The following is a 55,288-nucleotide window of genomic DNA, read 5'->3' as shown; positions in this document are numbered from 1 at the left end:
AAGGGGGGAAGGGGGTGCGCGATCAGGGCCGGGTGCGACCGGCCCGCGGCTGGTCGCGCAGGTCCCCGCGCCCCTCAACTCCGCTGCAGTTCATGGCGTAGAGCGTCCAGGTCGGAGCCGCCGGCCATCTGCCGGGTCAATTCGTCCAGGGTTATTTCGTCTCGTGTGTAATTGCCCACCATTGTGCCGCGCCTCAACAAGACGAACCTGTCCCCCACCAGGTACGCGTGGTGCGGATTGTGGGTGATCAAGACAACGCCCAGGCCCTCGTCGCGTGCCGCGGCCACATATTTCAGGACCACACCGGACTGCTTCACCCCCAGTGCCGCCGTCGGCTCGTCCAGGACCAGGACCTTCGCGCCGAAGTGCACGGCGCGGGCGATCGCCACGCACTGGCGTTCGCCGCCGGAGAGGGTGCCGATGGGCTGGTCGACGTCGCGGAGGTCGATGCCCATGCGGAGCAGTGCCTCGCGGGTGGTGCGGCGCATGAGGTCGGTGTCGAGGCGCTTGAAGGGGCCCTTGCCCTTGCGGGGCTCGGAGCCGAGGAAGAAATTGCGCCAGACCGGCATGAGAGGGACCACCGCCAGGTCCTGGTAGACCGTGGCGATGCCCCGGTCCAGGGCCTCCCGCGGGGAGGAGAGGGTCGTCTCCTCACCCTCGATGCGCAGGGTGCCGCCGTCGTGCCGGTGCAGACCCGCGACGATCTTGATCAGGGTGGACTTGCCGGCCCCGTTGTCGCCGAGGACGCAGGTGATCTCCCCGGGGTGGACCTCCAGCGAGACGCCTTCGAGGGCGCGGACGGTGCCGTAGTGCTTGCTGACCTCGGCCAGCTCGACCAGAGTCACTTGCTGACCTCCGCACGCTTCTTGACCCAGGCGTTGAGCAGGGTCGCGAGGAGCAGCATCGCTCCGAGGAAGAACTTGAACCAGTCGGGGTTCCACTCAGCGAAGACGATGCCCTTGCTGGTCATGCCGAAGAGGAGGGCGCCCACGGCGGAGCCGATCGCGCTGCCGTAACCGCCGGTGATCAGGCAGCCGCCGATGACGGCCGCGATGATGTAGATCAGCTCGTTGCCGACGCCCTCGCCGGACTGGACGGCGTCGAAGGAGAAGAGCAGGTGCTGGCCGGAGACCCAGGCGCCGAACGCCACGCCCATGTAGAGGCCGATCTTGGTGCTGGCGACCGGGACGCCGACGGCGCGGGCCGCGTCCTGGTTGCCGCCGACGGCGAAGATCCAGTTGCCGGCGCGGGTGCGCAGCAGGATCCAGGAGGCGAGGGCGACCAGGCCGAGCCACCACAGGATGGTGACCTTGAAGTCGACGCCGCCGACGGTGAGGGTCGAGGCGAAGACCGTGTGGGCGGAGGGAAAGCCCTCCATGTCCCCGATGGTCTTGGTCGACACGGTGCCGTCGATCAGCTTGGTGAAGCCCAGGTTCAGGCCGGTCAGCATCAGGAAGGTGCCCAGCGTGATGATGAAGCTGGGCAGCTTGGTGCGGGTGAGCATGAAGCCGTTGAAGGCGCCGATGGCGAGGGTGACCAGGAGCGAGACACCCACGCCGACCCATGTGTTCGCCGTCATCTGGTAGCTGAACATCGAGGAGACCAGCGCGGAGGAGGTCACGAGGACACCCGCCGACAGGTCGAACTCGCCGCCGATCATCAGCAGCGCCACCGGTACGGCCATGATGCCGATGGTCGAGGAGGCGTAGAGGACCGTGCTGAGGCTGGAGGCGTTGAGGAAGCCGTCGGCGGCGAAGGCGAAGAAGAGGAAGACGGCAAGGGCGCCGACCACCGAGCCCAGTTCCGGCCGGGAGAGCAGCTTCTTCAGCGGCGAGCCCTGCAGAATCCTTTCATCGGTGGCCGCGCTCATCGGGTGCCCCGCTCGGTGTACGCGGCCAGCGCGGAGGCCTGGTCCTTGGTGATGATCTGCGGGCCGGTCAGGACCGGCTTGCCGCCGCCGAGGATGTCGCCGTTGTACTTGTAGGCCCACAGCAGGTCGACCGCCTCGTAGCCCTGGAGGTACGGCTGCTGGTCCACGGCGAAGCCGAGGGTGCCGTTCTTCAGCTCGGCGGCGACCTGGGCGTTGAGGTCGAAGGTGTCGATCTCGGCCCTGCTGCCCGCGTCGCTCTTCGCCTTCACCGCGGTGTCGGCGTACGGGGCGCCGAGGGTGACGACGGAGTCGATGGAGCCGTCGGCCTGGAGCTTGGCCTCGATCGCGGACTGGACGTCGGGCATGTTCGTGCCGTTGACGTACAGCTTCTGCAGGGTGCCGTGGAAGGTCTTGGCGACGCCGTCGCAGCGCTGCTCGTGGCCGACGTTGCCCTGCTCGTGCAGCACGCACAGGGCCTTCTTCTTCCCGCGCCTGTTCAGCTCGTCGCCGACTGCCTCGCCGGCGATGGTCTCGTCCTGGCCGATGTGGGTGAGGGCGCCGAAGGCCTTGGACTCCTCGGAGCCCGAGTTCACCGTGATCACCGGGATGCCGGCCTTCTCGGCGCGGGCCACCGCCGCCTTCATGGCGTCCGGCTTGGCCAGGGTGACGATGATGCCGTCCACCTTCTTGTCGACCGCCGCGTCCACCAGCTGCGCCTGCTGCTGGGCCTGGTCGTCGTGCGAGTACAGGAAGTTGATGTTGTCCTTGACGGCGGCCTGCTTGGCGCCGCTCTGCACGATGTCCCAGAAGGTGTCGCCGTCTCCCGAGTGCGTGATCATCGCGAAGGTCCAGCGCGGCGTGTTCACCGCCGCTCTCCCCTGGGCCGCGGCGGCCTTGCGGGCATCCTCGGCCCGCTTGCCGCCGGTGCTGCTGCACGCCCCCAGGGACAGCGAGAGTGCCCCCGCGAGCGCGATGCCAACCCAGGTCCGAAACCGTGCCACGAGGCGGTGCCCTTCTTGCCGTGTTCCTGCGTACCGAAGGGGCCGGTGATCAGCTCAGCGGCCCCAAACGCTCCAGTATCGAACACGGTGAACACTCATGACATGACCGGGGGGTCCCTGTGGGTCCTATTGTCCGGACATTGCGACGAATCCGGAGGCCTGCCTCACGGCCGCACGAGCAGCTGGAACTCGAAGGAGTAGCGCGTCGGACGGTAGGTGTGGTCGCCGAACTCGACCGCGCGGCCGGTGTCGTCGAACGTGATGCGCTGCATGGTGAGCAGCGGGGCGCCCTCGGCCTCGGCGAGCCGCTCGGCCTCGGCCGCCGTGGCACCGCGGGCGCCGATGGACTGGCGGGCGCTGTGCAGGGTGATCCCGGCGGAGCGCATCAGCCGGTACAGGCCGGTGGCCTCCAGCTGGTCGGTGTCCAGGTCGAGCAGGCCGGGCGGGAGGTGGTTGGTCAGGTAGGCCATCGGCTCACCGTGCGCGAGGCGCAGCCGTTCGATGCGGTGCACGTCGCCGCCCTCGGGCACGCCGAGCGCGGCGGCGACCTCGGCGGAGGCAGGAACGACGGTGTTGACCAGCACCTTGGTCGCGGGGCGCTGGCCGGCCGCCTCCAGGTCGTCGTACAGGCTGCTCAGCTCCAGCGGGCGCTTGACCTGGCTGTGCACCACCTGCGTGCCGACGCCGCGGCGGCGTACGAGCAGCCCCTTGTCGACGAGGGACTGGATGGCCTGACGGACGGTCGGCCGGGACAGGCCGAGCCGCGCGGCCAGCTCGATCTCGTTGCCCAGCAGGCTGCCCGGGGTGAGGCTGCCGTGCTCGATGGCGGCCTCCAGCTGCTGGGAGAGCTGGAAGTACAGCGGCACCGGGGAGCTACGGTCCACATGCAGGTCGAGCGACACGGTGGGGTCCACATCTGGTTTCGGCACGGGCCCGAGCGTAGCCCCGTGGCCGGTTGACGGGAAGTTGTGTAGTCCGGTTGTCCGGACATACGCATTGACAGCGTACGGGCTCCGCCCTCACTTTGTTTCCATGCGCATCGGGGTCATCGGTACGGGCCGCATCGGCACCCTCCACGCGAGAACGCTCAGCCGCAACCGCGAGGTCGGATCGCTGATCCTGACGGACGCGGATCCGGCGCGGGCGCAGGGACTGGCGCACCGGCTGGGTGAGACGGCGGCGCCGGGTGTGGACGAGATCTTCAGGTGGGGCGTCGACGCGGTGGTGATCACCACGGCGACGTCGGCCCACGCCGAGCTGATCGGCCGGGCGGCACGCTCGGGCCTGCCGGTCTTCTGCGAGAAGCCGATCGCACTCGATCTGCCGGGCACGCTGCAGGCACTCGCCGAGGTGGAGTCGGCGGGCACGGTCCTGCAGATGGGCTTCCAGCGGCGCTTCGACGCGGGATACGCGGGCGCCCGCGAGGCCGTGCGCTCGGGACGCCTCGGCAGGTTGCACACCGTGCGCGCGATGACCTGCGACCAGTCCCCTCCCGCGGCCGACTGGCTGCCGCTGTCCGGCGGGCTGTTCCGGGACACGCTGATCCATGACTTCGACGTGCTGCGGTGGGTGACGGGCCGTGAGGTGGCCGGTGTCTACGCCACCGGGTCCGACGCCGGGCCCCCGATGTTCCGCGAGGCGGGCGACATCGACACCGGCGCGGCGCTCCTCACGCTGGACGACGGCACGCTCGCCACGGCCACGGCGACCCGGCTGAACGGCGCCGGGTACGACGTGCGCATGGAACTGGCCGGGGAGGCGGACACGGTCGTGGTCGGCCTGGACGACCGTACGCCGCTCGCGTCCACCGAGCCGACCGGGCCGCCGCCCGCGGACAAGCCGTGGCCGGGCTTCCTGGAGCGGTTCGGCCCCGCGTACGAAGCCGAGCTGAACGCCTTCGTGGAGGTGGTGCAGGGCGAGCGCCCCAATCCCTGCGACGGCCATGAGGCGCTGCAGGCCCTGCGGGTGGCCGAGGCCTGCGAGGTCTCGCGACGGGAGCGGCGCCCGGTACTCCTGGCGGAGATCCCGGACCGGGCACGGGCGTTGTAGCGCGGGGCCCGGCACCGGTGCCGTACGGCGGGCAGCAGGCTGCCGGGCACGACTGCGGAACGGCGGACCGTCGGCGACGTCGGCCCCGTCGGCCGGGGTCGGGTCGCCGGGAGCTACCAGCGCACCGGCAGGCTGCGTACGCCTCTCATCAGCAGGCCGGGGAGCCATGCGCCGGGTGGGCCGTCGAGGGCCAGGGCGGGGGCGCGGCGCAGGAGGGTGCCGATGGCCGTGCGGCCCTCCAGGCGGGCCAGGGGGGCGCCGAGGCAGTAGTGGACGCCGTGGCCGAAGGCGAGGTGGCCGCGGGGGTCGCGACGGATGTCGAAACGGTCCGGGTCGGCGTAGCGGGCGGCGTCGCGCTGGGCGGCGGTGAGGCCGATCATCACGTGCTCGCCCTGCCCGATCCGGGTGCCGCCGATCTCCAGGGGCTCGGCGGCGTAACGGAAGGTGGCGGTCTCCACCGGGCCCTCGTAGCGCAGCATCTCCTCGATCGCGCCGTCCAGCAGGCCCATGTCGGCGCGGAGGGCGGCGAGTTGGCCGGGGTGGGTGAGCAGCGCCAGGACGCCGTTGCCGATGAGGTTGACCGTGGTCTCATGGCCGGCGATCAGCAGCAGGTAGGCCATGCCGCGCAGCTCCTCCGCCGAGAGCCGGTCGCCGTCCTCGGCGGTGGTGCGGATCAGGTCGCTCAGCAGGTCGTCGGCCGGACCGGCGCACCGTTTGTCCTCGATCAGCTCCGTCAGGTACTCGGCCAGGCGGACCACCGCGTCGTACTCGCTCTGCGCGCTGGTCGGTGCGACCACCTCCGTGGACAGTTTCCGGAACTCGTCGCGGTCCAGCTCCGGGACCCCGAGCAGTTCGCAGATGACGGTGATGGGCAGCGGGTAGGCGAGCGAGCCGATGAGGTCGGCGCGGCCGGCCGGGAGCATCGCGTCCAGCAGGTCGTCGGTGATCTGCTGGACACGCGGACGCAGTCGCTCGACCCGGCGCGTCGTGAAGGCCCGGGCGACGAGGCCGCGCAGGCGGGTGTGCTGCGGCCGGTCGGTGGCCAGCAGGTGCCGGCCGATCAGGTCCTCGTCGAGGAAGGTCACGCCGATCCTGCTGCCGTCCTTGGCCAGGCGCGGGTCGGCGAGCGCCGCGCGGGCCTCCTCGTACCCCACGACGAGCCAGCTCTCGTGACCCTCGCCGGCGTCCGGCTGCCGGACGCGGTGGACCGGGCCCCGCTCGCGCAGGCGGGCGTACACCGCGTGCGGGTTCCGGCGCAGCTCGTCGCCGTACTCCCCCAGGTCGATCAGCTCCATGCCCTTACCGTCCTCCCCTTGCGGCCCCCGAGGCCAGGACAGCAGCACCCCGTACCACGACAACGTCCCGGGCACCCGATCAGTGCCCGTCGTCCTCCAGGAGTCCGGCGTCGTACGCCAGCAGCGCGATCTGGACGCGGTTGTCGAGGCCGAGTTTGGCGAGGATGCGGGAGACGTGGGTCTTGACGGTGGCCACGCTCATGAACAGCTCGGCGGCGATCGCGGCGTTGGCGAGACCGCGGCCGACGGCGACGGCCACCTCGCGTTCGCGGTCGTTGAGGACGGCGAGCCGTTCACGCGCGCGTGCCTGGCGCGCGTCGGCGGCGCCGCCGGCCGCGTGCCGCATCAACTGCCGGGTGACGGCGGGCGACAGCACGGGGTCGCCGGCCGCGACCCGGCGCACGGCGTCGACGATCTCGGCGGGCGGGGTGTCCTTCAGCACGAATCCGGCGGCGCCCGCGCGCAGGGCGTGCAGCACCTGTTCGTCGGCGTGGAAGGTGGTGAGCACCACGACCTGCGGGGCGTCGGCCCGCGCGCGCAGCCGCTCGGTCGCGGTGAGACCGTCCACCGACGGCATCCGGATGTCCATGAGGACGACGTCCGGCCGGGTCCGCGCGGCGAGCTCCTCGGCCTGGGCGCCGTCCGCGGCCTCCCCGACGATCTCGATGTCCTCGGCCCCGCCGATCATCAGGGCCAGTCCGGCCCGTACGAGCGGGTCGTCGTCGACGAGGAGCAGTCTGATCGGCGTCATGCGCCCTACGTAATCACGGTCGCGCGGGCCATGGCGCCCGGCCTGCGCGCCCGGGGGCGGTCCGCGTGACCTGATGCCGCGTCGGCCGCGCGGGACCACGCCGTCGGCGCCGCCGTGCGCCGCAGCAGGGGTCGAGAGCGCGGATCCCGATCAAGGCGTCCGGCCGGACGCACCTCGCCTCCTGGGGAACGGAAGTTGCATCGAGCCGATCGGCGTCAGGCGACATGTGCCGGTGTTCGGTCGACCCGTCGCATCGGGCGCATGTGCCGCCTGGCCAGGGCGGGTTGACCGGAGCGGCCGTGGAATCACCGCTGGTGCGCAGGCCGGTCGTCACCCGGTCGAGGGTGCGTCGTGGTGCCGGTGGCGCCCCGGGCTCCATCGGTCGCGGGCCGCTCGCCCGGCCGGAACCGGCTTCGGCGGACCGGCGTGCGAGGGGCACCCTCAGGACGTCGGTCCCGGCCGTTCCCAGGGCAGCCGGGCCCGTACCTCGAAGCCGCCGTCGGCCGTGCTGCCGTGCTCCAGTCGGCCGCCGGTCAGGGTCGCACGTTCGGTGAGGCCGATCAGACCCTGCCCGGAGCCGGGGACGGGCGTGGGCTCGGTGGTGGGCGGCGGGTTGGTGACCGTGACGGTGAGGCCCTCGCCGGGGGCGCCGATGAGGCTCAGGGCGACCTCGGCGCCGGGCGCGTGTTTACGGGCGTTGGTCAGGGCCTCCTGGGCGATGCGGTAGGCGGTACGGCCGACGGAGGCGGGCACGGCGGCCGGGTCCGCGACACGGTGGTCCAGGGTGACCTTCATGCCCGCCTCGCGGCACTCGGCGACCAGGGCGTCCAACCCTGCCAGCGTCGGCCGGCGCCGCTCGCCGGCGGCGTCCTCGGCCTCGCCGGCCCGCAGCACACCGATGATCTCCCGCAGATCCTGGAGCGCCTCGTGCGCACTCTCCCGGATCACACCCGCGGCCCGGGCGATCTCCTCGCGCGGCGCGTCCGGCCGGAACTCCAGCGCGCCCGCATGCACGCTGAGCAGGGTGAGCCGGTGGGCGAGGACGTCGTGCATCTCGCGGGCGATGGCCTCGCGGGCGAGCCGCTGCGCCTGCTCGGCGCGCAGCCGCGCCTCGGTCTCCGCCCGGCGGGCCCGCTCCCGCAGGCTGAGCATCAGCAGCCGCTTGGAGCGCACGAACATGCCCCAGCCGATGACGGAGACCGCGAGCAGCACGGCGAACACCACGGAACCCGCGTAGGGCAGGTCCTGGTCCGGGCGCAGCCAGTAATAGAGGGGTACGAGGGCGAGGTCGGCCCCGCCGATCCAGGCGACGTAGCGGAAGGGCCGGTGCACGGCGAGGGTGAACAGCGCGACCATGGCGGCGCCGCCCGCGGTGGAGGACACGAAGCCGACGACGACCACCGCGGCGGCGAGGCCGACCGGCAGGCGTCGGCGCAGCCAGACGGCGGCGCAGGACAGCACGCCGAGCAGCACGTCGGCGACGGCGAGGCCCCGGGGCGTGTGCTGTTGCCGGAGCAGAACGGTGGCGGTCGCCAGGAACAGGAGGACAGCCAGGAGGAAGCAGCAGGTGTCGACGACCCAGTCCCGTGCGGTGCGCCGGGGCCGCCGGCCGGCCGGGCCGGAGTCCGAGTCGAGCCCGTGCAGCAGGGCCGAGGGCAGCATCCACGGGCGGGGCCACGCCCCGCGCGCCACGGTGTGGTCGAGCCCGTTCTCTGTCACGGTCGACAAATCTACGCAGGACGCGGCGTGCCGGTCGCGCCGTGGCGGCGATCGGCTACCAAAGTCGCGGACTCATCGACTTTCGGCGAACGGCAGGTCTCCCCTGGGAGTTTTCTCGTGCCACCGGACCGACGCGCCCTTGTAGGAACCTATGAAGAGACGGCCCCGACCTGCGGACGCTTTCATGTCTTCCACTCCTGGCCGACTCCACTCGACCCGCTGTGTACTCCTCGTACAAGTTGCAACAGGCCAAGACGAGTTGCAAGGAAACGATCAGGCTCCGCGTCCGGATGCCAACGTCCCTACCGTCTCCGCACAAGGAGTGACCGTGACCACGCACACCCAGGAAACGAGCGTCCAGGAGTCCGAGCGCGCCTGGCTGGAGCAGGCGATCAGGCTGGCCGCCGGCAGCGTGGCGGACGGCGGCGGCCCGTTCGGTGCGCTGGTCGCCAAGGACGGAGAGGTCGTCGCGATCGGGAACAACCAGGTCACCGCCACCCTGGACCCGGTGGCGCACGCCGAGGTGAGCGCGATGCGTGCCGCGTGCAAGGCACTGGACACCTTCTCGCTCGAGGGCTGCGTCCTGATCACCTCGTGCGAGCCCTGTCCGATGTGCCTGTCCGCCGCCCTGTGGGCGCGTGTCGACCGGGTCGTCTACGCCGCCGACCGGCACGACGCCGCGGTGGCCGGCTTCGACGACCGCAAGTTCTACGACCTGTTCGAGAAGAAGCCCGCGTCGATGTGGCCGATGTCGGTCCACCGGCTGGACCTGCCGAACCGCACGGCACCGTTCGACGCGTGGCTGGCCAAGTCCGACCGCATCGACTACTGACAAGCAGCCGGCGGAGATCGTGTCGGGTACGGGCCGGCAGCCGCCGCCCGCCCGGCACCGGACGGCAGCGGCCCGCCGGGGGCGATCGCCGGTGGAACGCTCGTGCCCGCACGGCAGTGCCCCGCCCCGCGGCACCTGGGTGGGGGGTGGGCCGCGGGGCGGGGCGGACTGGTGCGTCGGTTCTGTCGCGCTGTTCCTCGGATCCTGTCGTCCTCCGGCTCAGCAGCCGAAGTCGATCAGGTCGAACGTGGCGTAGTGGTCGGAGGTGTAGTAGTCCTCCTGGGACTGCTCGCCGGTGACGATGCGCCGGGCACCGCGCGTGGAGGAGCCCGGAGTGATCACCGTGTACTCGTGGTAGTAGCCGGAGGGCTCGCTGGGCAGGACGCCCTCACGGTTGGAGAAGACGGTGCCGTCCTGCGAGTACGGGTACGGGCCGCCCTGGGCGATCAGGTCCAGGGTGTCGTGGGCCTGTGACGGCAGGTCGCCGTAGCAGATGCTGCCGACCGACGAGGCTGCGGCGTCCGCCGTGGTGGCGGAGACGGTGCCGCCCACGAGAAGGGCGGACAGGAGCGCGGCTGCGGCGCCGATGCGAGTGGCGCGTGGGGGGAATCTCATGCCTTCATGATGACGCGCGTAGACGTTGGCATGTCAACGACAAGATTGAAGATTTTCCCTTCAAGTCCGATGAGTTTTCGCGAAGTTAACCTGCCGCCCTGCGTCCCCACGCGGTCCCCACGAGCACCAGCGCACCACCCGCGAGAGCGAGCATCCCGATCCGTTCCCCGCCCAGGGCGATCCCCGCCGCGGCGGCCCACAGCGGCTCGGTGCCGAGCAACAGACCGACCCGGGACGGGGAGGTACGGCGGACGGCCCACATCTGTACGAAGAAGGCGAACACCGTGCACAGCGCGGACAGGAACAGCAGCCCCGCCCACTCCCGGGCGCCGAACCCGGTCGCGACCGCCCAGGGCGCCGGACCACCCGAGACCGCCGACAGCAGGGCGAAGACCGCGACGGACGCGCCGAGTTGGACCGTGGTCAGCGGCAGCGCGTCGGCGCCCTGTACGGCCCTGAGCCGGGACATGGCGAGCACGTGCAGCGTGCGGGCGAGCGCGGCGAGCAGCATCAGCAGATCGCCGGTGCTCGGCCGGGTGAAGCCGCCGCCCTGGGTGAGCAGGACGACGCCGAGCACCGACAGCAGCGCCGCGCCGAGGAACGCCGGGGTGGGCCGGGTGCGGGTGACCGCGGCCTCGGCGAGCGGGGTGAAGACCATGGTGAGGCTGATGATCAGTCCGGCGTTGGTCGCCGAGGTGTGCACCACGCCGTACGTCTCCAGCAGGAAGATCCCGCTGAGGATCAGCCCGAGCAGGGCCGCGCCGCGCCACTGGGCGCCGCTGAGCGCCCGCAGGGCCCGGCGGCCTGCGACGGCCAACGCGGGTACGGCGAGCGCGAACCGCAGCACCAGGACGGCCAGGACCGTACGGGCGGTGGTGATGTCCTTCGCGGCGAGGTAGCTGGCGCCCCAGCAGACCGCGACGAGAAGGACGGGCAGGTCGGTGTGCCAGGCACGGCGGGGCAGGACGGCGGCGCCCGGTACGGCGATCGAGGACATACGGGCGGCTCTCCCGGTCTCCGAGGGGGGTGCGGAGACATCGGCGGCTCACGCGGGGCGCGATCACCGTACCGGCGGCGACGATCTTCTGCCAGGGGTTTGCCGACCAGGGGTCTGTCCGTGCCTCAGGCGTTCTCGGGCAGTTCGTACGACCCGTACTCCGGGTCGCCCGCCAGGTCGTAGGTCTGGATGGAGACGCCCGATGCGGTGACGCGTCCGCCGGTGTGCCGGAAGCGGGTGGGGACCGCGCCGTCCAGGAAGAGGCGGTGACCGGAGCCGAGGACGACCGGGAAGGTCACCAGGTGGAGGGTGTCGAGGAGCCGGAGGTCGATCAGGGAACGGACCAGGGCGCCGCTGCCGTGCACCTGGAGTTCGCCGTCCGTGCGCTCCTTCAGGGCCTGCACCTCCTTGGCGAGGTCGCCGCCGAGCACGGTGGTGCCGGACCACTCGGGGGCCTGGAGGGTGGACGAGACGACGTACTTGGGGAGGTCGTTGAGCCGGGAGGCGATGGGGTCGGCCGGGTCGGTCACCTTCGGCCAGTAGGCGGCGAAGATGTCGTACGTACGGCGGCCGAGGAGGAACGCGGTGGAGCGGTCGAAGACCTCGGTCACGAACCGGCCGAAGTCGTCGTCGCCGAACGTGAAACTCCAGCCGCCGTGCTCGAAGCCGCCCCTGGTGTCCTCCTCGGGGCCGCCGGGTGCCTGGTAGACGCCGTCGAGCGTGACGAAGATCGTGGAGACGAGCTTGCCCATGGCTGGTGCCTTCTTCCGTGTGCGAGGTCTTTCGGTCACCGGGTAAGACCCCGCACGCCTCCACAACTCATCGGTTCAGCCGGCGTGGGTGGAGAACAGTCCGCCGGTCGGGCCCTGCTTGTCGCCGCCCTGGGCCTTCTTCAGGGCGTTGGCGAGGCTCTCGATGGTGAGGGACTGCAGGATCACCCGGCCGTTGCCCTCCAGGGTGGCCAGGGACAGGCCCTCGCCGCCGAACACGGCGTTCATGATCCCCTGGCGGTTGAGGCCGCCGACGCGCTGGACGCCGTACTGGATGCCCTCCTCGAAGGCGACCACACAGCCGGTGTCCACCTCTATGCGGCCGCCGAAGTCCGCCGGGTTGAGGTCGATGAAGTTGCCCGCACCGGCGATGATCACCGTGCCGTACCCGGTGAACTTCTCCAGGATGAAGCCCTCGCCGCCGCTCATGCCGGTGCGGCCGCCGGCGAAGGCGATGCCGAAGTCGACGGTGGACTCGGCGGCCACGAAGGCGTCCTTCTCGGCGAACCACGCGCGCGTGCCGTCGAGTTCCAGGGCCCGCATCTCGCCCGGGAGCACGCCGGCGAAGCCGACCGTGCCCTCGCCGCCCTGGGAGGTGAAGTACTGGAACGCCAGCGACTCACCCGCGAGCATGCGCTGGCCCACCTGCATGGCGGTGCCCATGGCCTGGCGGAGCAGGCCGCCCATGCCGCCGCTCCCGCCGCCCTGTCCCTGCTGCCCGCCGTTGCCGGACGGGCCGGACAGCCGCGTCTCCATGGTCACGTTCGTCGTCTTGAACAGGAACTTCCCGGCCTCGCAGTACACGGTCTGGCCGGGCTGCAGGTTGACGACCGCCATCTGCATGGCGTTGCCGACGATCTCTTGCTGAAGGGTCACGCGGGAAGAACGCGGGAGAGGGACCCGTAAGTTCCTGGGGCCCGGAAACGGGTCCTTGTGGGTGACACGCGGGGCGCCCCAGTGCTGTCCAGGCCGGAGCGCCCCGCGCGGACAGGGGGTGGGTCAGCCGCCCAGTTCCTGGTGCCGGGCGGCGAGGCCGGCCGCGCCCTGCTCGGTCAGCGAGCCGAACAGGCGCAGGCGGGAGATGCCGCCGTCGGGGAAGATGTCGATCCGCGCGTGCGTGCCGACGGCCGGGGCCGGGAGCACGAAGCGGTGGTCGGTGTCGGGCTGCAGGCGGGTGCGCGGGAGGACCTCGGTCCAGTCGCCGTGCTCGCCGTCCTTCACCGACACCGACGCCCAGCCCGCGCTGTTGCCCTTCAGATAGGCCGTGTCGATCTCGATCGCGCGGATCTGGGACTGGCCGACGAGCTGGTAGCGGATCCAGTCGTTGCCCTGGTCGCGGCGGCGGCGGGTCTCCCAGCCGTCGTCCATCTTGCGGGAGCGGCCCGGCTGGATGGTGTTGGTGGCCGGGGAGTAGAAGAGGTTGGAGGCGTCCTCGACCCGGCCGCCGTTCTCCAGGGCGACCACGTCGAAGGTGCCGAGGACCGCGAGCCACTCGGGGTCGGGAACGACCTCGCCGTACACGCGCAGGCGCGCGATGCCGCCGTCGGGGTGCTGGTTGACCCGCAGGTGGGTGAAGCGCTGCTCGACGGTGACCTCGAAGCCGTTGGCCGCATGGCCGCCGACGGCGGTGCGCGGGACGACCGTCGTCCACTTCACGTCCTCGCCCAGCAGTTCCTCCGGGGACGGCGAGCCGGGTACGGACGTGGCCTCGACGGAGACCGCCTGCGGGTAGTTGCCGCGGAAGTGGGCGGTGTCGACGACGATCCCGCGGATCACCCCGGGCGCGCCGAGGCGGACCAGCGCCCAGTCGTGGTCCTCGGCGGTCGGCCAGGGGTGCTCGGCGGAGACGCCGCGCCGGCGGCGGGTCTCCCAGCCGTCCATGATCTTGCCCTTGTGCCCGAAGTGCTCCGGGTCGAACTCGGCCGGCTCGGGCACCAGCAGGTTCTCGCGCTGGGCGAAGAACTCGTCGTTGGCGGCGATGACACCGGCGCCGAGCTGCCGGTCGGCGAGGTTGGCGTACTGGGTGAAGGGGAAGTCGGCGGTGCGGTAGTCCGCGTACGGGTCGCCGCCTCCGTAGGGGTTCGCGTCGCCGGTGAAGCTCTGTGTCGCCGTCACGGGGATCAGGGGGTCCTTTCTGGAGTCGGCCGGTTGCGGATGCGGGGGTGGCTTACTGGGGGCGGGCGAGCAGCGTGCCCTTCGGCTCGGTGAACTCGCCGTCGTGGACGATGCGTTCGCCGCGCAGCCAGGTGGACTTCACGACACCGTGCAGGGTCTTGCCGGCGTACGCGGTGACCCGGTTGCGGTGCTGCAGGCCGGCCGGGTCGACGGTGAAGGTCTCGTCGGGGGCGAGGACCGCGAAGTCGGCGTCGTGGCCGGGGGCGATGGCGCCCTTGCGCGCACCGAGGCCGACCAGGGCGGCGGTCTTGGCGGACATCCAGCGCACCACGTCCTCCAGGCCGTACCCACGCGCGCGTGCCTCGGTCCATGTGGCGGAGAGGCTGAGCTGGAGGCCGGAGATGCCGCCCCAGGCGGTGGCGAAGTCGTCGGTCTTGAGGTCGGCGGTGGAGGGCGAGTGGTCGGTGACGACACAGTCGATGGTGCCGTCGGCCAGCGCCTCCCACAGCAGGTCCTGGTTGGCGGCCTCGCGGATGGGCGGGCAGCACTTGAACTCGCTGGCGCCGTCGGGGACTTCCTCGGCGGTCAGGGTGAGGTAGTGCGGGCAGGTCTCCACGGTGATCCGCACGCCCTCGGCGCGGGCGGCGCGGATCAGCGGCAGCGCGTCGCTGGAGGACAGGTGCAGCACGTGCACGCGTGCGTGGAGGCGGCGGGCCTGCGCGATCAGGTTCGTGATGGCCGTGTCCTCCGCGTCGCGTGGGCGGGAGGCGAGGAAGTCGGCGTACTTGGGGCCGCCGTGCTGCGGGGCTGCGGCGAGGTGGTGCGGGTCCTCGGCGTGCACGATCAGCAGGCCGCCGAAGCCGGCGATCTCCGCCAGGGACCGGTCGAGCTGGTCCTGGTCGAGGTGCGGGAACTCGTCCGCGCCGGACGGGGACAGGAAGGCCTTGAAGCCGAAGACGCCGGCGTCGTGCAGCGGGCGCAGGTCCTTGACGTTGTCGGGCAGGGCGCCACCCCAGAAGCCGACGTCGATGTGCGCCTTGTCGGCGGCCACCTCCTGCTTCACGCGCAGGTTGTCGACGGTCGTGGTCGGCGGGAGGGAGTTGAGCGGCATGTCGACCAGCGTGGTGATGCCGCCGGCCGCGGCCGCGCGGGTGGCCGTCCAGAAGCCCTCCCACTCGGTGCGGCCCGGGTCGTTGACGTGCACGTGGGTGTCGACCAGGCCGGGCAGCAGCACGTGGTCACCGACGTCCTCCAGCCGCGAGCCGGCCGGGACCTCCGCGTCGTAGGGCAGGACGGCCGTGATCCGCCCGGCGGACACGGTGACCGTCGCGGCCCGCGTCCCTTCCGGCGTGATGACGCGCGTCGAGCGCAGGACCAGTTCAGCGTCGGACACCCGAACCCCTCTCTGTACCGCCGTTTTACGCCTCAGAAACGGGATTTACACCCACGTAACGGATTTCAACGTTCTGTTGAAGGAGTCTTCACTCCCACTTCCCCGCCGTCAAGGGGCACACTTCTGGACAGCGGCCGAACCGCTCCGACTCTGGACGTTTCCACAAAGCGGAATTACAATTCCAGCAAGCAGAACGTAGCTACGTACAAGCAGGGAGTCAACCGGCTGCCGGGTAGGCTTCTGACCTCCCGCCAGCCCCGAAAGGAAGCGCCGTGCCGACGTCCAGCGCCAGCACCACCGACTCCGCCAAACCCTCCTCCGCGGGCGGGGTCCAGTCCCTGGAGCGCGCCTTCGACCTGCTCGAGCGGATGGCGGACGCGGGAGGCGAGGTCGGCCTGAGCGAGCTGTCCGCGACCAGCGGACTGCCGCTGCCGACCATCCACCGGCTGATGCGCACGCTGGTCGCCTGCGGCTACGTCCGCCAGCAGCCGAACCGGCGGTACGCGCTCGGCCCCCGGCTGATCCGTCTCGGCGAGTCGGCGTCCCGGCTGCTCGGCACGTGGGCGCGGCCGTATCTCGCGCGGCTGGTCGAGGAGACCGGCGAGACCGCGAACATGGCGCTGCTGGACGGCGACGAGATCGTGTACGTGGCCCAGGTGCCGTCGAAGCACTCGATGCGCATGTTCACCGAGGTGGGCCGCAGGGTGCTGCCGCACTCGACCGGGGTGGGCAAGGCACTGTTGGCCGGGGTGCCGGATGACGAGGTACGGGCGCTGCTGTCCCGTACGGGGATGCCCGCCGCGACGGAAAAGACAATCACCACGCCCGACGGGTTCCTGACGGCTCTGGAGGAGGTACGGCAGCTGGGGTACGCCGTCGACGACAACGAGCAGGAGATAGGGGTGCGGTGCCTGGCGGTGTCCGTACCGGAGTCTCCGACGGCCGCGGCGATCTCCATCTCGGGGCCGGCCGGGCGGGTCACGGAAGCGGCTACGGACAAGATCGTGCCGGTGTTGCAGCAGATCGCCCTTGAACTGTCTCAGGCTTTGGCCAGTTCGGGCGCCTGAGCGCTCGGGGGGGGATCTGATCGTTTGCGGGTGCGGGTGCTTCGTGGCTGATCGCGCCCACGCGGCGGAGCCGCACATCGACACAGCCCCGCGCCCCTGAGCAGGGCCGCTCGTCCCAGCCCTCAGGCCCTCGGCGACTCCCCGAACAGATCCACCGCCTGCCGGACGTCCCCCAGCCCCCTCGCCAGGGCGCTCACCGAACCGATGGCGCCGGCGATCAGTAACAGGGCGCTGCGCAGGCGCGGGATCTCCGGGGAGCCGCCGGAGGCCATCGCAGCCAGCGTCGCCAGTTCGTCCTCGGCGATGGCGCGGTCGGGGAAGTCGGACGGGAGCGCGGCGAGTTCGCGGCGCAGCCGGGACACCGCGGTCCGCAGTTCCGCCACTCTCGGGTCCTCGACGCTGCCGGTCACTGGCCTCTGCCCCAAGCTCCGCAACACAGCCCTCCCCCTCACACTCCGTCGTGCGCGGGTCAGTAAACGCCACCGTGTCCGGGAGCGCCACCGCGCGGACCGAAATTCAGCCCAGGGAAACCGGCCGCCGCATCCCCCGTCAGGTATGCAGGACGCATGACGGACAACCATCACGCGGCGGTCGCCGGGCTGCTGCTCGCCGCCGGCGGAGGCAGACGGCTCGGCGGGCGGCCCAAGGCACTGCTGGAGCACCGGGGGCGCCCACTGGTCGAGCACGCGGTCGGGGTGCTGCGCGCGGCCGGGTGCGCCCGGATCCACGTCGTGCTGGGGGCGCGGGCGGACGACGTCCGCCGGCGTGCCGACCTCGGGGGATGCGTGCTCGTGGACAACCCGGACTGGGCCGAGGGCATGGGCTCCTCACTGCGCGCCGGCCTCGCCTCGCTGGCCGGTACGGGGGCGCGCGCGGCCCTGGTGAGCCTTGTGGACCAGCCGGGCATCGGACCGGCGGCCGTGGCGCGCGTGCTCGGCGCCTACGAGGACGAGAAATCGCTGGTCTCGGCCGCCTACGACGGCACGCGCGGCCATCCGGTGCTCTTCGGCGCGGCGCACTGGCCGGGGATCGCGGCAACGGCCACCGGGGACCGTGGGGCCCGCGCCTATCTGCAGGAGCACGCGGGCCTGATCCGGCTCGTGGAGTGCGCGGACGTGGCCGAGCCGTACGACATCGACACCGAGGCCGACCTGCGCCACCTTGAGTGAAGGGGTGGCACTGGGCGCCACCTTGCCTCGACTCAGAGAATCTCGACATCAACAAACCATTGAAGTTCCACGATGAGGAAACTACTATCCACTGTTCAGAAGCGCCTGCCCGCACAGTCGGCGCTGTCCGCCCTATTCGTGCCACTAGGCACCCGGTGCCACCGCTGAAGGAAGTGACAGCTCATGTCCGCACCAGCGCCGTCCCCGCTGGCCATCGTCGACGCCGAGCCCCTGCCCCGGCAGGAAGAGGTCCTCACGGACGCGGCGCTCGCCTTCGTGGCGGAGCTGCACCGGCGGTTCACCCCGCGCCGTGACGAACTCCTCGCCCGCCGGGCCGAGCGCCGCGCCGAGATCGCCCGCACCTCCACGCTCGACTTCCTGCCCGAGACGGCCGCCATCCGCGCGGACGACTCCTGGAAGGTCGCCCCGGCCCCGGCCGCGCTGAACGACCGGCGCGTCGAGATCACCGGCCCCACCGACCGCAAGATGACGATCAACGCGCTCAACTCGGGCGCGAAGGTCTGGCTCGCCGACTTCGAGGACGCCTCCGCGCCCACCTGGGAGAACGTGGTCCTCGGCCAGGCCAACCTGATCGACGCCTACACGCGGAACATCGACTTCACCGACCCGAAGTCCGGCAAGACGTACGCCCTCCGGCCCAACGAGGAACTCGCCACCGTCGTCATGCGGCCGCGCGGCTGGCACCTGAACGAGCGTCACCTGGTCGACACCGACGGTACGCCGGTGCCGGGTGCCTTCGTCGATTTCGGCCTGTACTTCTTCCACAACGCCCAGCGGCTGCTGGACCTCGGCAAGGGCCCGTACTTCTACCTGCCGAAGACCGAGTCACACCTCGAGGCGCGCCTGTGGAACGACGTCTTCGTCTTCGCGCAGGACCACCTCGGCATCCCGCAGGGCACCATCCGCGCCACCGTGCTGATCGAGACCATCACGGCCGCGTACGAGATGGAGGAGATCCTCTACGAACTCCGCGACCACGCCTCGGGGTTGAACGCCGGCCGCTGGGACTACCTGTTCTCCATCGTGAAGAACTTCCGTGACGGCGGACGGAAGTTCGTCCTCCCGGACCGCAACGCCGTCACGATGACCGCCCCGTTCATGCGCGCGTACACCGAACTCCTCGTCCGCACCTGCCACAAGCGCGGCGCGCACGCGATCGGCGGCATGGCCGCGTTCATCCCGTCCCGCCGGGACGCCGAGGTCAACAAGGTCGCCTTCGAGAAGGTCCGCGCCGACAAGGACCGCGAGGCGAACGACGGTTTCGACGGCTCCTGGGTCGCCCACCCCGACCTCGTCCCGATCGCCATGGAGTCCTTCGACAAGGTGCTCGGCGACAAGCCGAACCAGAAGGACCGGCTGCGCGAGGACGTCCACGTGGCGGCCGCCGACCTGATCGCGATCGACTCGCTGGACGCGAAGCCGACGTACGCGGGTCTCGTCAACGCCGTCCAGGTCGGCATCCGGTACATCGAGGCCTGGCTGCGCGGGCTCGGCGCGGTCGCCATCTTCAACCTGATGGAGGACGCGGCCACCGCCGAGATCTCCCGCTCCCAGATCTGGCAGTGGATCAACGCGGGCGTCGAGTTCGAGAACGGCGACACGGCAACGCCGGAGCTGGCCCGCAAGGTCGCCGCCGAGGAACTGTCGGACATCCGCCAGGAGATCGGTGAGCAGGCCTTCGCCGCCGGCCACTGGCAGGAGGCCCACGACCTGCTGCTGAAGGTCTCCCTGGACGAGGACTACGCCGACTTCCTCACCCTTCCGGCGTACGAGCAGCTCCAGGGCTGACGACTACGCGGTCTTGTCCGAGTGGCCCAGGGACTTCCCCGGGGCCACTCGGTCGCGTACGAGACCCTTGACCGCCGTGGGCTCCGGGAAGCCCTGCTCCCTTCGGTCCCACACCACCTCGCCGTCCACCCGGACCACGAAGACGCCCCCGGTGCCGGGCTTGAGCGCCAGCTCGGTCAGCTCGGCCTCGAAGGTGGTGAGCAGTTCCTGCGCCAGCCAGGCCGCGCGGGGCAGCCAGCGGCACTGTGTGCAGTACTCGATCTGTACGACGTGGGTCATCCGATGTGCCTCATCCCAGGTGCACCGACCAGTCCTGTGCCGCCGCCGGCTTGCCGTGCAGGTCGGGGACGCGCTTGAGCCAGTCCGGGCGGCCGGCCTGTGTCCTCGCCGCGCGCGCGGCCTCCTCGGCCGCGAGCTGCTCGCGGCTCGGGAAGTCGGTGGGCAGCCACTCGGACGACAGGCGCACACGGGCCAGGAGGTAGTCGACGTAGGCGGCGCGGACGTCGTCCGGGGTCGCGAAGCCGGCGTCCTCGGCGAGCCACGCGTCCGGCACCTCGGCGACGATCCCGCGCAGCAGGTCCTCGGTCACCCTCGGGGCCAGTTCGGTGTCGGCGGCGCGGACGTCGGGGCCGTAGTGGCCGAGGGCGTGCCGGCGGAAGTCGTACTTCTTGCCCGGGGTCGTGGTGTCCCAGCGGTGGTGGAAGACCAGGGCGGCACCGTGGTCGATGAGCCACAGGCGGGGCGGGGCGGTGCCGAGCGTGGGCCAGACCATGAGGTTGGAGCTGTGGACCGTACGGTCCACGTTGACGGTCAGCGCGTCCAGCCAGACGATCCGGCCCGCCTCCTGCGGGTCCACGGGGAAGTCCCTGGCGATCTCCGGGGTGAAGTCCCGTGCGCCCGGCAGGTAGTCCATCCCGAGGTTCACGCCCGCGCTCGCGCCGTGCAGCTCCCGCACCTCCTGGTGCGGCTCGCCGGCGGCGATCGTGGGGTCGAAGTGGACGAGGACCAGCTCGGGGAAGCGCAGCCCGAGCGCGCGGGCGAGCTCTCCGACGATCACCTCGGCGACCAGCGCCTTGTGTCCCTGCGCCGAACCGGTGAACTTCACGACGTACGTGCCCAGGTCGTCGGCCTCGACGACTCCGGGGACGGAGCCGCCGGACCGCAGGGGTGCGATGTAGCGGGTCGCGGTGACCTCTCTCATCATCTTCCAAGGCCCCAGAACTTGTTCGCCTTACTTACCACGGCGGTGCACCCCTTGCTTCCTGCCCCCGGCATGAAACGAGCATAGTGCCCGCGGCTTCCGGACCGCCCCGATCGCCTCCAGCGGTGCCCGGGATCCCAGCCCATTGACGCCCACTCACCCCGTTGCCACACTGACGGAAATCGATTTCAGAGAGGCATCGAGTGCATGCGTCCGTTCGATCCGGCCCAGTACCACACGCTCAAGGTGGTGAAGGCGGGCGCCGGCTGCACGTTCTTCCTCGACGGCACCCAGGCCCAGCAGCGCACCTTCAGCGGCGCGTCCTTCCCGGTGCTGCTCAACGGCCAGCCCGGTCTGGTCACCGAGGACACCGCGGCCGACTACCGCAACGTCACGGTCGGCAACACCTTCTGAGCAAGTCCCCGCCCACCGGCCCTCGATGGGGGCCCGCGCCGTAGCGGCCTCCATCAAGGCGGGTCGAGGTCGTCGGCGGGGCCCGCCCCAGGGTTCCGCCAAATCTCGGGCGTTCCCACTCCTCAACTCTTGAAATCGATATCACAGACGCCACCGCCCGCAGCCAGGGCGCCACGGAAGCCGACGACGCCATATCCCAGGCACAGGCGATCGGGATCCCGGCCGACAGCGTCCTCTACGACGACATGGAGGGCTACGACAACACCAATTCCTCCTGCAGTACCGGGGTTCTGAACTACCTCTCCGCCTGGACCGACGAACTGCACGCGCGCGGCTAGGGGGCAGGAACGAGACCTGGGGCGGTGTCACCGTCAACATCGACGGCGACTACCTCGACGTCGACGGCGGAGGCAGCGTTCCCCCGCCGCCCACCACGTACTGGGTGGACACCTCCGGGCCCTCGAACCAGTACGTCTCCGGCTACTACCTCTCCCGCTGGGGCGACGACGAGGCCAAGGACAACAACGGCACCGTCATCCCCGACCGCTGACCCCCGTGCCTCCGGCGGGCGACCCCCACCGGAGGCCCGCCAGGGTGACATCCATCACAGCGGTCTCGGCAACTAGGCGTCCTGGATAGTAGGCCCGGCTTCGCTGACATATGGGATTTGTCCGGCTTGCCGCCGACGCGAACCGCCCCTTGGGTCACGCCCCGGCATCCGCTCGGGGCGTGACCGGATCCGCCGTCGTCGAACCTCCCCTGACAGGGCGCCAGGTACCTGCAAACATCGCGGACGCGAACGCGGCACCTCTGTGGTCGCCTGACAAGAGGCGTCACCTCCTACTACCCGGCGTAGGAGAAGCGCCCTTTGCGCTCCTTGTGAAGCCCTCCCGAAAATGAGCGCCCGGCGATCACCGAACGAGGTTGACGAATGGCCAAGCACCGCAAGACGCAGCACTACCGGCGCATAGTCGTCGCCGCCGTCGCCATCGGAACCGTGGGCGTACCGTCCGTCGCCCTGGCCTGTTCCGACTGGCCGTACGGCGGCACGGACCGGGCCGACGTCGCCTCGACGAGCACGCCCCACCCGTCGGAGCACCACGGTCACCGGCACCATCACCGTCACCACCGCAACGGCCACCCCCACACCGCCACTCCGCAGGCCACCGCGTCGCCCACGCACCGGGCCACCGCTCACCCGAGCACCGGGACGAAGACGACGGCCCCCAAGCCGCGCACGACCCCTGCCCCCAGCGCTCCCACGCCCACGCCCACGCCCGCGGCCACCGCGTCCAGCGCCACCGCGCGCGTCGTGCAGCTCGTCAACGCCGAGCGCGCGAAGGTGGGTTGTCATCCCCTGACGGTGAACGCGGAGCTGACCAAGGCGGCGCAGGCCCACAGCGCGGACATGGCGGCCCACCAGAACATGTCGCACACCGGCTCCGACGGGTCCTCCCCGGGCGACCGCATCACGCGTGCCGGCTACAGCTGGAGCGCCTACGGCGAGAACGTCGCCTACGGCTACGCCACCCCGGAGCAGGTCATGAATGGCTGGATGAACAGCCCCGGCCACCGGGCCAACATCCTCAACTGCTCGTACAAGGAGATCGGCGTCGGCCTCGCCCAGCCGGGCAGCTACTGGACCCAGGACTTCGGCACCGCCCGCTGAGCACGGCTCAGCCGCCCGCCAGCGGGTTCGGCAGGGGCAGATAGCGGGCGTCGGCGCCGTCCGCGCCGGTCCAGCGCAGCAGCAGGTTGGTCTTGCCGGGCAGCGTGGGCGAGGCGAGCAGGGCGGGGATCTCGGGCAGGTCGTGCCGGGCGAGCTCGCGGCGGGCGGCGGGCCAGGGGTCGAGTCCGGGACGGCGTTCGGCGAGGGCGGCGGCGATCTCGGTGAGGTGGTTGACGACCAGGCAGTACACCAGCCGCTCCCAGCCCGCCGCCCGGGTCACGTCCGGCAGCAGCTTGGTGCCCTCGGCGTCCCGGTACAGCACCTGCACAGGCGTGCCGGCCGCGTCCACGGCCACGAGGGTGTTCTGAAGATGGGCCTCCAGGACGACGCCGTGGTCGTCGAACGCCGTGAGGGCGGGCGGCACGACCTGGCGCAGATAGGCCTCCCACCAGGCCCCCGGGTCGGCCGCGGTGGCGAGCGGACTGCCGTCGAAGCCCTCGGCGAGGCCGGCGGCGAGCAGTGGGGTGGTGCCAGGCACCAGGTGGCCGCGCAGGCCGTCGCGGACCAGGACGGCCAGCTCCTCGAAGGCGAACGTGGCCGTGCGGTAGCCGCGGTCGCTCAGCCAGGCCGCGGGCGGGCCCATCGCCGCGAACGCGTGCCGCGCGGCCGTGTCGGTACGGCGCAGTCTGCGCAGGTCGTGGCGCCACAGGCGGCGGATGTCGTTGGTGATGCGGACGTCCAGGCTGAACTTCAGGAACAGGTCGCGCCGGGGCTCGTACACCGTGCGGATCGCCGCCGTCGGCCAGGTGTCGAAGGCGGTGGTGCCGAGGCGGAGCAGGCGGCCGTCGGCGAAGGCCTCGGCCAGCTCGCGGCCCACCAGTTCCAGCTGCCATGGGTGGGCCGGCAGCAGCCGGTAGCCGGGCGGGACCGGGCCGAGCGCGTCCAGGGCGCCGGTGTCGCCCTCCTCGGCCACCTGGTCCTCGCGGACGCCCAACAGGACCAGCGGGAAGCGGGCGTGCGCCTCGGGGGCGTACGGCAGCCAGGAGGCGACCGGGCCGCCGCCGCGCGCCTTGGGCGCCGGGTGGTACGGGTGGCCGGTGATCAGGGACTGCTCGGACCGCAGATACGGGTCCGCGGGCGCCGTCGCGAGGGCTCGGGCGGTGAGCAGGGCCGCGACCGCGTCGCGGCTGTCGATCATCTCGGCGGGCAGATCGCCGCATGGCAGGCCGGTGTGCCGGCGCAGCTCGTCGGCGACCAGTTTGACCAGCTCGGAGTGGCCGACCCGGTGCCAGGTCCCGGCCGCGCGCACCTCGGGGCCGGTGGGGCGCCGGCCGGCCCGCACCCGCAGCAGCCGTCCGCTCGGCAGCCGGTGGACCCGCGGGTCGTCGGGGTGCCCGAGCGGCTCGGCCACCTCGCGCAGCAGGCAGTTCAGCAGGGGCGCGGCCGCGTAGGCGTCGGCCAGGCGGCCGACGGCTCCGGTGGGGGGTGCTCCGCAGGAGGGTGAGGAGTCCACGCGATCCATTCGTTTCGTCCGGGGTGTTCGCGATCAGTATGTCTGTCGTCGTCCTGTCTGTCGTCGTCCTGTCTGTCGTCGCCCTGTCCGTCGTCGCCGACAATCGTCCTCCGCGCCGCGTGTACCCGAGGAGCCGACCGTGCACCGTCCCCCCGCCACCGAACCCCGGGTCGCCGAGGAGCTGGCCGCCGTCCGGCCCGGGCTGCTGCCCCGGTACACGGCGGAGCTGCCGGGTGCCCGCGCCGCGGTGCTGACCCGGCTGTGGCGGGCGCTCGCCCATGAGCCGCTGCCGTGGGTCACCGGCCGGACGCACGGCGCGCACAGCCTCGCGCTGCGGCTCGCCGACGGCCGGACGCTGTACGGGCCGCACGCCGACCCGTACGCCACGAGCGCGTACGTCACCGGTGTCCGCCTGGACCGCGAGCGCCATGTGGATCCGGCCGGGCTGCTGAGCGCCCTCGGGGTGCCGCACGGCGCCGCGTTCGCGGCCGAACTGGCCGACAGTGTCGCCTCGTTGGCGTTGTCGCGGGCCGACGGGGAGCAGTCGAAGGAGTGGCCGGTGAGGGTCCCCCCGGCCGAAGGCGGGGGGAAGACCTGGCAGTGGGAGCAGCGGGTGACCGACGGGCATCCGTACCACCCGGGCTGCCGCGCCCGGCCCGGCTTCTCGGTGGCGGACCAGCTGGCGTACGGCCCGGAGCACCGGCCCGTCGTGGAGCTGCGGACGGTGCCGGTCCCGGCGGAGGAGTGCCTGGTGACCGGCGACTGGCCGCGGGAGCTGCGGGACGGCGAACGGCTGCTGCTGCCGGTGCACCCGTGGCAGGCGGACCATGTCCTGAAGCGGCCGTACGCCCCCTGGCGGCCGGCCCGCCCGCTGCTCTCCCTGCGCACGCTCGCGCTGCCGGACGGCCCGCATGTGAAGACCGCGCTCAGCACCCGGCTGACGTCCTCCGTGCGGGACATCTCCCCGTACTCGGTGCGGGCCGCCGCATCCCTGTCCGCGCTCGGCGAGGAGCTGGCGGCGCGCACCGAGGGCCTGTTGCACATCACCCGCACGCTGGGCGCGGTCTCGGCCCACTCCCCCGACCTGGCCGCGCTGCTGCGGGAGCCCCCCGAGGCGTACGCCGGCCCGGGCGAGTGGGTCGTACCGGTGGCCGCGCTCGCCATGACCGCACTGCCCGACTCCCCGGCCTGGCTGGCCGCGTTCGCCCGGCTGGCGCTGACCGTGGGGCTGCGTCTCCTCGATCTCGGCGTGGCGCTGGAGGCGCACGGCCAGAACCTGCTGGTGATCCTGTCGGCCGACGGCACCCCGCTGCGGCTGGTCTACCGCGACCTGGCCGACATCCGGATCAGCCCGGCCCGCCTGACCCGGCACGGCGTCACCCGGCCGCCGCTGACCGGCCGTCTGATCACGGACGACGAAACGGCCCTGCGCCGCAAGCTGTTCGGCTCGCTGGTGGCGGGCGCACTGGCCGGTACGGCGGGTACGGGCCCGGCACTGGGCGCGGCGCTGGCGTCCGCCGTACCGGACCTGCCGGACACATCGGATCTGCGTGCCCTGCGCGAAGGGCCGCTGCCGGCCAAGGCGTTGACCCTGATGCGGCTGTCCCCGCAGACCCCGGGCGACCAGTGGACGTCGCTTCCGAACCCGCTCGTTTTGGAGCACGACGCGTCCGCTCCATAAGATCCGGCGATGATCACAAGACAACGGCTGGCGGCGGGCGTCTGTGCTCTGCTCGCCGCCCTGGCGGCCGGGATCGCGTTTCCCGGCGGGGCCGTCGCCGATGAGACCGGACAGGCCGCTCCCAAGGTCGAACTCGTGCTGGACGTCAGCGGTTCGATGCGGGCCCGGGACATCGACGGCGGCTCGCGGATGGCCGCGGCGAAGCAGGCGTTCAACGAGGTGCTGGACGCGACCCCGCAGGAGGTCCAGCTCGGCATACGCACCCTGGGCGCCAACTACCGGGGCAACGACCGCAAGGAGGGCTGCAAGGACACGGCCCGGCTCTATCCGGTCGGCCCGCTGAACCGGACCGACGCGAAGACGGCGGTGGCCACGCTGCAGCCCACCGGCTGGACGCCGATCGGGCCCGCGCTGCTGAAGGCGGCGGACGATCTGAACGGCGGCAGTGGCACCCGCCGTATCGTCCTGATCAGCGACGGCGAGGACACCTGCCAGCCGCTCGACCCGTGCGAGGTGGCCCGCGAGATAGCCGCCAAGGGCATCGGCCTGACCATCGACACCCTCGGTCTGGTGCCGGACGCCAAGACCCGCGACCAGCTCAGCTGCATCGCGGACGCCACCGGCGGCACGTACACCGACGTACGGCACAGGGAGGAACTGTCCGACCGGGTGGGCCAGTTGGTCGACCGGGCGGCGGATCCGGTGGTGACGCCGGTGGCCACGGAGGGTGCCGCGCAGTGCGCGAGCGCGCCGACACTGAAGTCCGGGCTGTACACGGACCGTGAGGAGTTCGGGCAGCAGCGCTGGTACAAGGTCGACGTCGACCCCGGCCAGGAACTGCGCGCCTCGGTGAGCGTCGCCGACGACCGCGCCGTCAACCCGGACTACGGAGTGCTGCTGCGGGCGGTGACCGTGCACGGACGGGAGATCGTGCGCGGCGAGGCCGCGGGCACGGGCCGTACGGACGTCGTCTCGACGGGTCTGCGCTATCCGAAGCCGGAGAGCGACGACGACACGGCGCCGGCGGAGACGGTGTGCTTGCAGGTCACCAACTCCTTCTCCGCGACGACGGGGGTGAAGACCACGCCGGGCCTGCCGCTGGAACTGACGGTCGACGTCGTGGACGGGCCTTCCGGGCACCATGACGTGGCCTCCTTCGGCCTCGGGCGCGGCTGGTGGCTGCTGGGCGCGCTGGTGCTGGTCGGCTTTGTCGCCGGTCTGCTGTGGGGATGGCTGTCGCGGTGGCGGGTCGCGGTCTGGAGGACGAACTGATGCGGATCACACATGTGCTGGGTGCCGCGCTGCTGGCACTCGGACTCGCGGCCGGACCGGCCGCGGCCGACTCCTCCCCGTCCCCCAGTGCCTCGGCCGACGGCAAGGCACCCACCCAGGCGGGCACGTCGTTCCGTACGGCGACGGAGATCGAGCAGGGGCAGCAGGCCACCGCGTCCGGTTCGACGGGTGACTACCTGTACTGGTCGTTCCCCGCGGACACCGGGCAGCGGCCCACCGTCGGGGCGACGGTGAAGCTGCCCGCCACGCACGGGGCGCAGACCTGGCAGATCGACGTGTACGACGGACTGCGGCGCCGGCAGGCCTGCCAGTACGGCGCGGCGAGCCGTACGGCCGAGGAGGGCGCTTCCTCCGTCGAACTGGCCTGTGTCCTGCGGACCGTGCGCGGCTGGTCGGAGCCCTGGGGCAACGACCCGCTGCCGGGCACGTACTACATCCGGCTGACGGTCGTGGACCTCGGCTCCGGTGACCTCGGCAAGCCGGTCGGCGTCGAGGTCCGCGCCGACTCCGAGGACGTCGGCGGCGCGGCGGCGGTGGACGGCTCGCTCGGCAAGCCGCTGGTCCCCGGCATCGCCGTCAAGTCCGAGGAGAGCGGGGACGGTTCGAAGGCCGCGGTGCTGTCCAGCTTCGGCTCGGACGACGGCTGGTCGTCCGGGTGGTGGTCCGACCGGTGGGTGTGGACCGCGATCGGGGGCGTGCTGGCGGCTCTCGCCGGGGTCGGCGGGTATGCGCTGACGCGGGGTTCCGGCCGGCCGTCGTAGCGGCTGAAGGCCCGCCTGCCGGCGGGCCTTCTCAGGCCTCGCGCAGGGCCTTGGCCGGTGCGCCGTCCCCTGTCACCGTCACCCGGCCCGCGCGGACCGCGTCGGTCAGGTGCAGCTCGCCGCGGGCGACGGCCTCGCAGGTCGCCGCGTCCATCGTCAGCCGTGCGTCGGGCTCGTCGGGGGCGGGCCCGTCGCCGTACACCGGGCCCTCCTGCGCGCCGAGGCGCAGGTGGAAGTCCCCCTCGTCCAGCCGGACTTCGACCAGCCCCTCCCCTTCCAGTGCGCGCAGCAGCGGCAAGGCGAACCAGTGGGCCCGTACCGCGTCCGTCGGGCGCCGCTCCCCCAGTTCCGCCTCGCCCCACCTGCCCAGCGTCTGCAGCACCGGCAGCAACTGCTGCCCCCGCCCGGTGAGTTCGTACACATAGGCCGCGCCCGGCGGGGGCAGCTTGCGGCGGGTCGTGAGGCCGTCGCGTTCCATGTCCTTCAGCCGGGAGGCGAGTACGTCCGTGCTCACGCCGGGCAGGTCCGCGTGCAGGTCCGTGTAGCGGCGGGGGCCGGCCAGCAGCTCCCGGACGATCAGCAGGGTCCAGCGGTCGCCGACGAGATCGAGGGCGCGGGCTGCGGAGCAGTACTGGTCGTAGCTTCGGCGAGGTGGCATGCGACGCAGTCTAGACAAGATGTTGGACTTTCCAAGCGTCCACTTGGTAAAACCAAGTAACACCAGTTTCCGGAGGGGCGCATGGAGTTCCGGCAGTCGAACAAGCTCAGCGAGGTCTGTTACGAGATCCGCGGCCCGGTGATCGAGCACGCGAACGCGCTGGAGGAGGCGGGGCACAGCGTGCTGCGCCTGAACACCGGCAACCCCGCGGCCTTCGGTTTCGAGGCGCCGGAGGAGATCCTCCAGGACATGATCCGGATGCTGCCGCAGGCGCACGGCTACACCGACTCCCGGGGCATCCTCTCCGCCCGCCGCGCGGTCGCCCAGCGCTATCAGACCCTGGGCCTGGAGGTCGGGGTCGACGACGTCTACCTCGGCAACGGCGTGTCCGAGCTGGTCTCCATGGCCGTACAGGCACTGGTCGAGGACGGCGACGAAATCCTCATCCCCGCACCGGACTTCCCGCTCTGGACCGCCGTGACCACCCTCGCCGGCGGCAAGGCGGTGCACTACCTGTGCGACGAGCAGGCCGACTGGACCCCGGACCTCGCCGACATGGCCTCGAAGATCACGGACCGCACGAAGGCCGTGGTCATCATCAACCCCAACAACCCGACGGGCGCGGTGTACCCGAAGGAGGTCGTCGAGGGCATCCTCGACCTGGCCCGCCGGCACGGCCTGATGGTGTTCGCGGACGAGATCTACGACCAGATCCTGTACGACGACGCCGTGCACCACTCGGCCGCCGCGCTCGCCCCCGACCTGGTCGTCCTCACCTTCTGCGGCCTGTCGAAGACGTACCGGGTCGCGGGCTTCCGCTCCGGCTGGATGGTGGTGACCGGCCCCAGACAGCACGCGAAGGACTATCTGGAGGGCCTGACCATGCTGGCCTCCATGCGCCTGTGCGCCAACGCGCCCGCCCAGTACGCGATCCAGGCCGCGCTCGGCGGCCGCCAGTCCATCCGCGAACTGACGGTCCCCGGCGGCCGGTTGTACGAGCAGCGGAACGTGGCCTGGGAGAAGCTCAACGAGATCCCCGGCGTGTCCTGCGTGAAGCCCAAGGGCGCGCTGTACGCCTTCCCGCGCATCGACCCGAAGGTGCACCCGATCCACGACGACGAGAGGTTCGTCCTCGATCTGCTTCTGCGCGAGAAGATCCAGGTGGTCCAGGGCACCGGCTTCAACTGGCCCTCCCCCGACCACTTCCGCATCCTCACCCTGCCCCACGCGGAGGACCTGGAGGCGGCGATCGGCCGGATCGGGCGCTTCCTCGGCGGGTACCGGCAATGACGGTTCAGCCGAGGACGACCTCGCACCAGACGGTCTTGGTGTACGGGTCCCCGCACGTCGTTCCCCAGTGACCGGCCAGCGCCTCCACCAGCAGGAGGCCCCGGCCGGACTCCGCCTCGGGAGAGGCCGCCGCGAGTGCGCCGGGAGCGGGCGGGTGACGGTCGGTACGGGAGTCCGTGACCTCGATGCGGAGTGCGGGGCCGTCGGGGAAGAGGGTGAGCCTCAGCCGGAAGTCGCGTCCCCTCACCCGCCCGTGCCGCACCGCGTTCGCGGCGAGCTCGGCCACGAGCAGCACGGCGGTCTCGTTCCCCTCCGTGTCGTACGGCCAGCCCCAGGTGTCCAGTTGCTCGGCCGTCAGACGGCGGGCGAGGCGAGCGCCTCGGGGCGTGGCCGAGAGCCGGACGGTGAAGTGACGGGCGGGCGCGGCGATATCGACGTTCATGTCACTCAGCGTGGTCACCCGACTCTACGCTGAACAGCGACCACGGCGGTACGCAGCGTCACTGTACGGTGGCTGTCCGGGATTGTCCGGGTGGTGACGCGTGACGCGGCCGGCCGGTGCGGGGTTGGGGACCAGCGGCATGGAGGTGTCGGGTGGAGGACGTGACGTGGCACGCCGAGGACGAGGAGTCGGCGGCCGTCCTGAGGACCGTCGGCAAGATCATCAAGATGTACCGGGAGCGTAAGGGGCTCACCCAGGCCGAGTTGGGGGCGGCCATCGGTTACAGCGAGGAACAGGTGTCCTCGGTGGAGCGGGGGCGGCGGGCGCCGAAGGGGCAGTTCCTCGACGCGGCGGACGAGGCGCTCGACGCGCACGGAGTCATCGCCGCGTTGAAGAAGGACGTGGAGGAAGCCCGGTATCCGAAGAAGGTGCGGGATCTGGCCAAGCTGGAGTCGGAGGCGGTCGAGATCTGCTCCTACGACAACTCCGTGATCAACGGGCTCCTGCAGACCGAGGAGTATCTGAGGGCCGTGTTCGGCTCGCGGCGACCGGCGTTCACCGAGGAGGAGGTGGAACAGCGTGTCGCCGCGCGGCTGGCACGCCAGAGGATCATCGACGGTAAGCAGATGATCCCCGCCTTCAGCTTTGTGCATGATGAGGCGACCCTGCGGCGGCGGGTCGGGGGCAGAATGGTCATGCGCCGACAGCTCGAACGGCTGTTGGAAGTCGGGCAGATGCGGAACGTGGAGATCCAGGTGCTACCTCTTGATCGCGAGGACAACGCCGGTCTCGGCGGGCCCTTTCACCTGCTGCGACTCAAGGAGGGCAGCACGGTGGGGCACAACGAGGTTCAGCGCTTCAGCCGACTGATCTCGGAGCCCAAGGAGATCCAGGTCCTGGAGCTGCGCTACGGGGTCATCCGGGCCCAGGCCCTTCCGCCGCCGGAGTCACTGGCCTTCGTCGAAAAAGTCCTGGGAGAAACATGAGCGCGAAGCCCCCGGCCGGTCACGGCTCCGAACTGAAGTGGTTCAAGAGCAGCTACAGCACCGACGACGGTCCCGCCTGCGTCGAGGTCGCCTTCACCCCCCGCACCATCCACATACGGGACTCCAAGCACACCCACGGCCCCCAGCTCTCCGTCGGCCCGCAGGGATGGGCCGCCTTCGTCTCGTACGCCGGGGAATGCCCGGCCGCGGCCGCCGGTTGACGATCCCCTCAGGCCGTCACCGGACAGGGGGAACAACGCATGCGGATCGACGTGCACGGAACCGTCGCGGAGGGGTTCGAGGGCGTACGCGAGGAGTTCGCGGCGGTGCTCGCCGAGGAGCGGGACGATCCGGGCGCACAGCTCGTGGTGTACCGGCACGGGCGGCGGGTGGTGGACCTGTGGGGCGGCGACGGCATCGACGGGGACTCGCTGACGACCCTGTACTCCATCGCCAAGGGCGCCGCGCACCTCGTCGTCGCCCTGCTGGTGCAGGACGGGGTGCTCGACCTGGACCGCGAAGTCGCGTCCTACTGGCCGGAGTTCGGCGTTCACGGCAAGGACCGGCTGACGTTGGGTGAGCTGCTGGAGCACCGGGCGGGACTCGTCGGCGACGCCGAACAACCGTTCACCATCGAGGAGTTGGCCGACGACCGGATCACCGCGGCCCGGCTGGCGGAGCGCGCGCCGCTGTGGGAGCCGGGTACCGCCTGGGGCTACCACGCCTTCGTCATCGGCGCCCTCACCGGCGAGGTGGTGCGCCGGGTGACCGGCCGGTCGGTCCAGGAGCTGTACGAGGAGCGGATCCGGGCGCCGTACGGCCTCGACTACTACCTGGGTCTGCCCGCCGAGGCGGAGTCACGCTGGGTGGACGTGCAGCCGCTGCTGCCGACCCCGGAGGAGGCCGTACTGCTGAAGGAGCGGGCGGCGGCCCCGGACAGCATCCGGGGCATCGCCTTCAACGCGCACGCCGGGCAGCCCACCGACATGGTGGCCTTCGGCAATCACTCCCGTGTGAAGGCGCTCGGGCCCGCGTCCTCGGGTGGGGTGGGCAACGCGCGCGGGGTCGCCGGGATGTTCGCGGCCGCCATCAGCACCGTCGACGGCAGGCCGCCGCTGCTCACGCCCGCCACCGCGGCCCGGTTCGCCGAGCTCCGCACCCCGGGCGGGCCGGACCTGGTCACCGGCAGCCAGGACCACTTCGCGCGCGGCTTCGAGCACACCCCCGCGCTCTACCCGTTCCTCGACGCCGGCACCTTCGGGCACAGCGGCGCGACCGGCTCGCTGGGCTTCGCCGACCCGGCGAACGGCATCGCGTACGCCTACACCCGGCGCCGGTTCTCCTTCCCCTCAGGGGTGGGCGCGGCCCTGGAGAACGGCCGTCTGGCCGAGTCCGTCCTGCGGGCGGCCGCCTCCCTGTGACACGGTGCTGACAGGCGAGCGGGAAGGGCGCTGACGTGGGTGACCTCTTTCTCGTCCGGCACGGTGAGACCGAGTGGTCGCGGTCCGGACGGCACACCGGCTGGACCGACGTACCCCTCACCGAGCACGGGCGGGAGGAGGCGCGCCGGCTGGTGCCGCTGATCCGCTCGCACCGGATCGGGGCCGCTTTCGTCAGCCCCATGCAGCGGGCCCGGGAGACCGCCGAGCTCATCGGGATCCCGGACGCCCGGGTGGACGCCGACCTGCACGAATGGGATTACGGCGGCTACGAGGGCGTCACCACCGTGGAGATCCAGCGCAGCCGGCCGGGCTGGTTCCTGTTCACGGACGGGGTCGCGCCGGGGCCGCCTGGGCATCCGGGCGAGACGCCGGAGCAGGTCGGCGAGCGCGCCGACCGGATGCTGGCCAAGGTGGACGCGGCCTTCGCCAACACCGAGGGCGTCGTCGTGCTGATCGCCCACGGCCACTTCCTCCGCGTCCTCACCGCCCGCCGCCTCGGCCTCCCGCCCCAGCACGGGGCCCTGTTCCAGCTGGCCACAGGAGCCCTGTGCCGACTGGGCACGGAGCACGACCGGCCGGTGGTGGCGGGGTGGAACATCCGGCCGCGGGAGTAGTCGGTCGCACGGGCCACCGCACGCAGCCCGCCGCAGAAGCACCGCCGCGTTGTCAGACCCGGGCCGTACTCTGCGAATGAAGCGTCCGAACTCTGCGAACGGGCCGCCGGACGGGCGGGCCCGGACGGGGCGCGGGACCGGGAGGAGTGCGCTGTGAGCCGACCGCCGAGCGCCGCGCAGCGGCGGGTGATCGAGGCCGCCGATCCGCTGACCGGGCGGCTGCGCGGTACAGAGGCGCAACTGGCGGCGCTGGTGAAGCGGGGGCTGGCCTTCCGGCATCCGCGGCCGCCGCACGAGCACTTCCTGACGCCGGCGGGGCATCGAATACGGGAGGCGGAGCCCCGGGAAGCGGTGTCCGAGGCGGCACCGGAGGAGCCCGCGGCGGACACGGGGGTGTTCGCGGCGCGGGTCGGGGGCGAGGAGGAGCCGCCCGCGGACGGTCCGGCGCGGCTGCGTGAGGTGCACAGCGCCTGGCAGGGACTGCTGGAGCTGCGCCGGATGACCAATCCCGGCGGCGCGGTGGACCGGCCGTGCGGCTGGGAGCGCGCGCATCTGGTCCGGGCGGCGGCCCTGGCCCTGGAGGCGGCCGGGCACCGTCCGGCGAGCGGGAGCGCGGACGGTTACCGGGTGCGGGCGACCCCGCAGCCGGAGGCGATCGCCGTGTACGCGCCGGACGCGGAGAGCCTGGCGGCCTGCGCGGCCACGCTGACGGGCGCGGGCTGGCAGGCGGGCGAGTACACCGAACCGCGCACGCGGGTGCGCTATCTGCTCGCCTCCCCGCGCCGGGTCTGAGCGGCGTGCCAAGATCGACCGACCGGAGATCCGAACGCGAGAAGGGCAAACAGTGGCCGAACCGTTTTCCGTCCGAGTGACCGTCCGCGGCTACGAGACCGACACCCAGGGACACCTCAACCAGTCCGTGTACCTCAACTACGCGGAGCACGCCCGCTGGTCGCTGCTCCAAGCGGCCGGGATCAGCCAGGCCCGGCTCGTGGGCCGGGGAGTCGGCCCGGTGGCGCTGGAGACGACGCTCCGCTTCCGGCGCGAACTGCTCGCCGGCGACGAGGTCGACGTGACCTGCGCGTTCGAGTGGGGCGGCGGCAAGACCTTCCGGATCGTGCAGGAGATACGCAAGACCGACGGCACCCTGGCGGCCGAGGTCAGTGCGGTGGGCGGCCTGCTGGATCTCACGGAGCGCACGCTGGTCCCCGACCCGCGTGAGGTGTTCAAGGAGCTGACGACGGACCTCGCTCTGTTCGGTCTGTAGGCCCCGCCCTGTAGAACCCGCCCTGTAGGCCCCGCCCTGTAGAGCCCGCCGGTCTACGCGTCGAGCAGCTCCGGCCGGTGCTCGGCGTCGTAGGCCGCCCGCGCCGTCGCGATGTACATCCGGTTCCGCTCGGCCCAGTCGGTCAGCCGCTGCAGGGTGTCGTTCAACTCATGGGCCACGGCCGTGAGTTCGTACTCCACCTTGGGGGGCACGGTCGGATGCACCGTGCGGGTCACCAGGCCGTCGCGTTCCAGGTTGCGCAGGGTGAGGGTGAGCATCCGACGGCTGATGCCCTCGATGCCGCGCTCCAGTTCGGTGAACCGGATGGGTCCGTGCGAGGCGGCGACGAGGATCTGCACGCTCCATTTCCCGGCCACCCTGTCAAGAACTTCGCGGACGGGGCAGGCCTGCGCGTTCACTGCCTGGACGGTTACACCGGTGTGCCTCTGGGACATCGGACTGCCTCCTTACGCCGGCCTCCATGGTCACTCACGATGGTCCCCGTTACAAGTCGTGCACCAAGGTGCGTATGAAGAACGGGGTAGCCATGTCGGCCGTGATCGAGAACAGCCCGTCACCGACGCCGGTGACATCCCGAGGGCCGTACTCCCGCTGGACGTCTCTCGCCGTGCTGTGCGCCGGCACGCTGATGACGATCCTCGACGGCAACATCGTCACGGTGGCGATGCCCGCCATCCAGGGCGATCTCGGGTTCAGCGGGCCGGGTCTCGCCTGGGTGGTCAACGCCTATCTGATCGCTTTCGGCGGGCTGCTCCTGCTGATGGGCCGGCTCGGCGACCTGGTGGGCCGCAAGCGGATGTTCACCACCGGGCTGGCGGTCTTCACCACGGCATCGGTGCTGGCCGGGCTGGCCACGAGTCAGGGGCTGCTGATCGCGGCACGGGCGCTGCAGGGGGCCGGCGGGGCGATGGCCTCCGCGGTGGTCCTCGGCATGCTGGTCGCGCTCTTCCCCGAGCCACGTGAACAGGCCCGCGCCATCGCGGCGTTCAGCGCGGTGGGCGCGGCCGGCGGGGCGCTCGGCACCTTCCTCGGCGGCGCGCTGACGCAGGCCCTGAACTGGCACTGGATCTTCCTGATCAACCTGCCGATCGGGGTGGCCGCCTGGCTCGCGGCGGTGCGGGTGCTGGCGCCGGAGCGCGGCGCCGGGCTCGGCAGGGGCGCCGACTACCCGGGGGCCGCGCTGGTCACGGGCGCGCTGATGCTCACGGTGTACGTCATCGTGGGCACCGGTGACCGCGCGCCGGCCGGCACCGCACTGCTCGCGCTTCTCGCCCTCGCCCTGTTCGCGGCGTTCACCCTGCGCCAGGTCCGGGCGGCCCGCCCGCTGCTGCGGCCCCGCCTGTTCCGCTCCCGGCTGCTGACCGGCGCCAACGCGGTGCAGGTACTGATGATCGCCACGATGTACGGCTTCCAGTTCATCGGCGCGCTGTATCTGCAGAAGGTGCTGGGCTACGGCGAGCTGGCGACCGGCACCGCGTTCCTGCCGGCGCCGATCGCCATCGGGCTGCTGATGCTGGGCCTGTCCGCGCGGACGGTGGCCCGGTACGGCGCGTACCGGGTGCTGCTGGCCGGTCTGGCGCTGATCGTCGCCGGTATGGCCCTGCTGAGCCGCGCACCGGTCCACGCCTCCTACGCCGGCGACGTGCTGCCGGCGCTGCTGCTGCTCTCCGCCGGGTTCGCCGCTGCGATGCCGGCGCTGACCGGGCTCGCGATGTCAGGGGCGCGGGAGGAGGACGCGGGACTGGCGTCCGGGCTGTTCAACACCACGCAGGTGGTGGGCGGTTCGCTGGGCCTGGCGGTGCTGAGCACGCTGGCGGCGAGCCGCACCGGCGGTCTGCTGGAGGCGGGCGCGGAGCAGATCCCGGCCACGGCGGAGGGCTACCGGCTGGCGTTCCGGGTGGCGACCGGGATCGCGGTGGCCGCGCTGGTCCTGGCGGGAGCGGTGCTGCGGCCGCGGAACCGGTGAGGCCGGCGGCGCTCGGCCGACCGCCGGCCCGCGGTCGGCTCCGCCCTGTCGCCGGGCGTTCAGCCCGCCCGAAGGCCTCCTTGTGGTCCTCGGCCCACTCCCGGAAACTCCGGGCCGGCCGGCCGAGCACGTCCGGGACGTCCTCGGTGACCACGGCGTTGCCGCCGTCGCGGACGAACGCGACGGCGGTCAGGATGCCGTCCGCCCGCTCCTCGTCGAAACCCCAGGCGGTGCGGAGGAATTGGCGGGTCTGCTCCGGCGACAGGTCCCGGACCGGGACCGGGCGGCCCAGGACATCGGCGAGCACGGCGGTCTGCCCGGGGACGCTGACCGCCTCGGGCCCGGTCAGAGTGTAGGTCCGCCCCGCGTGCCCCGCGTCGACGAGCGCCCGGACGGCGACCGCCGCCACATCGCGCGGATCGATCACGCCCGACGCCCCGTCCCCGGTCATGTTGGGCACCGGCTCGCCCGCCCGGAGCGGCTCCGCCCAGCTCAGCGCGTTGGAGGCGAACGACGACGGCCGCAGCACCGTCCACTCGGCGCCGCTGTCGCGCACGGCACGCTCGCCGTCCAGGTGCCACAGCCCGGAGGGGCCGACCGCGGGATCGCCGGTGCCGATGGCGGAGAGCTTCACCAGCCGTCGTACGCCCGCCACGCCGGCCGCCTCGACCAGCGCCGCGTCCTGGCCCTCGTCGGCGCCGGGCGGACGGAGCAGGAAGGCGGCCGTCACCCCCTCCAGCGCGGCCTCCAGGGACGCCGGTTCGCGGAAGTCCCCGCGCGCCACCTCCACCCCGGCGGGCACCCGCGCCGTCACCGGGTCGCGGGTGAGGGCACGCACCTTCTCCCCGCGCGCGGCCAGCTGTCGTACGACGTCACTTCCGATGGTGCCCGTGGCACCCGTCACCAGAATCATGAGGTCCACGATGGGCCGGATGCGGGGCCGGTCTCTTGGAAATTCCGGCACGACCGGCCCGCCCGGACGGGGGTTGCGGGCGCTTACGGTGGAAGGGTGCCGAACACCACCGCCTGGCAGACCCCCAGCACGCCCGACGTTCTGCGCCCGTGGCTCGCCGGGGTGCGGACCGTGTCCTTCGCCGAGCCGCCCGAGGAGGCGTTCGTCCATCTGCCCGACGCGGTGACCAAGGTGGTGCTGCGCGTGACGGCGGACGGACGGCGGGACGTGCTGGCCGTGGGGCCACGGGTGCGGGCCTCCTACCACCGGGGCAAGACCCGCGTCTCCTGCGTGGAGCTGCGCCTCGCCCCGGGTACGGCCCGGCCGCTGCTGGGTGTTCCGGCCGCCGCGCTGGTCGGCCGGGTCGTGTCGCTGGACCAGCTGCCGGACGGGGCGGCGCGCCGGCTCGCGCGCGAGATGCGCCGGCTGGACCCGCGGGAGGCGCTGCCGCCGCTCGCCGAGGTGCTGCCCGGCCTGCTGTCCGACGCCGTGGATCCGGCCCGGACGGAGCTGCTCCGGGCCGGTGTGGCGGCGTTGTCGGTGCGCCTGGACCGGGCGCCCGCGCAGGTCCGGGACGTCGCCCGGGAACTGGCCGTCAGCGAGCGCCAGTTGCGGAACCTGTTCGCCGAGGGCGTCGGGGTCTCCCCCAAGCACTACGCCCGCATCGACCGCGTCCGTACGGTCGTCACCCGGGCCGGGACCGCCCGCTGGGCCGAACTCGCCACAGCCACCGGTTACTTCGACCAGTCCCACATGACGTCCGACTTCCGCGCCCTGATGGGGGTGCCGCCCAAGTCGTACGTCACCGGCCGACTGCCCGCGGTCACGCCGTGCCAGGTGGGCCCGCGCACCTGAACCGGAATTCGGATGCGCGGCTGCCGCCGCCCCTGCCATGCTGCGGGGCCATGTCCGTACGAAGCGTCAGGCCCAGCCGCTGCATCTCCGTCGACATCGAGGCCGACGGGCCGATCCCGGGGCCGTACTCCATGCTGAGCATCGGCGCGGCCGTGGCCGGCACGCAGGACGCCGGCGGCTTCACCCCGGCGGACCCGGAAGAGCAGACCTTCTACCGCGAACTGCGCCCGATCTCGGGCGAGTTCGTGCCCGAGGCGCTGGCGGTGAGCGGCCTGGACCGGGACCGGTTGACGACGGAGGGTGCCGAACCGGCGGTCGCGCTCGCCGAGTTCAGCGCCTGGGTGCGGGAGGTGAGCGCGGGGGCTCAGCCGGTGATGTGCGGGTATCCGGCGTCGTACGACTGGACGTTCCTGTACTGGTACCTGATCCGGTTCACCGGGGAGAGTCCCTTCGGGCACTCCGGCTGCCTGGACATGAAGACGCTGTACGCCACCAAGGCCGGGCTGCCGCTGCGGGCGGTGGCCAAGGGCACGATGCCACGCCATCTGCTGTCCCGGCGCCGGCACACACACCATGCCCTGGACGACGCGATCGAACAGGCGGAGCTGCTGGCGAACCTCATGGCGTGGCCGGGTCCGGGGCCTGACGCGTCGGCACCGCGATCTGGTTGAAGCCGTAGTACAGGGCGAGCAGGCCGTGCGCGGCCAGGGTCAGGGGCGCGGAGACGAAGGCGAGGGCCACCGTCAGGGGGTAGCCGAGGGAGCCGAGGGCGAAACGGGCGCGGGTCGCACGGGCCGCCGTGGTGTCCACGCGTGCGTCGAAGAGGTGGCCGGTGCGGGTGAGGTGCCACCACAGGGCCTGGAAGGTGAGGGCCATGGCGACCATGATCAGGCTGTACACGGCGGCCGCCACGTGCGAGGCGCCGTCCTCGCGCAGGTACTCGGCGAGCATGGCCGTCGGCCACGGCACCGCGGCCACCACCATCAGGAGCAGCAGGTTGAGGAACATCAGCGGGCGGTCGACCCGGGCGACGTAGCTGAACACCTGGTGGTGGTTGACCCACATGATCCCGATGACCAGGAAGCTGACCACATAGGCGGCGTACGACGGCCACTGCGCGCCCAGCGCGTGCCACAGGCCGCCGGGTTCACCCGCCTTCGGGACCTTGATCTCCAGGATGAGCAGGGTGATGGCGATGGCGAACACGCCGTCGCTGAAGGCCTCGACCCGGCCGGACTCGTTCATGGCCCAAGACTGCCGCACGCCGCCGTGCAGGGCACGCCAATCGCCGTGCCCCGCAGGGGTGTTCAGTGGGCGGGCGAGAGTTCCTGCCCCGCCTCCATCGGGTGCGTGACGTCCTCGGCCTCGTTGCCCCTGCCGATGTGGTTGAACAGGAGGTTGAGGACGACGGCCGTCACACAGCCGGTGGAGATGCCGGAGTCCAGGACGATCTTCGCGGTGTCCGGGAAGGCGTGGTAGAAGTCCGGCGCGGTGATCGGGACGAGGCCGACCGCGAGGGAGACGGCGACGATGAGGACGTTGTTGTCCTTCTCCAGGCCGGCCCGGACCAGGGTCTGGATGCCGCTCGCGGCGACCGAGCCGAACAGGACGACGCCGGCGCCGCCGAGGACCGGACGGGGTACGACCGCGATGAGAGAGGCGGCCATCGGGCACAGGCCCATCAGCACGAGGAAGCCTCCGCCCACGGCGACGACGAATCGGCTGCGGATCCTCGTCATCGCGACGAGGCCGATGTTCTGGGCGAAGGCGCTGCACATGAAGCCGTTGAACAGCGGGCTGAGCGCGGAGCCGAGGGTGTCGGCGCGCAGGCCCGCCGCGATGGTCTTCTCGTCCGCGGGGCGTTCGACGATCTCGCCGAGCGCCAGCATGTCGGCGGTGGACTCCGTCATGGAGACGACCATCACCACGCACATCGACAGGATCGCCGCGATGTGGAAGGTGGGGGCGCCGAAGTGGAAGGGGGTCGGGAAGCCCACGACGTCGGCGTGGACGACCGGGCCGAAGTCGGTGGCGCCGAAGGGTATCGCGATGAGCGTGCCGATGATCAGGCCGAGCAGGACCGCGATCTGCTTGACGAAGCCGCGGGTGAAGCGGCGCATCAACAGCACGATGAGGAGGGTGACACCGGCCAGGGCGAGGTTGGTCGTCGAGCCGTAGTCGTGCGCGGCGGGGTTCGGTCCCTGGGCCCAGCCGAACGCGACCGGGAGCAGGGAGACGCCGATCAGGGTGATGACCGAGCCGGTGACGACGGGCGGGAAGAAGCGGACGGCCTTGCTGAAGAAGGGGGCCCCGATGAAGCCGAGGAGGCCGGCGACGATGACCGCGCCGAAGATCATCGGCAGGGCGTCGGACTTGTCCTTCGCGGACGCCACGATCGCCGTCATGGGGGCGACGCCGGCGAAGGTCACACCGTTGACGAAGGGCAGGCGGGCGCCGATCTTCCAGAAGCCGAGGGTCTGCAGGAAGGTGGCGAGCCCGGCGGTGAACAGACAGGCTCCGGTGAGGAAGGTGAGGTCTTTGCCGGACAGCCCTACGGCCGCGCCGACGATCAGGGGTGGGGCGACGACTCCCGCGTACATGGCGGCCACGTGCTGCAGGCCGCTGGTCGCCATTTTGATGGCGGGGAGTTTCTCGTCAACAGGATGGGCGGCCACGGCGGCTCCTCCGGTCGGGTAACACGTCGTCGTCGACGTGGGTCGACGTGGGTTTCATGGAGGTGGTGCGTGTGGTCGTGCGGGACCGTGACGGGGTGGCGCTTGAGCGGTTCGAGCGGTGACCGTCCGGGGCGCGTGCGTTCACACGCGCCCCGGACGGCTGCCGTGGACCCCGCTCGGGTCCACGGACCCCGGCCGGGAGCCGTCCCTCCCGACCGGAGCGTTCCGACGAGCCGGCCCCAGGGGCCGACCGCCGCGTCCTCCGGCACGCCGCCCGTACCGGGCAACCTGCCAAGTCCTCCGGCACGCCGCCCGCGCAGGGCGACCTGCCAAGTCCTCCGGCAGACCGGCCACATGGCCCGACCTGCCAAGTCCTCCGGCGAACGCCCCGTAAGAGGCGACCGCCAAGTCTTCTGGCGGGCCGCCCGCGAGAGGCGACCGCCGTGTTGTCCGGCAGGCCGGGCGCGGGGTCCGACCTGCCTGGTGCTCCGGCGACGGGCCCTTGCGGGTCAGCCGACGAGGCCGGCGGCAAGCCGGCCGTGGGGCCGATTGCCGGGACCTTGGGCGGACCGCCCGTACGAGGCGACCGCCAAGTCTTCTGGCGGGCCGCCCGCGAGAGGCGACCGCCGTGTTGTCCGGCAGGCCGGGCGCGGGGTCCGACCTGCCTGGTGCTCCGGCGACGGGCCCTTGCGGGTCAGCCGACGGGGCCGGCGGCAAGCCGGCCGTGGGGCCGGTTGCCGGGACCTTGGGCGGACCGCCCGTACGAGGCGACCGCCAGGTTTGTCGGCGGGCCGCTGGGGGCGGTCGCCGAGGGTTCGGCGTGCCCCGCTGCGGGCGGTTCGCCGAGGGTGTCGGGTGGGCCGGGCGTTGGCGGGGCCGGCCCACCGGCGGGTGGGTGGGGATCAGGCCTGGGCGGTGATCCGGGCGAGGCGCTGGGCCTCCTCGCGGGTGGTGCGGGCGATGACGTCCTCGTCGACGGTGGTCAGGCGGCCGCCCGCGACGATCTGCTCGCCGTTGACGAAGGACGCGGTGACCGGGGCCGCCGCGCCGAAGACCAGCGCGGTCACCGGGTCGGCGATGGAGGCGTGGGCGAGGGTGTCCATCTTCCACAGCACCACGTCGGCCAGCTTGCCCGGCTCCAGCGAGCCGATCTGCTCGGCCCGGCCGAGGACCTGCGCGCCGCCGTAGGTGCCGAGCCGCAGCGCCTGACGGGCGTTCAGCGCGGCCTCGCGGTGCGCGCCGAGCCGGTTGATCAGCAGGGCGTTGCGCAGCTCGGTGTGGAGTTCGCCGGACTCGTTGGAGGCGGTGCCGTCGACGCCGAGGCCGACCGGGACGCCGGCCGCCAGCATGTCGGGCACCCGGGCGATGCCGGCGGCGAGGCGGGCGTTGGACGACGGGCAGTGGGCCACACCGGTCTTCGTCCGGGCGAACGCGGCGATGTCGGAGTCGTTCATGTGGACGCAGTGCGCCATCCACACGTCCGCACCGAGCCAGCCCGTGGACTCGAAGTAGTCCGTCGGGCCCATGCCGAACAACTCGTGGCAGAACTTCTCCTCCTCCACGGTCTCCGAGCCGTGGGTGTGCAGCCGTACCCCCAGCCGACGCGCCAACTCGGCGCCCTGCTTGAGGAGTTCGGTCGACACCGAGAACGGCGAGCAGGGGGCCACGGCCACCTGGGTCATGGCGTCGAAGGAGGCGTCGTGGTGCTTCTTCACCGTCTCCTCGGTCGCCGCCAGCGCACCCTCCAGCGTCTCCACGGCGAAGTCCGGCGGCAGGCCGCCGTCCTTGACGCTGCGGTCCATCGAGCCGCGGGCCAGCGTGAACCGGACGCCCATCTCGGCGGCGGCCCGGATGATCGAGCCGGACAGGTCACCGGAGCCGTGCGGGAAGACGTAGTGGTGGTCCATGGCGGTGGTGACACCGCCGCGGGCCATCATGGCGAGGGAACCCTGCGCGGACGCGTACGTCATCTGCTCGTCGATGCGCGCCCAGGTCGGGTAGAGCGCGACGAGCCAGTTGAACAGGTTGTGGTCGGTGGCGAGGCCCCGGGTGATCCACTGGTAGAAGTGGTGGTGGGTGTTGACCAGACCGGGCGTGGCCAGATGGCCGCTCGCGTCGATCCGGCGCACCACGTTCTCGAGACCCTCGGGGGCCCGGCCCGCGCCGACCGACTCGATGCGGTTGCCGGCGAGAACCAGGTGTCCGGAGGCGTACTCGGTGTCGCCCGCGTCCACGGTCGCGATCGCGCAGTTCTCGATGACGATGCGCTGGGCTGCCGATGGTGCCATGGTGCTTCCTCGTCTTTCAGTGGCGGGCCGTGGACGGGGAGGAGTCCACAGGGTGGGCACGGCAGGACCCTAGGAGGATTTGAGTGCCGGAGCCGGTTGGCGGCTCCGGGTGCCGAGGTGATGGAAGAACAGGTTCAGCAGAACGGCGACGAGCGCGCCCGCGCTGATGCCGGAGCCGAGCACGGTCTGCGCCCAGGCCGGGAAGCCGGCGTAGAAGGTGGGCGCGGCGAGCGGGATGACGCCGGCGCCGAGCGCCACGGCGACCAGGATGATGTTGGAGCTGTCGTCCAGGCCCGCCTCGGACAGCGTACGGATGCCGCTGACGGCGATGGAACCGAAGAGCACGATGCCCGCGCCGCCGAGCACCGGCATGGGGACCAGGGAGACGACCGCGCCGAGCACCGGGAAGGCGCCGAGGACCAGCAGGGCGCCGCCGGCGACGGCGACGACGTAGCGGCTGCGCACCCGGGTGAGCGAGACGACGCCGACGTTCTGGGCGAAGGCCGAGGTGGGGAAGCCCCCGAAGACGGGGCCGAGCAGGGTGGCGATGCCGTCGGTGCGCAGGCCCCGGGTGATGGTCCTCGCGTCGGTGCGGCGCTCGCAGATCTCGCCGAGGGCGAGCATGCCGGCGCTGGACTCGGTCATCAGCACCAGCATCACGATGCACAGCGACAGGATCGCCGCGGGCTGGAACTCGGGCGGGCCGAAGGCGAAGGGCGCGGGCAGGGCGGCGACGGGGGCGGATCGAAGGGCGCTGAAGTCGGCCATGCCGAAGGGGATCGCCGCCAGGGTGCCGATGAGCAGCCCGAACAGCAGCGCGACCTGCTTGACGAAGCCGCGCCCGAAGCGCTGGATGAGCAGGATCACGGCGAGGGTGAACCCGGCGAGCGCGAGGTGCTTCATGGACCCGAAGTCGGCGGCGTTCTTGTCGCCGCCCTGCGCCCAGCTCACCGGGACCGGCATCAGCGTGACGCCGATCAGGGTGATGACGACGCCGGTGACCAGCGGCGGGAAGAAGCGCAGCAGCCGTCCGAAGAACGGGCCGACGGCCAGGCAGAAGACGCCGGCGACCATCACCGCGCCGTAGACGGCGGGGAGTTGGTGGCCCTTGGCGTTGGTCTCGGCGATCGCGAGGATCGGGGCGATGCCGGCGGAGGAGGCGGCGTTGACGAAGGGCAGCCGGTTGCCGACGAGGCCCTTGACGCCGATGGTCTGCAGGAGGGTCGCGACGCCCGCGATCAGCAGGCTCGCGGCGATCAGCCGGGTCCGGGCCGCGAGGTCGAGTCCGCAGGCCTGGCCGATGATGAGCGCAGGAGTGACGACGCCTGCGTACATGGCGGCGATGTGCTGGAGCGCGGCGGGGACGAGCCGCGTCGGGTGAAGCCTTTCGTCCACCGGGTGCACGGACGTGACGGCGTCGGACGTGACGGCGTTCCCGGAGTGCACCGGCGGGGTGGAGCACGGGGCGTGGGCCGGCCCCTTCGCAGGCTGTGCCATTTCGTTCCCTCCGGTGTGGCGTGTCCCCGGCCCGGTGGGCGGGTCCGGGGACACGCGTCCCGCGTCAGAGGTTGGTCGAGTCGACCGGGATCTGCGGCTCACAGCCGTCCCGGAGGATGGTCGCCTCGATCAGGCCGTAGGGCCGGTCGGCGGCGAAGTAGACCTCGTTGTCGTTCTTGAGCCCGAAGGGCTCCAGGTCGACCAGGAAGTGGTGCTTGTTCGGCAGCGAGAAGCGGACCTCGTCGATCTCGCTGCGGTTGTTGATGATGCGCGAGCCCATCTGGTACAGCGTCTGCTGCAGGGAGAGGGAGTAGGTCTCGGCGAAGGCGTGCAGCATGTGCTTCTTGACCTGCTCGTAGGACTTCTCCCAGTTGGGCATCTTCTGCTCGTCGTCGGTCCAGTTGAACCGCCAGCGGCCGGAGACCGAGGTCGCGAGGATCCGGTCGTAGGCCTCCTGGAGCGTCGTGTACTTGTCCTTGATGTAGCCCCAGAACTCGGAGTTGGTCGAGTTCATCACCGTCAGGTCCTTCAGACCGGAGATGACCTCCCACTTCTCACCGTCGTAGGTGATCTGGGTGAGGCGGGTCTCCTGGCCCTTCTTGACGAAGGAGTGCTTGACCTCGTCCGCGCCGATGAACTTCGAGTTGGCGTCGGAGGTCTCGATCCGCTCCCAGGCGTACTCCTCGATGCGGATGCGCGCCCGGTGGATCACCTCCTGCGAGGTGACGAAGTGACGGGCGAGGTGGATGCCGAACTGCTCGGCGGACTCGATGCCGTGTTCCTTGGCCTTCGCGAACACCGTGTTCTTGGTGGTGTCGGTGGGCAGGACGTGGGCGTTGGAGCCCGAGTAGTGCACGTCGTCCATGTCGCCGCTCAGGGCGACGGAGACGTTGAGGTCCTTGATGTGGTGGGTGGCGCCGTCCCGCGTGATCTTTACGACTCGGTTCTCGGCCTTGCCGTACTGGTTCTGTCCCAGGATCGTGGGCATGTTTCTGCTAGCTCCCTCGGTAAACGGAGTAGCCGAACGGGTTGAGCAGCAGCGGTACGTGGTAGTGCTCGCCCGGTACGACGGCGAACGTGATCGCCACCTCCGGGAAGAACACGGCCGGTCCGCTGTCCCGATTCGCGGGGGCGTCCTGCTGCGCATCGGCTTGCTTGTTCTCGAACTGCAAGAAATACGCCTCGACCGCGAAGTCGAGCCGTACGTGTGTGGTCCCCTCCGGCAGTGCGGGCAGGTCCTTGCACCGGCCGTCGGCGTCGGTCGCGCTGCCGCCGAGCGCCTGCCAGTCCGCATCGCGCCCGGAGCGAGCGCTGAGCCGGACGGCGACGCCCTCGGCGGGGCGGCCGATCGAGGTGTCCAGGATGTGAGTGGACACGGAGGCGGTGGTGCTGGTGCTCATGGTGTCAGGCGTCCTCTTCGACGAGTCGGGCCAGTCGGATGCGGTTGATCTTGCCCAGCTCGGTGCGGACGATCTCCCGCTCCTGCTCCGGCGCGTTGCCGATCCGCTCCTTGACCGCGTCGCGCATCTGCTCTCCGGTCCGGCCGGTGGCGCAGATCAGGAACACATGGCCGAACTTCTCCTGGTAGGCCAGGTTGAGTTCGAGCATCTCGGCCTTGAGTTCCTCGGAGGCGCCGGCCATGCCGCGCTGTTCGCGGGCGGAGGCCGGGTCCCCGGGCTTGGGGCGCCCGATCGGCGGGTGCCCGGCCATCGCCTCTTCCAGGTCGGCCGTGGCCAGCTCGGCCATGGCGGCGTCGCTGGCGGCATAGAGGTCGTCGGCGGTGGCGTAGGGGCGGGCGGCGAGCAGTCGCCGGGCCCACTCCGTGGAGGCACACGCCTCGTGGAGGGCGGCGAGGGCCGCGCGCTCCTCCAGGTCGTTGAACCGGGCCAGGCCCGGGGGCGTGGAAATCGACGTCACGGGAGCCTCCGTGGCCGCGATGGGCCTTCGTGCTGAACGGGCTGCCGATAGCTAACGCTCCCGGAAACGCCACGTCAACACTTTGTTGAAAAATCCGCGTAACAAGCCGGACGGGTCCGGGGGCGGCCCCGCACCCCGGCACTCCCCCGGTCAGGCACCCTTGTCCCGGTTGAGGTAGTTGTAGACCGTGAAGCGGCTGACGCCGAGCGCGCCCGCCACGGTCTCCACGCCGTGCCGTACGGCGAAGGCGCCCCGCGCCTCCAGCGTACGCACGATCTCCTGTTTGGCCCTGCGGTCCAGGTCGGCCAGCGGCCGGCCCTGCCGGCGCTCCATGGCGGCCAGGATGTGGTCGAGGGAGTCGGCGAGCTGGGGCAGGCGTACGGCGACGACGTCGACGCCCTCCCAGGCGAGGACGACGTCCTCGGGGCCGGCCTCGTCCGGCGGGATCATCTGCCCGCCCATGGCGTCGATCAGCGGCTTCACCGCCGCGATGAAGGGCTCGTCCCCGCTCACCTATCGCCCTCCCCGATCCCGTCGTCGATCACGCTGACCTGGAGCGAGATCCGGGTGGCCCCGGCCTCCAGGCTCTTGCGCAGCAGCGCGTCCACGGCGGTGAGTACGCGGTCCGCGCCGCCCTCGGCCGTGTTGCCGAACGGGCCGACGTCGACGGCGTCCAGTTCGGCGGTCTCGATGACCTCCCGTGCCACCAGGGCGTGCGCGGGCGCCTCGTCCAGGTCGAAGGGTTCGGTCGTGAACTCCACTCTCAATCGCACGCGCACAACCTAACGCGCGGCACGGGTTTTGGGGCGGTCGCGAGAGGACCAGGGCCGTACGGCCATCCGGGCCCCCTTGACAAGCACCGACACACGACGGCAATCTTCCATTAAGCAGAAACGAACTTCCGTAATACGGAATCTCGACCCAACGGAAGGGAGCGCGGCCCGAATGGGATTCGCAGACCAGCGCTTCAACGTCAACCTGTCGATCCTCTTCACGGAACTCCCGCTCCTGGAGCGTCCCGCGGCCGCCGCCGCGGCGGGCTTCACGGCGGTCGAGCTGTGGTGGCCCTGGGTCGACTCCCCCACCCCCGAGCAGCCCGAGCTCGACGCCCTGAAGAAGGCGATCGAGGACGCGGGCGTCCAGCTCACGGGCCTGAACTTCTACGCCGGGCAGCTGCCGGGCCCGGACCGCGGCGCACTGTCGATCCCGGGTGAGGAATCGGAGAGGTTCCGCGCCAACATCGACGTGGCCATCGCCTTCGCCCGGTCCCTCGGCTGCACGACGTTCAACGCCCTGTACGGCAACCGCGTCGACGGTGTGGACCCGGCCGAGCAGGACGCGCTCGCCCTGGAGAACCTGGTCCTCGCGGCCCGGGCCGTCGGCCAGGTCGGCGGGACCGTCCTGATCGAGGCCCTCAACCAGCCCGAGTCGCCGAAGTGCCCGATCGTGAGCGCGCCCAAGGCGATCGAGATCGTGGACAAGGTCAACGAGGCGACGGGCCTCGGAAACGCGAAGTTCCTCATGGACCTGTACCACCTGTCCATGAACGGCGAGGACCTGCCCTCGGTCATCGAGCGGTACGCGGCGAAGACCGGCCACGTCCAGATCGCCGACAACCCCGGCCGCGGCGCCCCCGGGACGGGTTCACTCCCGCTGGAGGAGCTGCTCGACCAGCTCAAGAAGGCCGGTTACGACGGCTGGGTCGGCCTGGAGTACAAGGCCGGCGACCGCCCGAGCGCCGAGGTCTTCGACTGGCTCCCGCGCGAAGCGCGCGCGGCGCGCTGAACCCCCCGACTTTGCAGAGCAGTTAGAGAGGCACCCCTAGTCATGAGCACTCTTCCCAAGATCGCGTGGATCGGCCTCGGCATCATGGGCTCCCCCATGTCGGAGAACCTGATCAAGGCGGGATACAGCGTCACCGGCTTCACCCTGGAGCAGGACAAGCTGGACCGCCTGGCCGCCGCCGGCGGCACCGCGGCCGCCTCCATCGCCGAGGCCGTGCGCGACGCCGACGTGGTCATCACCATGGTGCCCGCCTCCCCGCAGGTCGAGGCCATCGCCTACGGCCCGGACGGCATCCTGGAGAACGCCAAGCAGGGCGCCCTGCTGATCGACATGTCCTCGATCACCCCGCAGACCTCCGTGGACCTCGCGAGGGCCGCCAAGGACAAGGGCATCCGGGTGCTGGACGCCCCGGTGTCCGGCGGTGAGGCCGGCGCCGTCGAGGCCGTGCTGTCGATCATGGTCGGCGGCGAGCAGGCCGACTTCGACCAGGCCAGGCCGATCTTCGAGGCACTCGGCAGGACCATCGTGCTGTGCGGCCCGCACGGCTCCGGCCAGACCGTGAAGGCGGCCAACCAGCTGATCGTCGCCGTGAACATCCAGGCGTGCGCCGAGGCCGTGGTCTTCCTGGAGAAGTCGGGCGTGGACCTCGCGGCCGCGCTGGACGTCCTCAACGGCGGCCTGGCCGGCTCGACCGTGCTGACCCGCAAGAAGGACAACTTCCTGAACCGCGACTTCAAGCCGGGCTTCCGCATCGACCTGCACCACAAGGACATGGGCATCGTCACCGACGCCGCCCGCAACGTCGGCGCCGCCCTGCCGGTCGGCGCCGTGGTCGCCCAGCTGGTCGCCTCGCTGCGCGCCCAGGGTGACGGCGGCCTGGACCACTCGGCCCTGCTGCGGGCGGTCGAGCGCCTCTCCGGCGCTCAGCTGTAGAGACTTCCGGGCCGCGGCGCCGCTGACACCTGTCCTGTCGCGCCCAGGCGGCGCCGCGGCCCGGAATCACCTTCAACAAATTGTTGACGCTCAGACCGCCCACTCTTAGGCTCCACAAAGCGGAAATTGATTTCCGCTGACACTCGCACGGAAGGTCCACGATGTCGAAGCGCGTGCTCACGGCGCGAACTCTCACCACGGAGTCCGGCGCCCCGGTCGCAGACAACCAGAATTCCGCCTCCGCCGGCGTCGGCGGCCCGCTCCTGATCCAGGACCAGCACCTCCTGGAGAAGCTCGCGCGCTTCAACCGCGAGCGCATCCCGGAGCGCGTGGTGCACGCCCGTGGCTCCGGCGCGTACGGCCACTTCGAGGTGACCGACGACGTCACCGGCTTCACCCACGCCGACTTCCTGAGCGCGATCGGCAAGCGCACCGAGGTGTTCGTGCGCTTCTCCACGGTCGCCGACTCCCTCGGCGGCGCGGACGCCGTCCGTGACCCGCGCGGCTTCGCGGTGAAGTTCTACACCGAGGAGGGCAACTACGACCTCGTCGGCAACAACACCCCGGTGTTCTTCATCAAGGACCCGATCAAGTTCCCCGACTTCATCCACTCGCAGAAGCGCGACCCGTTCACGGGCCGTCAGGAGCCGGACAACGTCTGGGACTTCTGGGCGCACGCCCCCGAGGCCACGCACCAGGTGACCTGGCTGATGGGCGACCGCGGCATCCCGGCGTCGTACCGGCACATGAACGGCTACGGCTCGCACACCTACCAGTGGACGAACGCCGACGGCGAGGCCTTCTTCGTCAAGTACCACTTCAAGACGAACCAGGGCATCCGCAGCCTGTCCTCCGAGCAGGCCGCGGAGCTCGCGGGCACGGACCCGAACTCCCACCAGACGGACCTGCTGCAGGCCATCGAGCGGGGCGTGCACCCGTCCTGGACCCTGTACGTCCAGCTGATGCCGGCGGCCGAGGCGGCGGACTACCGCTTCAACCCCTTCGACCTGACCAAGGTGTGGCCGCACAAGGACTACCCGCTGCAGCGCGTGGGCCGGCTGGTGCTGGACCGCAACCCGGACAACGTCTTCGCCGAGGTCGAGCAGGCCGCGTTCTCCCCGAACAACTTCGTGCCGGGCGTCGGTCCCTCCCCCGACAAGATGCTCCAGGGCCGGCTGTTCGCCTACGCGGACGCGCACCGCTACCGCCTGGGCGTCAACCACACCCTGCTGCCCGTCAACTCCCCGAAGGCGGTCCCGGGCGGCGCCCGGAACTACGGCCGCGACGGCTACATGGCGCTCAACGCCCAGGGCCGGGGTGCGAAGAACTACGAGCCGAACTCCTACGACGGCCCGGTGGAGACCGGCCGCCCCCTGTCCGCCCCGCTGGCGGTGTCGGGCCACACGGGCAACCACTCCGCGCCGCTGCACACCAAGGACGACGACTTCTACCAGGCGGGCGAGCTGTACCGCCTGATGTCCGCGGAGGAGAAGTCCCGCCTGATCGCGAACATCGCCGGCGGCCTCTCGCAGGTCTCCCGCGACGACGTGATCGAGAAGAACCTGGCCCACTTCCACGCCGCCGACCCCGAGTACGGCAAGCGCGTGGAGGAGGCGGTCCGCGCCCTGCGCGAGGACTGAGACCAGTAACCCGCAAGCAGCGTGCGGGACCTGACGGGAGGTCAGGGTCCCCGTACGCGGCCCGCGCGGCACGCCGGACGGCCCGGATGAGGGGTGGCCGTACGGCGGTGGGCGCGGGCAGGGCGAGGACCGTGGCGGAGTGCGAGCCAGTGCGGTGGTGAAGGACCGGGTCCCCTTCTCGACCAGAGGGAAGGGCCCCGGCTCCGTCGCACCCACCACGGTCCCACCCAGCCCCCTCACGGGGGCTCCCCGACCCCGTCCGGCGGCGCGAACGACCTGTCGCGCCCAGCCTCGCGCCGTCGGACGGCCATCACGCAGAACGCTCCCTACGCCGACTCGATCCCTCCGGCGGGGGAGCGTTCGGCGTTGTGGGCGCTTCTCCGCACACCCGCCCGTCAGCCGGAACGGCTCTCCCGAAGTCTCCGCCGTACAGGTGCTGGACGCTGTCGACGATCCCGCCGGGCGGCTTGGTCAGGCCGGAGGACTGCAGCGAGAGCAGCGCGGTGCGCGCCGTGGCCACCGCTGTCCGGCTGGTCATCGGCATCCCGCCGTCGCCCCGCCGCACAACGACGGCCCTCCACGGGCCGCGACCGGCGTGCGAGAACGCACCCCGCGTCGCACGCTGAAGCCATGGGCAATCCGACGCACTACCCGCACATCGTGGTCCACTCCCCGGCGCTGGACGGCTCCCGGCGGGTCACCGAGGGGGAGGTGACCCTGGGGATCGCCTCGCATCTGGACGATGTCGTGGAGATCCTGCGGCTGGCCGATCTGGACCGGATCGAGGTGGAGGAGAGCGATCTCATCGAGTGGCAGGGCGGTGGGCCCGACGACTGGCCGGGACTGTCGGAACACGAGCTGTAGCGGCTGGTGTACGGCAGCGGTCGTAGGCGGGCTACGCCATCCTCAAATCAACCTCTGAACACCACGGCTGAGGCTTCAACTGCCCCCGCGGTCGGGCAGATTAGGGGCACAGGGACCCGCCGGCACGGGGGCGGCGGGCCCCATCACGGGGGACACAACGGGGACACACGGGGGATGGCACGGGGGACGCGGAAGGGCGGCCCGTCCTGAGGACGGGCCGCCCTTCGTGTGCGTGGCCGTGGGGTCGGACCTGATCAGACCTTCAGCGGCTTGATCGACGTCGGCGCGTGGCCCGGCTCGGTGGCCAGCTCCTCGAACTCGGAGATGTCGCTGATGTCCATGGTGCGGCTCATCGAGATGTTGGTGATCCGCTCCAGGATCGCCTCGACGACGACCGGCACCCGGTACTCCGCGGCCAGCTTCTTCGCCTGCTCGAACGCCGCGCCCAGCTGGTCCGGCTCGCTGACCCGGATCGCCTTGCAGCCCAGGCCCTCGGCGACCTTGACGTGATCGACGCCGTAGACGCCGATCTCGGGCGTGTTGATGTTCTCGAACTCCAGGTTGACCTGGAAGTTGATGTCCAGGCCGATCTGCGCCTGCCGGATCAGGCCCAGGTAGGCGTTGTTCACCAGCACGTGGACGTACGGGATCCGGTGCTGGGCGGCGACCGCCAGCTCCTCGATCAGGAACTGGAAGTCGTAGTCGCCGGAGAGGGCGACCACCGGGGAGTCCGGGTCGGCCTTGGCGACGCCGATCGCGGCCGGGATGGTCCAGCCGAGCGGGCCGGCCTGGCCGCAGTTGATCCAGTGCCGCGGCTTGTAGACGTGCAGCATCTGCGCGCCGGCGATCTGGGAGAGGCCGATGGTGGTGACGTACCGGGTGTCCGGGCCGAAGGCCTTGTTCATCTCCTCGTACACGCGCTGCGGCTTCATGGGCACGTTGTCGAAGTGCGTACGGCGCAGCAAGGACGCCTTGCGCTCCTGGGTGGAGGCCACCCATTCGGCGCGGTCGGGGAGCTTGCCCTCGGCCTTCAGCTCCTTCGCGACCTCCACGAACAGCTCCAGCGCCGCCTTGGCGTCGGAGACGACACCGTAGTCCGGCGGGAAGATCTTGCCGATCTGGGTGGGCTCGATGTCGACGTGGACGAACTTGCGGTCGCCGCGGTAGACGTCGAGCTTGTAGCCGGTGTGGCGGTTGGCCCAGCGGTTGCCGATGCCGAGGACGAAGTCGGACTCCAGGAAGTTCGCGTTGCCGTAGCGGTGCGAGGTCTGGACGCCGACCATGCCGGCGTTCAGCTCGTGGTCGTCGGGCAGCGCGCCCCAGCCCATCAGGGTGGGGATGACCGGGGTCCGGGTCAGCTCAGCGAACTCCACCAGCAGGTCGGCCGCGTCGGCGCCGAGGATGCCGCCGCCCGCGACGATCACGGGGCGCTCGGACGCCAGGAGGAAGGAGATCGCCTTCTCGATCTGGGCGCGGGTCGCGGCCGGCTTGTAGACGGGCAGCGGCTCGTACGTCTCCGGGTCGAACTCGATCTCGGTGAGCTGGACGTCGATCGGCAGGTCGATCAGGACAGGGCCGGGACGGCCGGAGCGCATCAGGTGGAAGGCCTGCTGGAAGACGCCGGGGACCTGCGCCGCCTCCAGGACGGTGACCGCCATCTTCGTGACCGGCTTGGCGATCGAGGCGATGTCGACGGCCTGGAAGTCCTCCTTGTGGATCACGTGGGTGGGCGCCTGGCCCGTGATGCACAGGATCGGGACGGAGTCGCCGATGGCCGAGTACAGGCCGGTGATCATGTCGGTGCCGGCCGGGCCGGAGGTGCCGATGCAGACGCCGATGTTGCCCGGCTTGGTGCGGGTGTACCCCTCGGCCATGTGCGAGGCGCCCTCGACATGGCGCGCGAGGGTGTGGTGGATGCCACCGCCCTCCTTGAGGGCCTTGTAGAAGGGGTTGATCGCCGCGCCCGGCACACCGAAGGCGTCGGTGACGCCCTCGCGCTTGAGGATCTCAACTGCCGCGCGGGCAGCGGTCATACGAGCCATCGAGTACTCCTGCTTCGGCTTCTCGGATGCGTACTCCCGTCGCGCCCCGCGGTGAGCACAGTCTCCAGTGATCCAACTTCCGCGAACTTTTCCGTATCGCGGAACTTAACTTCTACTATCTGGAATCAATGTAGAAGCGCACGCCAACCGTCGTCAAGAGAGGCGAAGACGGGCCAAGCGCCGGACAAGCGGGGCGGCCGAGGAGGACGATGGGAGCCGCTGTCCCGACACGGTTGATCCGGCGCGACTGTTACGACTCGACTGTTCCGCGTGACGCCTGGGGGTGGGCCATGCCCGAGAGCGTGCCGGTGCGCTGCCCGGCCTGCCGGCGCGAGCACGTCTACACCGCGCCGTCGTATCCGTGCGTGTGCGGTGCGCCGACCGCCCCGCGGCTGGATCCGGCCGCCGCACCGGCCGTGGCGGCCCACCGGGCCTGGGACGACGAGTGGATCTCCGTGCCGTGCGCCGCCTGCGGGCGGCTGGGCCAGTGGCCGCACCCGGAGCTGGGCTGCTCCTGCGGCACGGTGCTGCGCGTCCCGGTGGCGACGACGCCTCCGCCCGGCAGCGGTGTGCGGCCGCCCGGCGACGGTATGCGGTCGGCAGACCGCGGTACGCAGTCACCGGTGGCCGGGCCGGGCTCCCCCGCCCACCGCCCCGCCTTCCAGCCGCGCGCCATCCGCACCGCCCGTGACGCCGTCACCGTCGCCGCGCTCTATCTGCGCTGGCTCGGGTACCGGGACATCCGCCGCGCCGACCAGCGGCCCCCGAACGGCATCGGGCTCGCCGCGCACGGGCTCCTCGCCCAGGTGGACCCGACCGTGCGCCCGGCGGCGGCGCGGGACGTGGAGTGTCTGTGGCTGACGGCGATGACGGAGTCCGCGGACTGTGTGTACTTCTGCCTCGCGGGTTACACCGACGACGCCCGGGCCCGCGCGAACACCTTGGGCGTCCCCCTCTTCGTCCTGGACCTGGCGGGCGTCCCGCAGCCGGTGAACGACGCGGCCGACGCCCTGAACGCGACGGGCGCGCCGGACGGCCGGCCATGGACGGGGCGGCGCCTGCAGGAGTGACGGTGACCAGCGGTCGGGCTCACCCCCCGTACGTCTCGCGCAGCTCGACCTTGCGCACCTTTCCGGACACCGTCATCGGGAAGGAGTCGAGGATCTGCAG

The 55,288-nt window shown here is 71.5% G+C and carries 57 protein-coding genes and 2 pseudogenes (1 of these 59 running past the window's edge); 27 read left to right on the top strand and 32 right to left on the bottom strand.

All coding sequences use genetic code 11. The features are described from left to right. Window positions 1-74: 74 nt before the first annotated feature. From SRB17_RS33655 to SRB17_RS33640, 4 genes are all read right to left on the bottom strand, one after another. The gene (locus SRB17_RS33655) at window positions 75-845 is read right to left on the bottom strand and encodes an ATP-binding cassette domain-containing protein (RefSeq protein ID WP_323376622.1); all 771 of its coding nucleotides are present in this window, start codon (window positions 843-845) and stop codon (window positions 75-77) included. After that, complete coding sequence (locus SRB17_RS33650; RefSeq protein WP_153543985.1) at window positions 842-1,870, bottom strand: ABC transporter permease; 1,029 nt, start codon at window positions 1,868-1,870, stop codon at window positions 842-844. The genes SRB17_RS33655 and SRB17_RS33650 overlap by 4 nt, the downstream gene beginning before the upstream one ends. Beyond that, on the bottom strand, window positions 1,867-2,871 hold the full coding sequence (locus SRB17_RS33645) for a sugar ABC transporter substrate-binding protein (RefSeq protein ID WP_323376621.1): 1,005 nt from the start codon (window positions 2,869-2,871) through the stop codon (window positions 1,867-1,869). The genes SRB17_RS33650 and SRB17_RS33645 overlap by 4 nt, the downstream gene beginning before the upstream one ends. 164 nt (window positions 2,872-3,035) lie before the next feature. Next, window positions 3,036-3,773: a GntR family transcriptional regulator gene (locus SRB17_RS33640; protein WP_323376636.1), complete on the bottom strand. Its 738-nt coding sequence runs from the start codon at window positions 3,771-3,773 to the stop codon at window positions 3,036-3,038. Between the two features lie 130 nt (window positions 3,774-3,903). On the opposite strand from SRB17_RS33640, the gene SRB17_RS33635 reads away from it, so the two are divergent. Continuing rightward, entirely contained in the window at window positions 3,904-4,920 is a 1,017-nt protein-coding gene (locus SRB17_RS33635; RefSeq protein ID WP_153543984.1) for a Gfo/Idh/MocA family oxidoreductase, read from the top strand. Window positions 4,921-5,033: 113 nt separating this feature from the next. Here SRB17_RS33635 and SRB17_RS33630 read toward each other — a convergent pair whose 3' ends face one another. From SRB17_RS33630 to SRB17_RS33620, 3 genes are all read right to left on the bottom strand, one after another. Beyond that, complete coding sequence (locus tag SRB17_RS33630) at window positions 5,034-6,215, bottom strand: cytochrome P450 family protein (protein ID WP_194294218.1); 1,182 nt, start codon at window positions 6,213-6,215, stop codon at window positions 5,034-5,036. 79 nt (window positions 6,216-6,294) lie between these two features. Next, complete coding sequence (locus tag SRB17_RS33625) at window positions 6,295-6,966, bottom strand: response regulator (protein ID WP_153543982.1); 672 nt, start codon at window positions 6,964-6,966, stop codon at window positions 6,295-6,297. A 441-nt stretch (window positions 6,967-7,407) separates the two neighbouring features. Continuing rightward, window positions 7,408-8,694 (bottom strand): sensor histidine kinase, encoded by a 1,287-nt coding sequence (locus SRB17_RS33620; protein ID WP_416237109.1) that lies wholly within the window; start codon window positions 8,692-8,694, stop codon window positions 7,408-7,410. Between the two features lie 319 nt (window positions 8,695-9,013). Here SRB17_RS33620 and SRB17_RS33615 point away from each other — a divergent pair, with 319 nt between their 5' ends. Next, window positions 9,014-9,517 carry a nucleoside deaminase gene (locus SRB17_RS33615; protein WP_323376620.1) on the top strand — a complete coding sequence of 168 codons (504 nt, stop codon included), beginning with the start codon at window positions 9,014-9,016 and terminating at the stop codon, window positions 9,515-9,517. 219 nt (window positions 9,518-9,736) lie between these two features. On the opposite strand, the gene SRB17_RS33610 is transcribed toward SRB17_RS33615, so the two are convergent. The 6 genes from SRB17_RS33610 to allB all read right to left on the bottom strand — a co-directional run bounded on the left by SRB17_RS33610 (window position 9,737) and on the right by allB (window position 15,407). Next, window positions 9,737-10,132 carry a ribonuclease domain-containing protein gene (locus SRB17_RS33610; RefSeq protein ID WP_153543978.1) on the bottom strand — a complete coding sequence of 132 codons (396 nt, stop codon included), beginning with the start codon at window positions 10,130-10,132 and terminating at the stop codon, window positions 9,737-9,739. 85 nt (window positions 10,133-10,217) lie between these two features. Further along, entirely contained in the window at window positions 10,218-11,129 is a 912-nt protein-coding gene (locus tag SRB17_RS33605; RefSeq protein ID WP_153543976.1) for a DMT family transporter, read from the bottom strand. Between the two features lie 125 nt (window positions 11,130-11,254). Then, complete coding sequence (locus SRB17_RS33600) at window positions 11,255-11,881, bottom strand: dihydrofolate reductase family protein (RefSeq protein WP_153543974.1); 627 nt, start codon at window positions 11,879-11,881, stop codon at window positions 11,255-11,257. A 75-nt stretch (window positions 11,882-11,956) separates the two neighbouring features. Next, window positions 11,957-12,775 (bottom strand): AIM24 family protein, encoded by an 819-nt coding sequence (locus SRB17_RS33595; protein ID WP_323376619.1) that lies wholly within the window; start codon window positions 12,773-12,775, stop codon window positions 11,957-11,959. A gap of 123 nt (window positions 12,776-12,898) precedes the next feature. Continuing rightward, window positions 12,899-14,014: an allantoicase gene (gene alc / locus SRB17_RS33590; RefSeq protein ID WP_323376618.1), complete on the bottom strand. Its 1,116-nt coding sequence runs from the start codon at window positions 14,012-14,014 to the stop codon at window positions 12,899-12,901. Window positions 14,015-14,066: 52 nt separating this feature from the next. Continuing rightward, window positions 14,067-15,407 (bottom strand): allantoinase AllB, encoded by a 1,341-nt coding sequence (allB, locus tag SRB17_RS33585; protein ID WP_323376617.1) that lies wholly within the window; start codon window positions 15,405-15,407, stop codon window positions 14,067-14,069. Between the two features lie 272 nt (window positions 15,408-15,679). Here allB and SRB17_RS33580 point away from each other — a divergent pair, with 272 nt between their 5' ends. Next, the gene (locus SRB17_RS33580) at window positions 15,680-16,474 is read left to right on the top strand and encodes an IclR family transcriptional regulator (RefSeq protein WP_323376616.1); all 795 of its coding nucleotides are present in this window, start codon (window positions 15,680-15,682) and stop codon (window positions 16,472-16,474) included. 122 nt (window positions 16,475-16,596) lie between these two features. Here the strand turns inward: SRB17_RS33580 and SRB17_RS33575 are convergent, their stop codons facing one another. Beyond that, window positions 16,597-16,911 (bottom strand): DUF5955 family protein, encoded by a 315-nt coding sequence (locus tag SRB17_RS33575; RefSeq protein WP_323376615.1) that lies wholly within the window; start codon window positions 16,909-16,911, stop codon window positions 16,597-16,599. Window positions 16,912-17,040: 129 nt separating this feature from the next. Here SRB17_RS33575 and SRB17_RS33570 point away from each other — a divergent pair, with 129 nt between their 5' ends. Both SRB17_RS33570 and aceB read left to right on the top strand, forming a co-directional pair. Then, window positions 17,041-17,643, top strand: coding sequence for a nucleotidyltransferase family protein (locus SRB17_RS33570; RefSeq protein WP_153543966.1), 603 nt, complete (start codon window positions 17,041-17,043; stop codon window positions 17,641-17,643). 183 nt (window positions 17,644-17,826) lie between these two features. Then, window positions 17,827-19,452, top strand: a complete 1,626-nt coding sequence (gene aceB / locus SRB17_RS33565; protein ID WP_153543964.1) for a malate synthase A — start codon at window positions 17,827-17,829, stop codon at window positions 19,450-19,452. A 3-nt stretch (window positions 19,453-19,455) separates the two neighbouring features. Here aceB and SRB17_RS33560 read toward each other — a convergent pair whose 3' ends face one another. After that, complete coding sequence (locus SRB17_RS33560) at window positions 19,456-19,731, bottom strand: SelT/SelW/SelH family protein (RefSeq protein ID WP_153543962.1); 276 nt, start codon at window positions 19,729-19,731, stop codon at window positions 19,456-19,458. Window positions 19,732-19,741: 10 nt separating this feature from the next. After that, window positions 19,742-20,656, bottom strand: coding sequence for a HipA family kinase (locus SRB17_RS33555; protein ID WP_153543960.1), 915 nt, complete (start codon window positions 20,654-20,656; stop codon window positions 19,742-19,744). Between the two features lie 204 nt (window positions 20,657-20,860). On the opposite strand from SRB17_RS33555, the gene SRB17_RS33550 reads away from it, so the two are divergent. From SRB17_RS33550 to SRB17_RS33535, 4 genes and pseudogenes are all read left to right on the top strand, one after another. Beyond that, complete coding sequence (locus tag SRB17_RS33550; RefSeq protein WP_153543958.1) at window positions 20,861-21,067, top strand: hypothetical protein; 207 nt, start codon at window positions 20,861-20,863, stop codon at window positions 21,065-21,067. 134 nt (window positions 21,068-21,201) lie between these two features. Further along, on the top strand, window positions 21,202-21,405 hold the full coding sequence (locus SRB17_RS48620) for a glycoside hydrolase domain-containing protein (protein ID WP_416237113.1): 204 nt from the start codon (window positions 21,202-21,204) through the stop codon (window positions 21,403-21,405). 125 nt (window positions 21,406-21,530) lie between these two features. Next, a pseudogene (locus tag SRB17_RS33540) lies at window positions 21,531-21,617 on the top strand (M23 family peptidase); the annotation flags it as partial. Between the two features lie 381 nt (window positions 21,618-21,998). Beyond that, complete coding sequence (locus SRB17_RS33535) at window positions 21,999-22,736, top strand: CAP domain-containing protein (RefSeq protein WP_153543956.1); 738 nt, start codon at window positions 21,999-22,001, stop codon at window positions 22,734-22,736. A 7-nt stretch (window positions 22,737-22,743) separates the two neighbouring features. On the opposite strand, the gene SRB17_RS33530 is transcribed toward SRB17_RS33535, so the two are convergent. Then, window positions 22,744-24,258: an IucA/IucC family protein gene (locus SRB17_RS33530; protein ID WP_153543955.1), complete on the bottom strand. Its 1,515-nt coding sequence runs from the start codon at window positions 24,256-24,258 to the stop codon at window positions 22,744-22,746. A 130-nt stretch (window positions 24,259-24,388) separates the two neighbouring features. On the opposite strand from SRB17_RS33530, the gene SRB17_RS33525 reads away from it, so the two are divergent. Genes SRB17_RS33525 through SRB17_RS33515 form a run of 3 tightly spaced genes read left to right on the top strand, consistent with a single transcriptional unit; the run spans window position 24,389 to window position 27,984 of the window. Continuing rightward, window positions 24,389-25,930, top strand: a complete 1,542-nt coding sequence (locus SRB17_RS33525; RefSeq protein WP_323376614.1) for an IucA/IucC family siderophore biosynthesis protein — start codon at window positions 24,389-24,391, stop codon at window positions 25,928-25,930. Window positions 25,931-25,939: 9 nt separating this feature from the next. Then, window positions 25,940-27,202: a VWA domain-containing protein gene (locus SRB17_RS33520; RefSeq protein WP_153543953.1), complete on the top strand. Its 1,263-nt coding sequence runs from the start codon at window positions 25,940-25,942 to the stop codon at window positions 27,200-27,202. Further along, on the top strand, window positions 27,202-27,984 hold the full coding sequence (locus SRB17_RS33515; RefSeq protein WP_153543951.1) for a hypothetical protein: 783 nt from the start codon (window positions 27,202-27,204) through the stop codon (window positions 27,982-27,984). Before SRB17_RS33520 ends, SRB17_RS33515 begins: the two co-directional genes overlap by 1 nt. Window positions 27,985-28,015: 31 nt before the next feature. On the opposite strand, the gene SRB17_RS33510 is transcribed toward SRB17_RS33515, so the two are convergent. Then, window positions 28,016-28,642 (bottom strand): winged helix-turn-helix transcriptional regulator, encoded by a 627-nt coding sequence (locus SRB17_RS33510; protein ID WP_153543949.1) that lies wholly within the window; start codon window positions 28,640-28,642, stop codon window positions 28,016-28,018. Between the two features lie 81 nt (window positions 28,643-28,723). On the opposite strand from SRB17_RS33510, the gene SRB17_RS33505 reads away from it, so the two are divergent. Then, the gene (locus SRB17_RS33505; RefSeq protein WP_153543947.1) at window positions 28,724-29,932 is read left to right on the top strand and encodes a pyridoxal phosphate-dependent aminotransferase; all 1,209 of its coding nucleotides are present in this window, start codon (window positions 28,724-28,726) and stop codon (window positions 29,930-29,932) included. Between the two features lie 4 nt (window positions 29,933-29,936). Here the strand turns inward: SRB17_RS33505 and SRB17_RS33500 are convergent, their stop codons facing one another. Further along, window positions 29,937-30,374: an ATP-binding protein gene (locus tag SRB17_RS33500; protein WP_153543945.1), complete on the bottom strand. Its 438-nt coding sequence runs from the start codon at window positions 30,372-30,374 to the stop codon at window positions 29,937-29,939. A gap of 227 nt (window positions 30,375-30,601) precedes the next feature. Here SRB17_RS33500 and SRB17_RS33495 point away from each other — a divergent pair, with 227 nt between their 5' ends. From SRB17_RS33495 to SRB17_RS33470, 6 genes are all read left to right on the top strand, one after another. Further along, complete coding sequence (locus SRB17_RS33495) at window positions 30,602-31,360, top strand: helix-turn-helix domain-containing protein (protein ID WP_153544199.1); 759 nt, start codon at window positions 30,602-30,604, stop codon at window positions 31,358-31,360. Further along, window positions 31,357-31,581: a DUF397 domain-containing protein gene (locus SRB17_RS33490; protein ID WP_153543943.1), complete on the top strand. Its 225-nt coding sequence runs from the start codon at window positions 31,357-31,359 to the stop codon at window positions 31,579-31,581. The genes SRB17_RS33495 and SRB17_RS33490 overlap by 4 nt, the downstream gene beginning before the upstream one ends. 39 nt (window positions 31,582-31,620) lie before the next feature. Further along, window positions 31,621-32,781, top strand: a complete 1,161-nt coding sequence (locus tag SRB17_RS33485; protein WP_153543941.1) for a serine hydrolase domain-containing protein — start codon at window positions 31,621-31,623, stop codon at window positions 32,779-32,781. A gap of 35 nt (window positions 32,782-32,816) precedes the next feature. Beyond that, window positions 32,817-33,416, top strand: coding sequence for a histidine phosphatase family protein (locus SRB17_RS33480; RefSeq protein WP_323376613.1), 600 nt, complete (start codon window positions 32,817-32,819; stop codon window positions 33,414-33,416). Window positions 33,417-33,569: 153 nt separating this feature from the next. Further along, complete coding sequence (locus SRB17_RS33475) at window positions 33,570-34,208, top strand: hypothetical protein (protein WP_323376612.1); 639 nt, start codon at window positions 33,570-33,572, stop codon at window positions 34,206-34,208. A gap of 52 nt (window positions 34,209-34,260) precedes the next feature. Then, window positions 34,261-34,683: an acyl-CoA thioesterase gene (locus SRB17_RS33470; RefSeq protein ID WP_323376611.1), complete on the top strand. Its 423-nt coding sequence runs from the start codon at window positions 34,261-34,263 to the stop codon at window positions 34,681-34,683. Window positions 34,684-34,736: 53 nt separating this feature from the next. On the opposite strand, the gene SRB17_RS33465 is transcribed toward SRB17_RS33470, so the two are convergent. Beyond that, the gene (locus SRB17_RS33465) at window positions 34,737-35,138 is read right to left on the bottom strand and encodes a winged helix-turn-helix transcriptional regulator (protein WP_153543939.1); all 402 of its coding nucleotides are present in this window, start codon (window positions 35,136-35,138) and stop codon (window positions 34,737-34,739) included. A gap of 92 nt (window positions 35,139-35,230) precedes the next feature. Here SRB17_RS33465 and SRB17_RS33460 point away from each other — a divergent pair, with 92 nt between their 5' ends. Further along, window positions 35,231-36,670 carry an MFS transporter gene (locus SRB17_RS33460; RefSeq protein WP_153544195.1) on the top strand — a complete coding sequence of 480 codons (1,440 nt, stop codon included), beginning with the start codon at window positions 35,231-35,233 and terminating at the stop codon, window positions 36,668-36,670. A 436-nt stretch (window positions 36,671-37,106) separates the two neighbouring features. Here SRB17_RS33460 and SRB17_RS48245 read toward each other — a convergent pair. Next, a pseudogene (locus SRB17_RS48245) lies at window positions 37,107-37,583 on the bottom strand (SDR family oxidoreductase); the annotation flags it as partial. A 96-nt stretch (window positions 37,584-37,679) separates the two neighbouring features. Here SRB17_RS48245 and SRB17_RS33450 point away from each other — a divergent pair. Continuing rightward, on the top strand, window positions 37,680-38,477 hold the full coding sequence (locus tag SRB17_RS33450) for a helix-turn-helix domain-containing protein (RefSeq protein WP_323376610.1): 798 nt from the start codon (window positions 37,680-37,682) through the stop codon (window positions 38,475-38,477). A 50-nt stretch (window positions 38,478-38,527) separates the two neighbouring features. Next, a complete protein-coding gene (locus tag SRB17_RS33445; protein WP_153543937.1) occupies window positions 38,528-39,148 on the top strand; it encodes a 3'-5' exoribonuclease domain-containing protein in 621 nt (206 codons plus the stop codon). Here SRB17_RS33445 and SRB17_RS33440 read toward each other — a convergent pair. The 9 genes from SRB17_RS33440 to SRB17_RS33400 form a co-directional block, all read right to left on the bottom strand. Next, window positions 39,096-39,722, bottom strand: a complete 627-nt coding sequence (locus tag SRB17_RS33440; RefSeq protein ID WP_153543935.1) for a TMEM175 family protein — start codon at window positions 39,720-39,722, stop codon at window positions 39,096-39,098. The two genes, SRB17_RS33445 and SRB17_RS33440, sit on opposite strands and share 53 nt — an antisense overlap. Window positions 39,723-39,784: 62 nt before the next feature. After that, window positions 39,785-41,152 (bottom strand): nucleobase:cation symporter-2 family protein, encoded by a 1,368-nt coding sequence (locus SRB17_RS33435; protein WP_323376609.1) that lies wholly within the window; start codon window positions 41,150-41,152, stop codon window positions 39,785-39,787. Between the two features lie 902 nt (window positions 41,153-42,054). Next, complete coding sequence (locus SRB17_RS33430; protein ID WP_153543933.1) at window positions 42,055-43,440, bottom strand: 8-oxoguanine deaminase; 1,386 nt, start codon at window positions 43,438-43,440, stop codon at window positions 42,055-42,057. Between the two features lie 69 nt (window positions 43,441-43,509). After that, window positions 43,510-44,937, bottom strand: coding sequence for a nucleobase:cation symporter-2 family protein (locus SRB17_RS33425; RefSeq protein WP_153543931.1), 1,428 nt, complete (start codon window positions 44,935-44,937; stop codon window positions 43,510-43,512). Between the two features lie 64 nt (window positions 44,938-45,001). Next, on the bottom strand, window positions 45,002-45,925 hold the full coding sequence (gene pucL, locus SRB17_RS33420) for a factor-independent urate hydroxylase (protein WP_153543929.1): 924 nt from the start codon (window positions 45,923-45,925) through the stop codon (window positions 45,002-45,004). A gap of 7 nt (window positions 45,926-45,932) precedes the next feature. Further along, window positions 45,933-46,337, bottom strand: a complete 405-nt coding sequence (gene uraH, locus SRB17_RS33415) for a hydroxyisourate hydrolase (protein ID WP_153543927.1) — start codon at window positions 46,335-46,337, stop codon at window positions 45,933-45,935. Window positions 46,338-46,341: 4 nt separating this feature from the next. Next, window positions 46,342-46,854 carry a 2-oxo-4-hydroxy-4-carboxy-5-ureidoimidazoline decarboxylase gene (uraD, locus tag SRB17_RS33410; RefSeq protein WP_323376608.1) on the bottom strand — a complete coding sequence of 171 codons (513 nt, stop codon included), beginning with the start codon at window positions 46,852-46,854 and terminating at the stop codon, window positions 46,342-46,344. 150 nt (window positions 46,855-47,004) lie between these two features. Further along, entirely contained in the window at window positions 47,005-47,316 is a 312-nt protein-coding gene (locus SRB17_RS33405) for a helix-turn-helix domain-containing protein (protein WP_153544187.1), read from the bottom strand. 47 nt (window positions 47,317-47,363) lie between these two features. After that, window positions 47,364-47,627 (bottom strand): hypothetical protein, encoded by a 264-nt coding sequence (locus SRB17_RS33400; protein WP_323376607.1) that lies wholly within the window; start codon window positions 47,625-47,627, stop codon window positions 47,364-47,366. Between the two features lie 172 nt (window positions 47,628-47,799). On the opposite strand from SRB17_RS33400, the gene SRB17_RS33395 reads away from it, so the two are divergent. The 4 genes from SRB17_RS33395 to SRB17_RS33380 all read left to right on the top strand — a co-directional run bounded on the left by SRB17_RS33395 (window position 47,800) and on the right by SRB17_RS33380 (window position 52,076). Then, complete coding sequence (locus tag SRB17_RS33395) at window positions 47,800-48,639, top strand: TIM barrel protein (protein WP_153543925.1); 840 nt, start codon at window positions 47,800-47,802, stop codon at window positions 48,637-48,639. Window positions 48,640-48,681: 42 nt separating this feature from the next. Beyond that, window positions 48,682-49,572: a 2-hydroxy-3-oxopropionate reductase gene (locus SRB17_RS33390; RefSeq protein ID WP_153543923.1), complete on the top strand. Its 891-nt coding sequence runs from the start codon at window positions 48,682-48,684 to the stop codon at window positions 49,570-49,572. A gap of 161 nt (window positions 49,573-49,733) precedes the next feature. After that, window positions 49,734-51,212: a catalase gene (locus SRB17_RS33385; protein WP_153543921.1), complete on the top strand. Its 1,479-nt coding sequence runs from the start codon at window positions 49,734-49,736 to the stop codon at window positions 51,210-51,212. 630 nt (window positions 51,213-51,842) lie between these two features. Further along, complete coding sequence (locus SRB17_RS33380) at window positions 51,843-52,076, top strand: hypothetical protein (RefSeq protein WP_153543919.1); 234 nt, start codon at window positions 51,843-51,845, stop codon at window positions 52,074-52,076. Window positions 52,077-52,330: 254 nt separating this feature from the next. On the opposite strand, the gene gcl is transcribed toward SRB17_RS33380, so the two are convergent. Then, on the bottom strand, window positions 52,331-54,118 hold the full coding sequence (gene gcl / locus SRB17_RS33375) for a glyoxylate carboligase (protein ID WP_153543917.1): 1,788 nt from the start codon (window positions 54,116-54,118) through the stop codon (window positions 52,331-52,333). A 290-nt stretch (window positions 54,119-54,408) separates the two neighbouring features. Here gcl and SRB17_RS33370 point away from each other — a divergent pair, with 290 nt between their 5' ends. Beyond that, window positions 54,409-55,188 carry a hypothetical protein gene (locus SRB17_RS33370; protein WP_153543915.1) on the top strand — a complete coding sequence of 260 codons (780 nt, stop codon included), beginning with the start codon at window positions 54,409-54,411 and terminating at the stop codon, window positions 55,186-55,188. A gap of 19 nt (window positions 55,189-55,207) precedes the next feature. On the opposite strand, the gene SRB17_RS33365 is transcribed toward SRB17_RS33370, so the two are convergent. Continuing rightward, window positions 55,208-55,288, bottom strand: partial view of an AMP-binding protein gene (locus SRB17_RS33365; RefSeq protein WP_323376606.1) — the 3' portion only. The gene runs 1,530 nt beyond the window's last position; only the last 81 of its 1,611 coding nucleotides appear in the window; its start codon lies beyond the right edge, outside the window — the gene reads right to left on this strand; its stop codon occupies window positions 55,208-55,210.

The organism is Streptomyces sp. RB17 (genome assembly GCF_009604455.1).
GTDB lineage: Bacteria > Actinomycetota > Actinomycetes > Streptomycetales > Streptomycetaceae > Streptomyces.
Note: the sequence above shows the minus strand (reverse complement) of the source record. Positions and strands in the feature narration are given on the sequence as shown.

Coding starts and splice junctions, on each gene's coding strand:
- SRB17_RS33650 (WP_153543985.1), bottom strand. CDS start 1,870: ATGAGCGCGGCCACCGATGAAAGGATTCTGCAGGGCTCGCCGCTGAAG.
- SRB17_RS33635 (WP_153543984.1), top strand. CDS start 3,904: ATGCGCATCGGGGTCATCGGTACGGGCCGCATCGGCACCCTCCACGCG.
- SRB17_RS33630 (WP_194294218.1), bottom strand. CDS start 6,215: ATGGAGCTGATCGACCTGGGGGAGTACGGCGACGAGCTGCGCCGGAAC.
- SRB17_RS33625 (WP_153543982.1), bottom strand. CDS start 6,966: ATGACGCCGATCAGACTGCTCCTCGTCGACGACGACCCGCTCGTACGG.
- SRB17_RS33610 (WP_153543978.1), bottom strand. CDS start 10,132: ATGAGATTCCCCCCACGCGCCACTCGCATCGGCGCCGCAGCCGCGCTC.
- SRB17_RS33605 (WP_153543976.1), bottom strand. CDS start 11,129: ATGTCCTCGATCGCCGTACCGGGCGCCGCCGTCCTGCCCCGCCGTGCC.
- SRB17_RS33600 (WP_153543974.1), bottom strand. CDS start 11,881: ATGGGCAAGCTCGTCTCCACGATCTTCGTCACGCTCGACGGCGTCTAC.
- SRB17_RS33570 (WP_153543966.1), top strand. CDS start 17,041: ATGACGGACAACCATCACGCGGCGGTCGCCGGGCTGCTGCTCGCCGCC.
- aceB (WP_153543964.1), top strand. CDS start 17,827: ATGTCCGCACCAGCGCCGTCCCCGCTGGCCATCGTCGACGCCGAGCCC.
- SRB17_RS33560 (WP_153543962.1), bottom strand. CDS start 19,731: ATGACCCACGTCGTACAGATCGAGTACTGCACACAGTGCCGCTGGCTG.
- SRB17_RS33555 (WP_153543960.1), bottom strand. CDS start 20,656: ATGATGAGAGAGGTCACCGCGACCCGCTACATCGCACCCCTGCGGTCC.
- SRB17_RS33550 (WP_153543958.1), top strand. CDS start 20,861: ATGCGTCCGTTCGATCCGGCCCAGTACCACACGCTCAAGGTGGTGAAG.
- SRB17_RS33535 (WP_153543956.1), top strand. CDS start 21,999: ATGGCCAAGCACCGCAAGACGCAGCACTACCGGCGCATAGTCGTCGCC.
- SRB17_RS33530 (WP_153543955.1), bottom strand. CDS start 24,258: ATGGATCGCGTGGACTCCTCACCCTCCTGCGGAGCACCCCCCACCGGA.
- SRB17_RS33520 (WP_153543953.1), top strand. CDS start 25,940: ATGATCACAAGACAACGGCTGGCGGCGGGCGTCTGTGCTCTGCTCGCC.
- SRB17_RS33515 (WP_153543951.1), top strand. CDS start 27,202: ATGCGGATCACACATGTGCTGGGTGCCGCGCTGCTGGCACTCGGACTC.
- SRB17_RS33510 (WP_153543949.1), bottom strand. CDS start 28,642: ATGCCACCTCGCCGAAGCTACGACCAGTACTGCTCCGCAGCCCGCGCC.
- SRB17_RS33505 (WP_153543947.1), top strand. CDS start 28,724: ATGGAGTTCCGGCAGTCGAACAAGCTCAGCGAGGTCTGTTACGAGATC.
- SRB17_RS33500 (WP_153543945.1), bottom strand. CDS start 30,374: ATGAACGTCGATATCGCCGCGCCCGCCCGTCACTTCACCGTCCGGCTC.
- SRB17_RS33495 (WP_153544199.1), top strand. CDS start 30,602: ATGTACCGGGAGCGTAAGGGGCTCACCCAGGCCGAGTTGGGGGCGGCC.
- SRB17_RS33490 (WP_153543943.1), top strand. CDS start 31,357: ATGAGCGCGAAGCCCCCGGCCGGTCACGGCTCCGAACTGAAGTGGTTC.
- SRB17_RS33485 (WP_153543941.1), top strand. CDS start 31,621: ATGCGGATCGACGTGCACGGAACCGTCGCGGAGGGGTTCGAGGGCGTA.
- SRB17_RS33465 (WP_153543939.1), bottom strand. CDS start 35,138: ATGTCCCAGAGGCACACCGGTGTAACCGTCCAGGCAGTGAACGCGCAG.
- SRB17_RS33460 (WP_153544195.1), top strand. CDS start 35,231: ATGTCGGCCGTGATCGAGAACAGCCCGTCACCGACGCCGGTGACATCC.
- SRB17_RS33445 (WP_153543937.1), top strand. CDS start 38,528: ATGTCCGTACGAAGCGTCAGGCCCAGCCGCTGCATCTCCGTCGACATC.
- SRB17_RS33440 (WP_153543935.1), bottom strand. CDS start 39,722: ATGAACGAGTCCGGCCGGGTCGAGGCCTTCAGCGACGGCGTGTTCGCC.
- SRB17_RS33430 (WP_153543933.1), bottom strand. CDS start 43,440: ATGGCACCATCGGCAGCCCAGCGCATCGTCATCGAGAACTGCGCGATC.
- SRB17_RS33425 (WP_153543931.1), bottom strand. CDS start 44,937: ATGGCACAGCCTGCGAAGGGGCCGGCCCACGCCCCGTGCTCCACCCCG.
- pucL (WP_153543929.1), bottom strand. CDS start 45,925: ATGCCCACGATCCTGGGACAGAACCAGTACGGCAAGGCCGAGAACCGA.
- uraH (WP_153543927.1), bottom strand. CDS start 46,337: ATGAGCACCAGCACCACCGCCTCCGTGTCCACTCACATCCTGGACACC.
- SRB17_RS33405 (WP_153544187.1), bottom strand. CDS start 47,316: ATGGGCGGGCAGATGATCCCGCCGGACGAGGCCGGCCCCGAGGACGTC.
- SRB17_RS33395 (WP_153543925.1), top strand. CDS start 47,800: ATGGGATTCGCAGACCAGCGCTTCAACGTCAACCTGTCGATCCTCTTC.
- SRB17_RS33390 (WP_153543923.1), top strand. CDS start 48,682: ATGAGCACTCTTCCCAAGATCGCGTGGATCGGCCTCGGCATCATGGGC.
- SRB17_RS33385 (WP_153543921.1), top strand. CDS start 49,734: ATGTCGAAGCGCGTGCTCACGGCGCGAACTCTCACCACGGAGTCCGGC.
- SRB17_RS33380 (WP_153543919.1), top strand. CDS start 51,843: ATGGGCAATCCGACGCACTACCCGCACATCGTGGTCCACTCCCCGGCG.
- gcl (WP_153543917.1), bottom strand. CDS start 54,118: ATGGCTCGTATGACCGCTGCCCGCGCGGCAGTTGAGATCCTCAAGCGC.
- SRB17_RS33370 (WP_153543915.1), top strand. CDS start 54,409: ATGCCCGAGAGCGTGCCGGTGCGCTGCCCGGCCTGCCGGCGCGAGCAC.